The following is a 56,124-nucleotide window of genomic DNA, read 5'->3' on the forward strand; positions in this document are numbered from 1 at the left end:
CACGGCATAAGCCGTCCGACCATCGCGCAGGGAAGGCCGAGTGATCGGCACCACCTGTATGCTGCTGTGCGGTTCTTCCTGCGTGTGCATTTCGCGCAGCGGACCGCGGGTGCGAGGTCGGCACCCGGCCTTCCCTGCGCCCTCTTGGATTTGAGGGCGGAGTGATCAAGCAAAGCTCGGGCGATTTCAGCCGCGAGGCTGCGAAGCCGTGTCTGCGGGTAACATGCGAGTTAAAGAGTTGCGATGCCGCTCCTTGTTCCGTCATTGCGAGCGCAGCGAAGCAATCCAGAATCCCTCCGCGGAAAGACTCTGGATTGCTTCGTCGCAAGGGCTCCTCGCAATGACGGTGTGGAGGCGGACGTGCGTTACACTCACCTCTCGTGCCCCGGACGCAGTCGTAGGGTGGGCAAAGGCGCTCTTGCGCCGTGCCCACGATCTCTCTCGGCCGCGAAAGATACGTGGGCACGCTTCCGCCGTCGCTCTTCGAGCTATGGCGGACAAGTCGCTTTGCCCACCCTACGGCACTGCGATTCCCCCCGAGGACTTTCGCTGCAGCCACCTACCCAAGGAACGGCCACCCCACCGCGCGTGTTGTGCCCTTGGCGGCGGGCCGGCCGATGCTATGGTGCTCCGCGATCTCTTGCGACAGGACGAGGTACTTCAGTGGCTGATGTTCATCCCGCGGCGGGCAAGCAGGCTTCGCCGGACGCGCTCACCAATATTCCGCGGCTGGTGACGGCCTATTTCGCCGGCAAGCCCGATGTCGCAGATCCCGCGCAGCGCGTGGCGTTCGGCACCTCCGGCCATCGCGGCACCTCGTTCAAGAATACCTTCAACGAAGGCCACATCCTCGCGACCACGCAGGCCATCTGTGACTACAGACAAGAGAAGGGCCTCACCGGTCCGCTCTTCATCGGCATCGACACCCATGCGCTGGCCGAGCCGGCGCTGGTCAGTGCCGTCGAAGTGTTCGCCGCCAACGGCGTCGACATCATGATCGATAAGGACGGCGGCTACACGCCGACGCCTGTGATCTCGCACGCGATCCTCACCTACAACAAGGGCCGCAGCTCCGGCCTCGCCGACGGCGTCGTCATCACGCCCTCGCACAATCCCCCTGAAGACGGCGGCTACAAATACAATCCGCCGCATGGCGGTCCCGCCGACACCGACGTCACGGCCGTGGTCGAGAAGCGCGCCAATGCCTATCTCGCCGATGATCTCAAGGGCGTGAAGCGCATCGACTACGACAAGGCGAAGAAAGCCGCGAACGTCCACGCCTACGACTTCATCACGCCCTACGTCGCCGATCTCGGCCAAGTCGTCGACCTCGAGCTCGTCAAATCCGCCGGCATCAATATCGGCATCGATCCGCTCGGCGGCGCCGCCGTGCATTACTGGCATCCGATCATCGAACGCTACGGCCTCAAGGCCACCGTGGTGAACGAGGCGATCGACCCGACCTTCCGCTTCATGACGGTCGACTGGGACGGCAAGATCCGCATGGATTGCTCCTCTCCTTACGCGATGGCGAGCCTGATCGGGATGCGCGACCGCTTCGACGTCGCCTTTGCCAACGACACCGACGCCGACCGCCACGGCATCGTGACGCGCACGGGCGGCCTGATGAATCCGAACCATTATCTGGCGACGGCGATCTCCTATCTGTTCGCGCACCGCCCGAACTGGAGCAGGGATGCCGCGATCGGCAAGACCGTGGTGTCGAGCTCGATCATCGACCGCGTCGCCAGGAAGCTCGGCCGCAAGCTGGTCGAAACGCCGGTCGGTTTCAAATGGTTCGTCGACGGCCTTCTCTCCGGCGGCTTCGGCTTCGGCGGCGAGGAGAGTGCAGGGGCTTCGTTCCTGCGCCGCGACGGCGGGGTGTGGACCACCGACAAGGACGGAATCATCCTCGGCCTGCTCGCCGCCGAGATCATGGCCAAGACCGGCCGCGACCCCAGCCAGTTGTTTGGCGATCTCACCGCCGAGTTCGGCGTGCCGCATTACGCCCGCATCGATGTCGCCGCGACAGGGCCGCAGAAGAACATTTTGAAGTCCGTCACGCCCGAGCAGCTCGGCCTGAAGGATCTCGCCGGCGATCCAGTTCGCTCAACGCTGAGCAAGGCGCCCGGCAACGGCCAGTCCTTCGGCGGCATCAAGGTCGAGACCGATTTCGGCTGGTTCGCCGCCAGGCCGTCCGGCACCGAGGACGTCTACAAGATTTACGCCGAGAGTTTTCGCAGCACCGAGCACCTGAAGCGGATTCAGGACGAGGCCAAGGCGGGGCTGGCGAAGGTATTCGGGGCGTAGGGCGGGCCTGTAGGACTCTCGAATTGCCGCTGCGAGAGGGGCCCTTGCCGCATCTTCCGCGCGGGCCGCCGCGGTCACCGCCGTCATTCCCCGGTCGCGGGCAATGACAGTGGAGCAGCTTTTATGTATACACATCACCATAATTAGGTATTATAATACACCATATTTGGCCTTGATCGATCCTATCCGTCCGCTATTGTATACATAACGTATTCATAAGCCGTGGGAGTGAGACCGATGACAAAGCCCTTCCCGATGAACGCCTGGTACGCCGCCGCCTGGGACGCCGAGGTGAAGCCGGCGCTGCTGCCGCGGACGATCTGCGGCAAGCACATCGTGATGTATCGCAAGGCCGACGGCTCGGTCGCTGCACTCGAGGATGCCTGCTGGCATCGCCTGGTGCCGCTGTCCAAGGGCCGGCTCGAAGGCGACACTGTCGTCTGCGGCTATCACGGCTTGAAATACAACGCGCAGGGTCGCTGCACCTTCATGCCCTCGCAGGAGACCATCAACCCGTCGGCCTGCGTGCGCGCCTATCCCGTGGTCGAGCGCCATCGCTACATCTGGCTGTGGATGGGCGATCCCGCGCTGGCCGATCCCGCGCTGGTGCCGGACATGCACTGGAATCACGATCCGGCCTGGGCCGGCGACGGCAAGACCATCCACGTCAAATGCGATTACCGCCTCGTGCTCGACAATCTCATGGATCTCACCCACGAGACCTTCGTGCACGGCTCCTCGATCGGCAACGAGGCCGTCGCCGAAGCGCCGTTCGACGTCACCCATGGCGAGAAGACTGTTACCGTGACGCGCTGGATGCGCGGTATCGAGCCGCCGCCGTTCTGGGCCAAGCAGCTCGGCAAGAGCGGCCTGGTCGACCGCTGGCAGATCATCCGTTTCGAGGCGCCGTGCACCATCGCGATCGACGTCGGCGTTGCGCCGACCGGCACCGGCGCGCCGGAAGGCGATCGCTCGCAGGGCGTCAACGGCTTCGTGCTCAACACCATCACGCCGGAGACCGAGAAGACCTGTCATTATTTCTGGGCCTTCGTGCGCAACTATCAGCTCGACGAGCAGCGCATCACCAGCGAGATCCGCGAGGGCGTCTCCGGCATCTTCCGGGAGGACGAATTGATCCTCGAGGCGCAGCAGCGCGCCATGGACGAGAACCCCGACCGCATCTTCTACAACCTCAACATCGATGCCGGCGCGATGTGGTCGCGCAAGCTGATCGACAGGATGGTGGCGAAGGAAAATCCGCCGCAGCACCTTCAGGCCGCGGAGTAGATCATGGCCGAGCGTGAGGTCGACCGCTCCGTCTCGCAGACCGTGAAGGCGCAGCTCGCGCTGCGCGACCAGATCCTGTCGGGCGCCTTGCGCCCCGGCGAGCGCATCTCCGAACTCCAGGCGGTGGAAACCACCGGCGCCTCGCGCACCCCGGTGCGCATGGCGCTGGTGCGGCTGGAGGAGGAGGGGCTGCTGGAAGCGATCCCCTCCGGCGGTTTCATGGTGAAGGCGTTTTCGGAGCGCGACATCTCCGATTCCATCGAGCTGCGCGGCACGCTGGAAGGTCTCGCCGCCCGCTTTGCCGCCGAGCGCGGCGTCTCCGCGCGCGAGCTCGAACCGCTGAAGGAATGCCTCGGTGCGATCGACGAGCTGTTGCGCCAGGTGCCGATCTCGGTCGACGCGTTTTCGTCCTATGTCGCGCTGAACGCGCGCTTCCATGCGCTGCTCACGGAACTATCGCGTAGCCCGCCCTTGATCCGCCAGATCGACCGCGCCTCGGCGCTGCCGTTTGCTTCGCCAAGCGGCTTCGTGATGGCGCAGTCGGCGCTGCCCGAGGCGCAGCAGATCCTGATCATCGGCCAGGAGCACCATCGCGTCGTGATCGACGCCATCGAGAATCGCGAGGGTGCGCGCGCCGAAGCGATCATGCGCGAGCACGCGCGGCTCGCCGTGCGAAACCTGCGCCTTGCGCTGCGCAATCGCACCCATCTCGACCTCTTGCCGGCGCTCGCGCTGATCAAGACCGCAACCGATTGAGGCAATAGCCATGCGCTTCATCGAAACCTGGATTCCCGCGACGCTGGTCTCGACCCGCGATCTCGCTCCCGGCATCCGCGAATTCCTGATCCGGCCCGATCAGTTCGACGGTGCGGCCTATCCGGTCGGCAGCCACATCAATGTCAGCGTCACCATCGACGGCCTGCCGGAGACGCGGTCCTATTCCCTGGTCGGCGAGGCCACCTCGCAAGGCCTCAAGATCGCCGTGCGCCGCGCTGATGATTCCCGCGGCGGCTCGCGCTACATGTGGCAGCTCGCGCCGGGTGCGCGGCTCGACATCACGCAGCCGGCCTCGCTGCTTGCCGTCGATTGGGCGCGCGAACGCTACTGCCTGATCGCGGGTGGCATCGGCATCACGCCGATCCTCGGCGCCGCGCAGGCACTGGCGCGGCGCGGGGCCGATGTCACGCTGCATTATGCGGTGCGCTCGCGCGGCGAGGCCGCCTATCTCGACGATCTCGCCGCGATGCTCGGCGATCGCCTGGTCGTTCATGCCAGCGACGAAGGCCGGCGGCTCGATCTCGACGCGCTGTTCGCCTCAATGCCGCAAGGCGCGCTGGCCCTGTTCTGCGGTCCGATGCGGATGCTCGACGCCGCGCGTCATGCCTGGATCGGCGCCGGCCATCCGCTCCCCGACCTGCGCTACGAGACCTTCGGCTCCAGCGGCACGCTGCCGACCGAGACCTTTCGCGTGCGCCTGAAGGGCTCCGATGTCGAGCTCGAAATACCCCGAGAACGCTCGATGCTGGATGTGCTCAATGCCAGCGGCCACGACGTGATGTACGATTGCAAACGCGGTGAATGCGGCCTCTGCGCCATCGATGTGGTCGAGGTCGACGGCGAGATCGACCATCGCGACGTCTTCTTCAGTGACCATCAGAAACAGAGCAACCAGAAGATCTGCGCTTGCGTCTCGCGGGCAAGGGGCACGATCACGGTGGATACCTTGCTGCGCGCGGATGCGATTTGATGAGAGCTTGTTGGAAGAAATAGACTCCGCCGCAGGCTCCACCTCTCCCGCTTGCGGGAGAGGTCGCGCCGAAGGCGCGGGTGAGGGCTCTCTCCTCTGGGGGAATCCCTCTACGGAGACACCCTCTCCCCAACCCTCTCCCGCAAGCGGGCGAGGGGGCTCACCGCTGTCGTGGTCGTCAGTCAGGTCAAATCTCAATTCCAATTACGCCGCGTAAATCGCCCGAAGCTTCTTCGTCTCCAGCAGCGCCAGCACGCGATCCGCCGGCACCGAGCGGCTGATCAGATAGCCCTGCACCTCGTCGCAACTGATCTGCCTGAGATATTCGAGCTGGTCGGCGGTCTCGACTCCCTCGGCCACCACACCGATGTTGAGGTCGCGCGCAAGGCCGACCACCGATTTCACGATCGCGGCGCAGTCCGGCTGCACCAACATGTCGCGGATGAAGGACTGGTCGATCTTGATGCGGCTGAACGGCAGCTTGCGCAAATAGGTGAGGGAGGAGAAGCCCGTCCCGAAATCGTCCAGCGCCACGGTGACGCCGAGCTGCAGCAGCGCGTTCAGGACCGACTCGGCCGAGCCGTATTTCGACAGCAACATCGATTCCGTGATCTCGATCTCGAGCCGGTGCGGCGCGATCTTGGCGTCGCTGAGTGCCTGCACGATGGTCTGGAGGATGCCGGCGTTGTGAAACTGCGCCGCGGAGAAATTCACGGCGACCCTGATCTCGTCCGGCCACTTGGCAACGGTCGCGCAGGCGCGGCGGACGACCCATTCGCCGATCTCGTGGATCAGTCCGGTCTCCTCCGCAATCGGAATGAACTCGCTCGGCGGCACCAGTCCGCGTTCCGGATGTTGCCAGCGGAGCAGCGCCTCGAAGCCGGTGATCCGGCCTTCGTCGAGATCGAGGAACGGCTGAAACACGAGGAACAGCTCGTTTCGCGCGATCGCGCCGGCGAGATCTGATTGCAGCGCCTTGCGATCGCGCGAGACCCTGTCGTCGACTTCCTCGAAGAAGCGGATCGTGCCCGGCCCCGCCTTTTTGGCGCGGTAGAGCGCGGCATCGGCATTCTTCATGACGTCGAGCGGCGTCGTGCCGTCGCGCGGTGCCAGCACGATGCCGACGCTGGTCGCGCCCACGATCTGGCGGCCTTCGATCTGGAACGGCTCCTGGAAGGCTGCGACGAAGCGCTCGGCGATCTCGAGTGCTTCCTCCGGGCGCGCCAGATTGGCCATCACCAGCGCGAACTCGTCGCCGCCGATGCGCGCGACATGTTCGGCCGCGCGCGTGCAGCGCTGCAGGCGGCTCGCGATCTGGACCAGAAATTCGTCGCCGGCAGGATGGCCGAACTTGTCGTTGACCTCCTTGAAGCGATCGAGATCGAGCAGGAGTACCGCGAACTCCTCGCCGGACAACGCGAGCCGTTTCAAGGCGGCATCGAGCGTTTCGTTGAAGGCGACGCGGTTGGGCAGATGGGTCAGAGGATCCAGCCGCACCGTCCGCTCCGCCTCGATCTGCCGCATCACGCGACGCGCGAACGTGAACGAATTGACGAACACGCCGCGGATCAGCACGCTTCCGTAGACCACGACGAGGAAGGCGATCAGCAGGAAGGCGAGATCGCCATTCCTGCCGAGGCAGATGGCGATGCCAAGGAAGATCGGCGCCGTGAAGGCAATGGCTGCGATCGGGATCGTGGCGAAGGCGAGCGCGCCGCCGGCCAGCATGCCCGAGCACAGGCAGGTGATGACGAGTTGGCCGCCGGTCGAGGCATCGGCGAAGAAGGCGACGGGAACGATGCCCCAGGCCGCGCCGAGGATGAACGCGTTACGCACCAGCCGGTGCATGGCGCGGCGCGAGACGAATTGCGGTTTTGTGATGTGGCGCGCGGCGTGGGATTGCACGCCGAATCCAATCGCGGCGGCGGCGACAGCGACCGCCCAGATCAGGGCAGGCATCCTGTCCGGCGACGGCCACAGTGCGATGGCCAGCACGATTGCGTTGCAGGCATTGGCAAGCATGATGCCGACGGAATAGCCGAGCACCAGCGACATCTGTTCGGCCCGGATATGTCCGGCCGCGGCCTCGTCGGTTGCGGGACCGCCAAAGGCCGACAGATCGCCGGCAAACAGCCGCGCGACATAGCTGGTCGTTTGAGTCCGCATTCCAGAGCCTAGCAGCTTGGGCCGTTCGTCCGGCGCGGAAGCGAGAATTCGCTGCAAAACTTTGACGAACTATGAATTATCCCCGGCTGCGGCGCTCGGCGCGACCACTTCTGTGTGTTCGAACCGCGGTATCGATAACAAATCGATACAAATGCGCGATGGCTGGGAGAGGGCCGTCACCCGCGCCGACTGCTTCGGATCGTCATAGAACCGCTGCTCGATCGGCTTTTGGCCGCACCGTCGGCCGGGACGAGACGCTCTCCTTGATCAGTGATAGGTTTCGTGGACGGCCGAGGCGTCCGCGCGGCGGGTCGTTAACGGATGCATTTGCGATCCCGAGGGCCGTCCATGAGCGAGGCTTCAGCAGATGTTTCGGCAACGGTCGAATACACGATGGACAAATGGCGGATGGACCGCGTTCCCTGGGCCATGTGGGCGTGTGTCGCCGGCCTTGCGATCGCGCTCCACGCCGAGAGCCGCGGCCAGAATGGAGCGGTTTTGGCCGTCATCTATCTGGCTCTCCTTGGTCTGGCGTTCGCAGGCTATGCGGTGGCGACCCTGATCGGACGGTCCGGTCTGCCGCTGCTTCTGGAATTGTTGATCGGCCTCCTTGTTCTGATCGTCGTCTCCGGCGTGATCGGTGTGATCAGCGTGTTGGCCGGCGGACCAAGCGGCCGCTCCAGCTACGTCGGCGCCATGCGCAGTCTCTATTGGAGCCACCTCGTGAATCCATCGCCGAATGTATTCGGCTGGATGTTGCTCTATCTGGGTTTCGGATGGATCGTGCTTTCAGCTTACCGGCACTTCTATGCGGATCGGGCGGTCATCTCCATGTCCGCCGCGGGCATCCGATTTCACAGGCCCTGGCTCAAGGGTCTCTTCATTCCCTGGCAGGAGGTGCGCGGGGTGGGCTATCTCGTCGTTCCCGGTATCTCGGGGGTGCCGTTCGTCAGTCCATATGCTGCGGCCGTCACGGTCGGGCAGGATTGCTATGAGCAGCACATCGCCCCGAAACGCAGCTTCTTCGCGCCTCCCGGGGCCGAAGCGATGTTCCAGCCGAAGGGCGAGCTGATGCAGGTGGTGCTGAACGGCGCCGACATGACGGTCAAACCAGAGGACTTTCTCGAACCTGCCAATGCGCGCTGGAAGGCATTTCGGGATCAACCGGGGTCGTCATCCCAACGCGGCGGCACCGTGGTCTACGGGCGCTGGTCGATCGATGGCTCTCGGTGGCAGACCGTTCAGTTTCTTGCGCCGCTGGTCGGCCTGGCCGTGGTCATGCTGTATCGATAGAGACGATCCTGCTCACCGTCCGATTTGCTTCGGGTCATAGAAGAAGCGCTCCTCGATGATCTCATTGTCTCGCCAGGTCTGCCACGCGATCTCCTCCAGCGTCCGCGTTACGCCCTCGGCGTTGGTGAAGGAGAATTTCCAGCGGCTGGCGACGATGTCACCATCAATCAGGCTCGGCCCGATGCGCACGGCCTTGACTTCCTTGGTCGCCGCCAGCACGCCGCGTTCCTTGGCGATGAGCTTGTCGCGCCCCACCGTCGGCTCGGCATTGTTCTCATAGGTCGCCGCATCGGACGTGTAGAATTGCTCGATTGCGCCAATGAAATCTCCGGCCTCCAGCCGCTTGGCAAAAGCTTCGACGATGTCACGGCTCGGCATGGCGCACCTCATAAAACCGACTGATGGTCGGTAATTACCGACCGATGGTCGAAAAGTCAAATGGCGGCCTGCGCACGATTGGATTAGACGAGACCCATGGCGAAGCAGGCGGAGCGGCGGGCGGCGACATCGGAGGCGATCCTGACGGCGGCACGTCGCCTGTTCGGGACGCAAGGCTTTGCCGCCACCACCATGGACGAGATCGCGGAGGCAGCCCGCATCGCCAAGGGCGCGGTCTATCACCACTTCAAGACCAAGGAGGCGGTGTTCGAAGCCGTGTTCGACCAGGTCTCGCGCGACCTCGTCGTGGAGATCGATGGCGCAGCGCGCACCGAAAAGGACGTGCTCGCCGCGATGGTCGCCGGCACCCAGCATTATTTTGCCGCGACCGCGAAGGGACCGACCGGCCAGATCATTTTGCGCGACGGCCCGGCCGTGCTCGGATGGGAGCGCTGGCGGGAGATCGACGCAAAGCACTTTGGCGGCAAGCTGCCGCGCGCGCTGGCAGCGGCGATGGAGGCCGGTCTCATCGCAAAGCAGCCGGTCGAGCCGTTGGCGCGACTGCTGCTCGGCGCGGTGACTGAGGCCGCCGTCGCCTGCGCAGGTCGGGCCGACATCGCAAGAGCGGGTGCGGAATATGCCCGTGCGTTCAAGTCGCTGGTCGAGGCGCTGCGCGTCAGGGCATGATCGTGCTACTGACGAACCGGAAACGCCACACCAATTAAGAAGAACAGCAGCGCATGAACGCAACTTCCTCCCTCACGCCGTCCGATCCCGAATTCGACTACATCATCGTCGGCGCCGGCTCTGCCGGCTGTGTGCTGGCCAACCGGTTGTCCGCGAATGGTAAGCACAGCGTCCTGCTGCTCGAGGCCGGCCCGAAGGATTCCAACATCTGGATCCACGTGCCGCTCGGCTACGGCAAGCTGTTCAAGGAGAAGAGCGTCAACTGGATGTACCAGACCGAGCCGGAGCCCGAGCTGAAGGGCCGCCAGGTGTTCCAGCCGCGCGGCAAGACGCTGGGCGGCTCGAGCTCGATCAACGGTCTGCTCTATGTCCGCGGCCAGCATGAGGATTACGACCGCTGGCGCCAGCTCGGCAACACCGGCTGGGGCTATGACGACGTGCTGCCCTATTTCAAGAAGGCGGAAAACCAGTCGCGCGGTGCCGATCAATATCATGGCACGGGCGGGCCGTTGCCGGTCTCCAACATGATCGTGACCGACCCGCTGTCGAAAGCTTTCATCGACGCCGCGGTCGAGACGGGTCTGCCGTACAATCCTGATTTCAACGGTGCGACGCAAGAAGGCGTCGGCCTGTTCCAGACCACCACACGCAACGGCCGCCGCGCTTCGACCTCGGCGGCCTATCTCGGCCCGGCAAAGGGCCGCGGCAATCTCAAGATCGAAACTTCAGCGCTCGGCCAGCGCGTGCTGTTCGAGGGCCGCCGCGCCGTCGGCGTCGAATATCGGCAAGGCGCGGATCTGCGCCGCGCCCGCGCGCGCAAGGAGATCGTGCTGTCGAGCGGAGCCTACAACTCGCCGCAGCTGCTGCAGCTGTCCGGCGTCGGTCCCGCCGATCTGCTGCGTCAGCACGGTATCGACGTCGTGCTGGACGCGCCGGGCGTCGGCCACGATCTCCAGGACCACATGCAGGTCCGCATCGTCATGCGCTGCTCGCAGCAGGTCACGCTCAACGACACGATCAACCATCCGCTCCGCCGCACCATGGCCGGCGCACGCTATGCGCTGTTCCGGAAGGGCTGGCTGACCATCGCGGCCGGCACCGCGGGCGCGTTCTTCAAGACCAGCCCGCGCCTGGCCTCGCCCGACATCCAGGTGCACTTTCTGCCGTTCTCGACCGACAAGATGGGCGAGAAGCTGCACGATTTTTCCGGCTTCACTGCGTCGGTTTGCCAGCTCCGCCCCGAAAGCCGCGGTTCCCTGCGCATCAAGAGCGCCGACCCGACCGTGCCGCCGGAAATCCGCATCAACTACATGTCGACCGAGACCGACCGCAGCACCAACGTCGAGGGCATCAAGATCCTGCGCAAGATCCTGAATGCGCCCGCGATGAAGCCGTTCGTGGTCAGTGAGTACGACCCCGGCGCGAAGGTATCCACGGATGCCGAGATATTGGATTATTGCCGCGAGCGCGGCAGCACCATCTACCATCCGACCTCGACCTGTCGTATGGGCAATGATGCGCTCGCGGTGGTTGACCAGCGGCTGAAGGTGCGGGGGCTCGACGGCCTTCGGGTCGTCGACGGCTCGGTCATGCCGGATCTCGTCTCGGGGAACACCAACGCGCCGATCATCATGATCGCCGAAAAGGCCTCCGACATGATATTGGAGGATGCGCGTTAATTCGCGATCGAAAGGGCAACGACTTGGCTACGCGACTGAAGATCGGCACCCGCAAGAGCGCGATGGCGCTGGCACAGACGGAAGAGATCGCGCGCCGCCTGACCGCCGCGGTGCCCGGTCTCGACGTCGAGATCGTCAAGTTCGACACCACGGGAGATCTCGATCAGACCAGCAAGCTGCTGCCTCATGGCGGCAAGGGTGGCGCCTTCGTGGCGCAGATCCGCGCGGCCGTGCTATCGGGCGAATTGCAGGCGGCGATGCATTCGCTGAAGGACATGCCCGGCAACGAGGACACACCGGGCCTCGTCATCGGCGCCACGCTGTCGCGCGATCCGCCTGGTGATGCGCTCGTGCTGCGGGACGGCGTAACACTGGAGGCGCTGCGCCAGTCCCGCGGCAAAGGCTTCAAGATCGGCACCAATGCGGTGCGCCGGGCGGCCTATGCGCGACGGTTGTTCCCGGAGGTGGAGGTGATCCATTTCCGTGGGGCCGCCGACACCAGGGTGCGAAAGCTCGACAATGGTGAGAAGCAGCGGCTGCCCGACGGCGGCGCCGTCGGCCCGGCCGATGCGCTGATCATGGCGCGGTCGGGTCTCGACCGCGTCGGCCTCGCCGGTCGTATCGCGTACGAATTCACTGTAGCGGAGATGCTGCCCGCGGCGGGGCAGGGCATCGTGGCGGTCGAATGCGCAGCGCACGACTGGGAAACGCGAAAGATCCTGTCATCGATCGACGATCCCGCCGCGCATGCCAGCGCGGATGCCGAGCGCGAGGTCTTGTGGGTGCTGAACGGCCACTGCAATTCGCCGGTGGCGAGCTTCTCGACCATCGCGGGCGATCAGATGTCGCTCACCGCGTCTGTGCTCGATCTTTCCGGCAACACCATCATCGAGGCCTCGCGCGCGGGTCCCGCCAATCGCCCGCGCGAGCTTGGCCGTGCGGTGGGACTGGATCTGCTGGCTAAGGGTGCCGCCGAGATCATCGAGCGCAGCCGGCCACGCTGAGCCTTCTTGCGCGCCTGTTTTGCCCGACGCGTCAAAGGCGCGCCTGAGCCGCATCATGCCGGTCGAGCTTTTTCAATGGCTTGTCTACTGTGCATGGGGTTGTTTTCGCGTTTTTGTTTCCGCCCCTTTAGGAGCGGAGCGAACTACCCCCGCACGCGCCTGATCATCTGCTCGACATGGGCAATCGGCGTTTCCGGCTGGATGCCGTGGCCGAGATTGAAGATGAAGCGCCCTTGCGCAAAATTGGCCAGCACGTTGTCGACCGCGCGGTCGAGCGCGGCGCCGCCCGTGATCAGCACCAGCGGATCGAGATTGCCCTGCACCGCGACCTTGCTCTGGACGCGCTCGCGGATGAAGGCCGGCTCCGCGGTCCAGTCGATGCTGACCGCATTGACGCCGGTCGCTTCGACGTAACCGGGTAGCTGTGCGCCGGCACCGCGCGGGAAGCCGATGATCTTGGCTTCCGGCACCTTGGCGCGCACGCCTTCGACGATGCGGCGCGTCGGCTCGACCGACCAGCGCGCGAATTCGGTGGGCGGCAGCACGCCGGCCCAGGTGTCGAAGATCTGCAAGGCATTGGCGCCTGCGGCGAGCTGCGCCAGCAGATATTCGATCGAGTTCTCGACCAGCACGTCGATGATTTCAGCGAACGCCTCCGGATGCCGGTAGGCCATCATCCGTGCCGGCGCCTGGTCGGGCGTGCCCTGGCCAGCGACCATGTAGGTCGCTACCGTCCACGGCGCGCCGCAGAAGCCGATCAGCGCGACCTCAGGGTCCAGCGCGCTGCGCACAAGCTTGAGCGCCTCGAACACCGGCGCGAGTTTGCCGAAATCGGCGCGCGGTGCCAGCGTCGCGACCTTTGCGGGATCATCCAGCGGCTCCAGCCGTGGGCCCTCGCCGACCTCGAACCGGACCGAGCGTCCGAGCGCATAGGGGATCACCAGAATATCCGAGAAGATGATCGCGGCATCGAAGCCGAACCTGCGGATCGGTTGCAACGTCACCTCCGCTGCAAGCTCCGCGTTGAAGCAGAGATCTAGGAAGCCGCCGGCCTTGGCGCGCACCTCGCGATATTCCGGCAAATAGCGGCCGGCCTGCCGCATCATCCACATGGGCGGGATGCTCTGGCGCTGGCCGGAGAGCACGTCGATGAAGGGCATTTTTGCAGATTGGGGCACGAACGGTCCTGAACGGGGTTATGGCTCCTGATACACCGCCTCGGCCCTCGGCGGAACAGGGGAACCAGCGCAACAGGGCCGCGTTGACCAGCCGATGGAGGACATCATGGCTGAGACATTCAATCCCGCGCCGCATGACAAGCACGCCGACGATCTGCACGAAGCGCTCGCTGCCGACCGCCACGCAAAGCTCGACGCCGGGCTGAAAGACACTTTCCCAGCGTCCGATCCGGTGAGCGCCACGCAGCCGACGCCGTCGAAGGCCGATGCGGATGCCGACAATCCCTCGCTTTGGGCCAAGGTTAAGGCCATTTTCAGCTAACGGAGGGCGACGCCGGATTCCGATCGGCTTGCTAATGTCCTGTTAGCGATGCGCGGATCCTTGCGTCCGTACGACTACGGAAAACCGGCATATCGCGGCCTATTCCGGCGGGACTTTCAGAGTTCAATAACAGAAGCGGCAGAGGTTCCGAAACATCGGAGAACCCTGCCGCATGCCCCTTGCGACCCAACGAACTGGATGGAGCCGTCTGCCGCTGCGTGCGGCGGCGTTCGTCGCGCTGACCTGCGCGACCATCCTCGGCGTCAGCGGCTGGCGCGAATGGGCCGCGCGCGATGCGGTGCTCAAGGGCGCCGAGACCGAGATGGCGAACGTCGCCCGCTCGCTCACCCAGCATGCCGAGGACAGCCTCGATCTCCTGGATTCCGGCCTCGTCGGCGTCGTCAGCCGGCTGGAGATGGACGGCGCCGGGCCTGCCACGATCGCAAAGCTGCGCACCCTGCAGGATGCACGCAAGAAGGCGATCGAGCGCATTCACGGCCTTGCCATCATCGACGACCAGGGCAACTGGCTGACCTCGCCGGGCACGATCCGTTCGACCCTCACTGACGATGCCTTCTTCCGACATCACCAGCTCTCACCCAAGCGCGAGGCCCATGTCGGACGCCCCGTGAAGAGTCTGCTCGACGGCGAATGGGTCGTCACCCTGTCGCGCCGCTTCAACAAGCCGGACGGCAGCTTCGGCGGCGTCGTGCTCGCCACCATCAGCTCGAATTATCTTTCGCATTTCTACGAGCAGTTCGAGATCGGCCGCAACAGCTCGGTGACGTTGACTCACGGCGATGGCCTCATCGTCGCCCGCAACCCCAACAACGAAAAGTTCGTCGGACACAGCGTTGCCGACAAGCCGCTGTTCCGCGATGCCAGCCTGCAGCGGCCCGGCGGCGCCTATCATTTCAAGTCGCCGCTGGACGGTGCCGAGCGTGTCAGCTTCTTCAAGCGCAGCAGCCGCTACCCACTCCTCCTGCTCGCCACCGTCGACAAGGCCGAGCTGCTGGCGCCCTGGCGCGCCGCGGCAATCTCCCGCATGCTCTACGTGCTCGCGCTGGTGATGCTGATTGCGGTCATCGGTGCCGTGCTGGTACGGCAGTTGCAGCGGGGCCAGCGCATGGCCGCGGCCCTGATCGAGAAGGAGGCGCATTTCCGCCTGCTCGCGGAAGGCTCCAGCGACATGGTGACCAGTATCGGGCTCGACGAGCTGCTGCGCTATGTCTCGCCCTCGTCCGCGCGCGTCGTCGGCTGGCGCGCCAATCAGCTGATCGGCACGCCGGCACTGGCGGGCATCAATCCGGAGGATCTGCCGGAGGTCCAGGCGGTTGTCGACGCCATGAAGCGTGGCGAGAGGGAGGAGGCGCGCCTCACCTATCGCAACTCGCACCGGGAGAACGGCGAGGTCTGGCTCGAATCGACCATGCGGGTGACTCGCAAGGACAATGGCCACGTCGACGGCGTGGTCGCGATCTCGCGTGACATCACCGAGCACAAGAAGCTGGAAACGAGGCTGGAGACGCTTGCGATCGAGGACAGCCTCACCGGCCTTGCCAATCGCCGCCGCTTCGACGAGCGGCTGAAGGAGGAATGGGCGCGCGCCTATCGTGATCGCTCCAGCCTCGCCTTGCTGATGATCGATGTCGACCACTTCAAGGCCTACAACGACGAATACGGCCATCCCGCGGGCGACGCCTGCCTCCGCGTGGTGGCGCAGGTCATCGCGGCGGAGATGCAGCGCCCCGGCGATCTGGCGGCGCGCTATGGCGGCGAGGAGTTCGCCATGCTGTTGCCGAACACCGGTGCCGCAGGCTGCGCCCGGATCGGCGACCGGATCCGACGGGCGATCCGCGAGGCGGGTCTCGTCCATACCGCCAACCATGCGACCGGTTACGTCACCGCTTCGCTCGGAGGCGCGGCCTGCCGGCCGGTGCTGGAGCGCACGGCAGGCGTGACCTCCCTCGTCGAGGCGGCCGACCAGGCGCTCTACGCCGCGAAGGAAGCCGGGCGCAACCGGTTGATGATGTCGGGCGAGGTGGCCGGTCTGATGCTCAAGGCGTCCGGCCAGTAAGACGGCTCAATAATGCGGCGGAGGTTCGTTGGCAGGTCCAGGCGCATTCGCCTCGGCCTCCTGCAGCCGTTCGCCGAGTTCTGCGATCTTCCGCGTCAGCAGATCGATCTGCTTCCACTGCGCGGTGATGGTCTGGTTCAGCGTCTCGATCGTGTCGTCCTGATAGGCGAGGCGCGTCTCCAGCGTGTCGATGCGCTCGCTCAGCGTCTTGATCTCATTCGTCACGCGTCGCGTCCTTATTCCGTTCGCGCAAGCCGTGGCCGAGCGCGACGCGCTCGTCGAACACGAAGCATTCGCCGCGCCAGCGGCTCTGCGCCTCCGGCACCTCTTCCAGATATCGGAGGATGCCGCCCTTGAGGTGATAGACCTCGGCAAAGCCGCGCGCGAGCAGATGCGCGCTCGCCTTCTCGCAGCGGATGCCGCCGGTGCAGAACATCGCAATCTTGCGGTGCTTGGCCGGATCGAGCTTGCCTGCGGCAAAATCCTTGAATTGACCGAAGTTCCTGATGCCGGGATCGACGGCGCCCTCGAACGTTCCCATCGCCACCTCGAAGGCATTGCGGGTGTCGAGCAGCAGCGTGTCGGGCGCAGAGATCAGCGCGTTCCATTCGCTGACATCGACGTAGGTGCCGACCCGGCGGGTCGGATCGGCGGCCGCATCGCCGAGCGTGACGATCTCTTTCTTCAGGCGCACCTTGAGCCGCCCGAACGGCATCGCCTCGGCGGTCGAGAATTTCAATTCGAGATCGTCGAGCCTGCCGCTGAACATGTCGCCGTGCGCCAGCTCATAGGCGAGGGCGTCGATCGCTTCGGGCGCGCCGGCGAGCGTGCCGTTGATGCCCTCCAGTGCCAGCATCACGCTGCCTTTTAGCTTAAGGCCGGTGCAGAACGCGCGTAGCGGCTCGCGCAGCTCACGGTAATCCGGGAGGGCGGCGAATTGATAGAAGGCGGCGACCTTGGTGGCCGAATTCGGATCAGACATAGCGGCTCGTTTAGCAGGCGATTGCCGCTCAGAAAACCCGCATGGTCGCTGGCGTCGAAAGGTCTATACGCCCAGCGGATGGCAGCCATTTCCCTGGTATGCCAGCATTGCCCAGCGCCGCCGGAATGTGTCATGTAGACCCGGTTTTTCCTAAGACGGCGCGGCGCGCGCATCCACGGCCAAGAGAGCAAGAAATTCGATGAGAAACTTTCATTTCCCCGGCAGGTCCACGGTCCACGCCACCAACGCCATGGTGGCGACCTCGCATCCGCAGGCTTCGCTCGCGGCGATCGAGGTGCTGCGCGAGGGTGGCACGGCGGTGGATGCGGCGGTCGCCGGCTCGGCCCTGCTGGGCGTGATCGAGCCGCAATCGACCGGCATTGGAGGCGACTGCTTTGCGCTGATCCAGCCGCGGGGTGAGGGCAAGATCATCGCCTATAACGGCTCCGGTCGCGCGCCGAAGGCGGCAAACGCCGACTGGTATCTCGAGCGCAAGATCAACTCCGTGCCCTTGAACTCGGCGCATGCGGTCTCGATCCCCGGCGTGGTCGATGCCTTCGCGACCGTCTTGCGCGATCACGGCAAGTTCGGCTTCGACAGGCTGCTGCAGCCCGCGATCAAGGCGGCGGAGGAAGGCTACGTCGTCGCGCCCCGCATCGCCTTCGACTGGAAGAACCAGTTCGAGAAGCTCAAGGGTGGCACCAATACCGTGCGTTACCTGCTGCCCGGCGGCAAGCCGCCGGTGGCCGGCGACGTCATCCGCCAGGCCGAGCTCGGCAAGACCCTGCGCGCGATCGCCAAGGACGGCCGCGATGCCTTCTACAAGGGCGCGGTCGCTGAAGACATGGTCGAGACCCTCAGGGGAATCGGCGGCCTGCACACGCTCGACGACTTCGCCGCGCATCGCACCGAAGTGACGACGCCGATCGGTACCATGTACAAGGGCTATGACGTCTGGCAGTGCCCGCCGAACGGACCCGGCCTCACCATGCTGCTGATGCTGAACATCCTGTCGCGGTTCGACCTGACGAAATACGCGCCGCTCAGCATCGAGCGCTTCCATCTCGAGGCGGAAGCCGCGCGCATCGCCTACATGCACCGCGAGCTGCATGTCGCCGATCCCGAGCACATGCAGATCGAAGTGGCAAAAATCCTCGCCAAGGAATTCTGCGACGAGCACATCGCCAAGATCCGTATGGACGGCATGCTCGATTTGCCAAACGTTGCGCCGCCGATGAATCCCTCCACCATCTACATCACCGTCGTGGACAAGGACCGCAACGTCTGCTCGTTTATCAACTCGATCGCGCATTCGTTCGGCTCGGCGATCGTCTCGAACAAGACCGGCGTCTTGTTCCAGAACCGCGCCGGTGGCTTCCGCATCCAGCCGGGTCACCCCAACTGCATCGCCGGTGGCAAGCGCCCGCTGCACACGATCATGCCGAGCCTGCTCACCAAAGGCGGCCGCTCCGTGATGCCGTTCGCGGTGATGGGCGGGCAGTACCAGCCGGTCGGCCAGACCCGCGTCGTGACCAACATCCTCGATTATGGCTGCGACGTGCAGGAGGCGATCGACATGCCGCGCGGCCTGCACTACGAGGGCCAGTATCAGCTCGAGGACAGCGTCCCGGCTGCGATCGTCGAGGGCCTGAAGAAGCTCGGTCACAAGACGACCAGCGTGGTCGGCCCGCTCGGCGGCGCCCAGGCCATCTGGATCGATTGGGACAAGGGCACGCTGACCGGCGGTTCCGATCCGCGCAAGGACGGCTGCGCGCTGGGGTATTGATCGCGAACGCGAGTTCCCCGCGCAAGATCAGGAAAAGTTGACGAAGGGCGATGCGGCAATTGCTGCATCGCCCTTTCCCGTTCGGAACGGAGCTCATCGCTTCAGGTTAAGGGGCGATGAGCGGCGCAGGCGTGCGCTGCTTTGAGAGAAGCGGCGGAGGCGTCGATGTCCGACCAACCAAGTTCCAAGCAATCAGCATTCGATCGGCGCGCCTTCATGGCGGGCGCTGCTGGCAGTGCGCTCGTCCCGATCACGGCACGCGCGGCCGCAGAGGATGCCAGGGTCTCGACCGCACAGGATCCGTCGCTTCCCGTCGACGTCACGCTGCGGGTCAACGGCAAGGACAAGCGTCTGAGCATCGATGCGCGCACCACGGTGCTGGACGCGCTCCGCGAACATCTCAAGCTCACCGGCAGCAAGAAGGGCTGCGACCATGGCCAGTGCGGCGCCTGCACCGTGCTGATCGACGACCGGCGGGTGGTGTCGTGTCTCACGCTCGCACTCGCCGCGGAAGGGCAGGAGATCACGACCATCGAGGGCCTCGCCACCGACGACCGCCTGCATCCGATGCAGCAGGCCTTTGTCGACAACGATGCATTCCAGTGCGGCTACTGCACGCCCGGCCAGATCATGTCCGCCGTGGCCTGCGTCAAGGAAGGGCATGCGGGAAGCGAGGCCGACATCCGCGAATATATGAGCGGCAACATCTGCCGTTGCGCCGCCTATCCCAACATCGTTGCGGCCGTAAAGCAGGCCGCGCCCGAGATCATGAAAGGCTAGACGCATGCGACCTTTCTCGTATCAAAGGGTGACAGACCCGACCGCGGCCGTGCAGGCGCTCAGCGCCGCCGCGGCAGCGAACGATGCGCTGACCAAGGCTGCAGCGCAGCCGCTTGCAGGCGGCACCACGTTGATCGACTTGATGAAGCTCGACGTGATGCGGCCGACCGCGATCGTCGATATCAATCCGCTCGCGCAGGGCTGGTCGGCAATCGAGCCGGGCAACGACGGCCTGCGGCTTGGCGCGCTCGCAAAGATGTCCGACGTGGCCGCGCATGAGCAGATCCAGCGCCATTATCCGGTGATCGCCGATTCCCTCAAACTCGCCGCGAGCGCCCAGCTGCGCAATATGGCGACGCTCGGGGGCAACGTGATGCAGCGAACGCGTTGCAGCTATTTCCGCGACGTCTCCTACGAGAATTGCAACAAGCGCAACCCCGGCTCCGGCTGCGCCGCGATGGACGGCGTCAACCGCATGCATGCGGTGCTCGGCGCGTCCGATCAATGCATTGCGACCTATCCCGGCGACTTTGCCCAGGCGCTGATCGCGCTGGACGCGATGGTCGCGATCACCGGCAGATCCGGCACGCGCAACATGCCGTTCGCGGAGTTACACAAGGCGCCCGGCAATACGCCCGAGATCGAGACAACGCTTCGGCCGGGCGAGCTGATCTCGGCCTTCTCCATTTCCGGACGCTGGCCGCGTTCGGTGTATCTGAAGGCGCGCGACCGGCAATCCTATGAGTTCGCGCTGTCGTCGGCTGCGGTCGCGCTCGACGTGCAGAACGGCACGGTCAGGGACGCGCGGATCGCCCTGGGCGGTGTCGCCACCGTGCCCTGGCGCGCGCGAGAGGCGGAGGCGGTGTTGAAGGGACAGAAGTTCGATGACGGCCTCGCGCAGCGCGTTGCCGATGCCGCGTTTGCGGACGCCAGGGGCCGCCGGCACAACAGCTTCAAGATTGCGCTCGGCAAGCGCGTGGTGGCACGCGCGCTCCAGCAGGCCGTAACGATGGAGATCTGATCATGACCGCTGCAGCTCCCGAGCCGAAGACGAATATGGGCCAGCCGGTGCCGCGCTATGATGCGGCCGCAAAGGTCACGGGGCGGGCGACCTACGCGTCCGACATGCCGCTGGACAATCCGGCCCATGCATTCCTGGTCACCAGTGCGATCGCCAGGGGTCGCATCGACAATTTCGATCTCGATGACGCCAAGCGTGTCCGCGGCGTCATCGACATCGTTACCCACGAGAATGCGCCGAAGCTGAAGGAGTCGAAGCTGTTCAGCAATGGTGGCTATGCGGGCACGACGATCCAGCCGCTGAAGTCGGCCGATATCGCCCATGACGGCCAGATCATCGCTGTCGTCATCGCGGAAAGTTACGAGGCCGCGCGCGAGGCGGCCAACCGGGTCAAAGTCAGGTACACCGCCACGACGCCGAGCGCGACTTTCGACTCGCCCGGGACCACCACCGCGGCCGCCAAGGGGCAGAATGCCCAGTTCAAGGAAGACCCCGGGGTCGGCGATTTCGCCAAGGCGTTCGGCGCCGCCGAGGTCAAGCTGACCGCCGCCTACGACACGCCGACGCAGCATCACAATCCGATGGAGCTGTTCTCGACCAGCTGCGTGTGGATGGGCGACAACCTCGTCATCTACGAGGGGAGCCAGTTCGTCTACGGCCTGAAGAACGGCGTTGCCGAGCAGCTCGGCATCGACGCCGACAAGGTGCGCGTGGTCAATCCCTATGTCGGCGGCGGCTTCGGCTCGCGCGGTTCGATGACGCCGCGGACCGCCATCATTGCCGGCATTGCCAAACGCTTGAACCGCCCGATCAAGCTGGTCCCGACCCGCGACCAGGGGTTTACCATCACGACCTATCGCGCCGAGACCCGGCACGAGATCAAGCTCGGCGCCAACCGGGACGGCAAGCTGCTCGCTTTGAGGCATGAGGGAGCTGAAGTCTCCTCGCGTGCTGATGCCTATTGCGTCGGCGGCACCAAGACGACGGCGCGGCTCTATGCCTGTCCGAACGTCGCCAGCCTGGTGTCGATCGTGCGTGCCGATCGCAACACGCCCGGCTTCATGCGCTCGCCACCGGAGGTGCCGTATCTTTTCGCGCTGGAGAGCGCGATGGACGAGCTCGCGGTGAAACTGAACATGGATCCGATCGAGCTTCGCCGTATCAACGACACCACCGTTGAGCCGATCGGCGGCAAGCCTTATACGTCGCGCTCGCTGATGGCCTGTTTCGATGAGGCCGCCAAGGCGTTCGGCTGGGCGCAGCGCTCGCCGCAGCCGAAATCGATGTCGGACGGCGACTGGCTGATCGGCTACGGCTGTGCCGCCACCTGCTATCCGACGCAAATGGCGCCGTCTGCTGCGCGGGTGCGCCTGCAGCGTGACGGCCGTACCCGAGTCGAGATCGCCGGCCACGAGATCGGCACCGGTGCCTACACGGTGATCGCCCAGACCGCGGCCGAGCGGCTCGGCGTGCCCCTCGAGAAAGTCGCCGTCTTCATGGGTGACAGCGATCTGCCCCCGGCGCCGGTTGCCGGCGGATCGAACTCGACCGCGAGCACCTGCTCGGCGGTGATGATGGTGTGCGATCAGATTCGCCAGCGTCTGTTCAAGGCAGTGATGCCCGACAGTCTCACAGACAAGGCCAAAGAGACCGTTGGCATCAGCCAGGCGCCGGCGACCCAAGCCGCCAAGAGCGATCGTCCGCTCGATATCGAGAAGGCGTTCGATGCCCTCGGCGTCGGCGTGGTCGAGGAATATGGCGAGTGGAAGCCGGAAGGCGCGCCGCTGGATTCCTTCCGGGCCATGCACAGCGGGCAGGTGCGGCTCGTGGGCGGTCACACGATGAAGGACCAGATCGCCTATGCGTTCGGCGCGGAGTTCGTCGAGGTCCGCATCAACCGCTTCACGCATGAGATCCGGTGCCCTCGTCTGGTCGGGGCCTTCGCCGGCGGCCGCATCATGAACCCGCGCACGGCGCGCAGCCAGCTGATGGGAGGCCTGATCTGGGGCATGTCGTCGGCGCTGCTAGAGGCCACGGAAATCGACGAGCGCAATGCGCGCTACGTCAACGACAATCTTGCCGACTACCTCGTGCCCGTGAATGCGGACGTCCCCGCCGTCGAGGTGATCCTGCTCTCCGAGCAGGACGATCACATCAACCCGGCAGGCGTCAAAGGGCTCGGCGAGCTCGCCAATGTCGGCACCAATGCTGCGATCTGCAACGCGATCCACCACGCCACCGGTCAGCGCATCCGCAAGCTCCCGGTCCGGCTGGAAAATATCGAGGTCTGAGGGGTGGAAACCCTACCCGCGTTGCGCTAGACACCTTCCGCCTCAAACGGAAGGTGTCTTATGCAGCGTTTCCAACGCGCGCTCCTCACCCTGATGTCGGCACTCGCGATCACCGTGATCGCAGGCGTGTCGCATTTCGTTTCCACCACGGCCTCGGCCCAGACCGCAGGAAAGACCATGACCACAGCTTCAGGCTTGCAGATCATCGACTCCACCGTCGGCACTGGTGCTTCGCCCCAGGCCGGTCAGATCTGCGTGATGCACTATACCGGCTGGCTCTACGAAAACGGCCAGAAGGGCAAGAAATTCGATAGCTCCGTCGATCGTAAGGAGCCGTTCGAATTTCCGATCGGTAAGGGCCGCGTCATTGCCGGCTGGGACGAGGGCGTTGCCTCCATGAAGGTTGGCGGCAAGCGCACGCTGATCATCCCGCCGCAACTCGGCTACGGCGCCCGCGGCGCCGGTGGCGTGATCCCGCCGAACGCAACGCTGATGTTCGACGTGGAATTGCTCGCAGTGAAGTGACGGCGCGCAAATGGACAAATAAAAAGACCGGCCTGGCGGCCGGTCTTTTGCCTTTCAGTATGGCGCGCTATTCCGCTGCGCGGCGTGCCGCTACCGCGGCGCGATCCATCGCCTCCTTCGCGGCGTCCTTGGCATCGCCCATGGGCCTGCTGACCCTTGCCCTTCACTTCCTGGACCGCGCCTTCGCCCTTCATGCGGTCGGAACCGGTGGCTTCACCGATGCCCTGCTTGGCCTTGCCGATTGCCTCGTTGGCATTGCCCTTGACCTTGTCGGTCGTGCTACCCATGAAACTCTCCTTCCACTTGGCTCGCAAAGGCAACGTCCCGTGGCTATGAGGGTTCCGATTTTGCTATGGCTCGCGGGCGCAGCTTCGGGTTAGTTTGCCGCGCACGGAACCAACAGAAAGCAAGTCCCATGACCGGCCATGATCATTCGCATTCCCACCATGACCACGATCACGACGATCGCTGGAAGCATGACGGCGTGCGCGTCATTCCCGGTAACCAGCTCGACACCAACGTGCCCTCGACGGCAGGCATGGACCGCGCGGCCGCGATCAATTTCGCCCGCGTCGGCGCGCAGAAATTGTGGGCGGGCACCGTCAGCATCAAGCCGGATGCCAAGACCGGCGCGCATCATCACGGTCACCTCGAAAGCGTCATCTATGTCGTGAAGGGCAAGGCGCGGATGCGCTGGGGCGAGAGCCTGCAATTCACCGCGGAGGCAGGCCCGGGCGATTTCATCTTCGTCCCGCCTTACGTGCCGCACCAGGAGATCAACGCCAGTCCCGACGAGGTACTGGAATGCGTGCTGGTGCGTAGCGACGGTGAGGCCGTGGCGATCAACCTCGACATCGAGCCGGTCGAGAAGCCCGAGACGGTGCTGTGGATCGACCCGGTGCACCGCGATCCGAACGAGAAGAAGTGACACGGCCTCCATCCGGGGATGGCACGAGCCTCCCCGGAGGCGGAAAAAAATAATCCGAAGGCGGTGTCGGATGGCCGCCGGGCCATCCGTCCTTGGGCAGAACCCGCCCAAGGAGCTTCCGATGCCCAGGATGATCTTCCTCAATCTGCCCGTGACCGACCTTAAGCGTGCGACGGCCTTTTATGAGGCGGTCGGCGCGACCAGAAATCCGCAGTTCAGCGATGACACGGCGAGCTGCATGGTCTTTTCCGAGACCATCTACGTGATGCTTGCGACCCACGACAAATTCCGTCAGTTCACGCCAAAGCCGATCGCCGATGCCAAGACCTCGAACCAGGTCCTGTTCTGCCTGTCCGCCGACAGCCGCAACGAGGTCGACGATATCGTCGTCAAGGCCGAGGCCGCGGGCGGCATGCCCGATCCCAGCCCGAAGGACGAATACAGCTTCATGTATGGCCGCAGCTTTGAGGATCCGGACGGTCATATGTGGGGTGTGAACTGGCTGGATATGGCGGCCGCCCCTCCGCAGCCCGCGATGGCGAGTGCCTGATCACCGTCTCCCAACCGCAAAATCCCAAAGGAGCATCCACGATGTCCAAGCTCGTGCCCTGCATGTGGTTCAACGGCGATGCCGAGGACGCTGCAAAATTCTACGTCTCGCTCGTTCCGAATTCGGCGATCACGCACGTTCAGCGCAATGTTTCGGACAACCCGTCCGGAAAGGAAGGCTCCGTGCTCGTCGTCGAGTTCACCGTGGCAGGCCAGCCGCTGGTCGCGCTCAACGGCGGGATGAAGATGGAATACACCCACGCCATCTCGCTGATGATTCATTGCGACGATCAGGCGCAGGTCGACAGCGTCTGGAATGCGTTCCTGGCGCATGGCGGCAAGGAAGAGCAATGCGGCTGGCTCAGGGATCGCTGGGGCGTCGCCTGGCAGGTGGTGCCGAAGTTGATGTTTGAATTCCTGTCGAGCCCGGACAAGGCCGCAGCGGCACGCGCGATGCAAGCCATGATGAAGATGGTCAAGCTCGACATTGCTGCTGTACGCCGCGCATTCGAGGGCAAGTCGGCGGCGTGACGTCAGGATGCTCTCGCCACCCGATCAGTGCCGTAGGGTGGGCAAAGGCGCTCTTGCGCCGTGCCCACCATCTGCCTCCGATTGAAAGAGGAGGTGGGCACGCTTCCGCTTTGCCCACCCTACGGGACCGTGGCCGTCTCAATAATTGATCCGCAGCCCCACGCCGCCATGGATGGTGTTGCCGACCGGCTGCGGGCCCAGCGTGCCGTTGGCGAAGAGATCCACGACCCAGCCTTTCTGCACGCGGAAGCCGAGGCGGCCGCCAAATTCGAACCAGCCCTGGTTGCCCATGGTCGGCACCACCACGCCGTTGCCGGTCACGGTGGCGACGATGCCGCTATGGCCAGCAAACGACTGCACCCAGCCGCCGTTGATATTGGCCTCGATGTTGCTGCCGTAGAGATGCGTCCACTGGCCGCCGATCTTGACCAGGCTGGTGCGGTCGGTGCCGGTCGCGACGGTGGCGTCGAACGGATTGAAGGCCACCGCATTGTCGCTGTAACCGGACACGCGCTGCCAGAGCTGCCAGACCTCGATCGAAGCCGCGACCTCGTCGCGCGGCGACACGCGGCTCATCCAGCCGGCGCGGCCGTAGACCGCGTAGTTCGAGGCGTTGGTCGAGCTCGTCACGCTCACCGGACCGAGACTGGTGTTGTAGCTGCGGGTGTAGCGCGCCTTCTCCCACGGCGTCAGGATCGTTCCGACGTCGAAGAACGGGCGCGAGGAGCCCCAATCGGTGAAGTCGTAGCGCAGCGCGAACGCACCGATCGGTGCGCTGGTGATCTTGTAACCGCCCTCGTTGTAGTGCGTGTAGGCGAGGCCGGCGAGCAGCGACAGATTGTTGGTCAGCTCCTTGCGGCCGTGGATGCCGGCCGAGAACGAGCCGGCCGAGCCGAACGCGCTGATGCAGTCGCTGCAATTGACCTGCTCGTTGACGCCGAGCAGCACCGTGCCGAGCACCCGGTTGGTGATCATCTGGTTGAAGCGCTGGCCCGCGAGGCCGCCGATCGAATTGCCGCTGGAATCGGCGCCGCTCGGTGCCGGACTTGGTGACGGGTACGGCGACGGCGATGGCGACGGGGAGGGCGTAGGTGTGGGTGACGGATACGGCGACGGAGAATAGGTCGGGGACGGATTGGGATTCGGTTCACCGCACCCGGACTCGCACGCCGCCGCCTGCGCAGCCGCCGGGCTGGCGTTGAATGCGACAAGCGCAAACGCCGCAGTTGCGGTCAACGCAGCGGCAAGGATGAGGCGCCTGACGTTGAATTTCGCCATCGTCAGCGCCCGCACAGCATGCTGTCGTCCTGGACGGCGGGCGTGATGGTCGGCGAGGCACCGGCGTACTGGTTGACCGCACACAATCCGGCGCTCGCGGCGCAGTTGGCGGCGAAGGTCCAGGGCGGCGTATTGGACTTGGTGATGCTCACCTTGCCGCCGGTCGAGGTGATGATCGCGGTGTCGCCAGGCTGGGTGAGTTGCACGCACTGGGAGCTCTTCGTACAGACGCTGGCCGCGCCGTCCTGAAGCACGACGACGGAGCGCCCGCGCTGCGAAAGGATGTCGAGCGTGGTGCCGCGCACGCCGATGGTCGCAAGCGGCGTCGTGATCTTGTAGGCGGCCTTGTCGGAATGTCCGGTGACAAAACGGAAAGCGCCGGTGGTCATGCGGATCGCGACGTCGCGATAGCTGTGCTCGTCGTTGAACACAGTGCGGTCGAGCTTGAGCGTGGCGCTCGGCCCGAGCGACAGATTGGTGCTGTCGGCCATCACGAAGCGCGCTGCGCTGTCGGCGCCGGTGCGCACCGTCTCGTCGCGCAGCATGCTGTCGCCGACGCTGATCGGCGTGGTGGTCGCGGCCACGCGCACTACTTCGTTCTGGATCACGACGGCTTCGCCGACGCGCGTCTGCGCCAGCGCGCTGGGCGACGCACATAATGCGACCGACAACAGGGTGGGGAAAAACCAGAAACGCAAATTCATTTCGCAACCGATCGATATGTCCCCTGATCGTACCGGATCGCGCATGCTTGCGATGTGGCGAAATTATCACAAGCGGCGCAGGACGTGCGTCATGCTTAGTGACAGTTGCGGCAGAATGCGTTCAATGAAAACCGCGATCTCTTTTGTCCGCGGTGACGCAAATTTGCCACGCAAAACATCCCCACAGCAGCCGATTGAAACGTCCGCAGTTCCAAAGGTGTCGCGGAGCACAGTCATTGCTGTCGCAATTTTCCTGGTTGCCCATCTTGCGTTGCTGATCGGACTGGCGACGCCGGAGAAGTTCGTCTTCGACGAGGTGCACTACGTGCCGGCGGCGCGGCAGATGCTGGCACCGGCGATGTCGCAGCCGATGCTTAATCCGATGCATCCGCCGCTGGCGAAGGAGCTGATCGCGGCTTCGATCGCAGCCTTCGGAGACAACGCGTTCGGCTGGCGCTATCCCGCGACATTGTTCGGTGCATTGGCGATCGTCGCGATCTATCTGTGCGGCCTCGCGCTGTTCTCCGCGCAAGGGCCCGCGGTCGCGGCCGCGCTGATCGCCGGGTTGAACCAGATGCTGTACGTGCAGGCGCGCATCGCCATGCTCGATATCTTTGCGCTCGGCTTCGGTCTGCTCGCGACCGCGGCTTTCATGCATGGTTTTCGACGAGAGCGGCCGCAGGCGCTGTTCGCGCTCGCCGGCACCCTGTTCGGTCTGGCCGCCGCCTGCAAGTGGAGCGGCCTGTTTCCGCTCGGCGTCTGCATCGCCATCGTTGCGGTGATCCGCGTGATGCAGGGCTGGCGCACGCTGTTCGCCGACGCGAAGCCGAACGACTGGTATCGGCCGGACCTCTGGCCCGACTTGAGGCTGCATCATGTCGCGCTGTGCTTCGCCGTCTTGCCGGGCGTGGCTTACCTTGCCGCTTTCGTCCCGCTCTACGGATTGTCGCTGCCGGATTTGATCGAGGCGCAACGCCGGATCTTCGCTGACAATACGACGACCGCGATTGCCGGCCACACTTATATGAGTTCGTGGCCGTCCTGGCCGCTGCTCGCCCGTCCAGTTTGGTTTCTGTTCGACAAGACGGCGGAGGACAACATTGCCGCGATCGTCTTGCTCGGCAATCCGTTGGTGTTGTGGCCGGCGCTGATCGCGCTCGCGGTTGTGCTGCGCGATTTCATCGTGGCGCGGCGCTGGGATGCCTTCCTGATCGCGGCGTTCTATTTCGGGCCCTGGCTCGCCTGGGCGCTGCTGCCGCGCACACTCGGCTTCATCTATTATTACCTGCCGGCCGCGACCGCTGCGTCGCTCGCGCTGGTCTATGTGCTGCGCCGGGAGGGATTGCCGCGTTGGCTGCTGTCGGCCTATGTCGGCATCGCAGCGGCCGGCTTTGCAACCATGCTGCCGATCTCCGCGGCCTTCATCGGCACCACCATGCGGACCTTTGGCCGCCTGATGCTGTTCCAGAGCTGGATCTAGTGCCCGCTTGCGTGCATATGCCAACCAGAATTGGCTTGCTTGAATCAATCGAGGCGTGTGGATTGGTCGCCATTGCCGGAATCGGAGAGGCGACGGGCGGGGCATGGGAGATCATATCGGGGCGGACCATTCCAACGCGGACTGGCTGCGCGCAGTCGTGGACACCGCGGTCGATGGGGTGATCCTGATGGACGCCCGCGGGCGCATTCTGATGTTCAACCCGGCCTGCGAGAAGCTGTTCGGCTATCCCACCGATGAGGTCGTCGGCCAGAACGTCAAGATGCTGATGCCGACGTCCTATCGCGAGGCCCATGACGGGTATCTTGATAGCTACCACGTCAGTGGCGAACGCAAGATCATCGGTATCGGCCGCGAGGTCATGGGACAGCGCAAGGACGGCTCGACCTTCCTGATGCATCTGTCGGTCGGCGAGACCAAGCAGGTTTCGGGTGAATCCATCTTCGTCGGCATCGTCCACGACCTCACAGAGCGCGAGCGGGTCGAGCGCGAGTTGCGCGAGAGCGCGGCACGGCTGCGCGCGGTGGTCGACACCGCTGTCGACGGCGTGATCTTGATCGATTCCGACGGCTTCATCCTGAAATTCAACCCGGCCTGCGAGAGGCTGTTCAAATACGAGGCCGTCGAGGTTCTCGGGGAGAACGTCAAGATCCTGATGCCGGAGCCTTACCGGTCCGAGCACGACGGTTACATCCGCAATTTCGTCACCACCGGCGAGAGGAAGATCATCGGCATCGGGCGCGAGGTGCTCGGCCGGCGCAAGGACGGCACGACCTTTCCGATGGACCTTTCGGTCGGCGAGGCCAAGCAGGAAGGCTCGTCGATCTTCGTCGGCATGATCCACGATTTGAGCGACCGCAAGCGCACCGAGGCGCAACTCATGCAAGCCCAGAAGATGGAGACGGTCGGGCAGCTCTCCGGCGGCATTGCTCACGATTTCAACAATCTCCTCACCGTGATCGTCGGCAATGCCGAATTTCTGGCCGAGCAATTGGTGGCGCGCGGGGACCTGAAGCGCCTCGCCGACGACATCTGTAGCGCCGGCGAGCGCGGCGCCGAGTTGACGCAGCGCCTGCTCGCCTTCAGCCGCAAGCAGCTGCTGCGGCCGGTCGAGACCGAATGCGGCAAGCTCGTCGAATCCATGCACAAGCTGCTGCGCCGGACGCTGCGTGAGGACATCGACATCACCACGCATTTCGATCCGGCGCTGCGGCAGGCTTTCGCCGATCCGGTGCAGCTTGAATCGGCGATTCTCAACCTTGCGCTCAACGCCCAGGATGCAATGGCCTCCGGGGGACGGCTGTCCATCTCGACGGCGAATGCATCGCTCGATGCAGGCAACCACAACGCTCATCCCGACGTCGGGCCAGGCGAATATGTCGTTATCTCCGTGACAGACACCGGCTCTGGCATGCCGAGGCGGGTGCTGGAACGCGCGTTCGAACCCTTCTTCACCACCAAGGAGGTCGGCAAGGGCAGTGGGCTCGGGCTCAGCATGGTGTACGGCTTCGTCAAGCAATCCAACGGCCATGTCACGATCTATAGCGAGCCCGGCTTGGGCACGACCGTACGGATCTATCTTCCGGCCGCGCTGAGCAAGTCGCAGGGCGTGCCGCTGGCGGTCGAGAAGGAGGTGGCACCGAGCGGTTCGGAAACCGTGCTGGTCGTGGAGGACGATCCGTTCGTCCGGTCCTATGCCGTCATGAGCCTGGAGAGCCTGGGCTACAAGGTGATCTCCGCCGTCGATGGCAAGGAGGCCTTGCAGACACTCGCCGCGACGCCGCATGTCGACCTGCTGTTCACCGACGTCGTCATGCCCGGGGGCGTCAACGGGTGGGAACTCGCAGGCGCGGCCCGCAAGGAGAGGCCCGAGCTGCACGTGTTGCTGACCTCGGGTTACGCTCTCGAGACGCTGGCCGCGAACGGCCACGTCCGACACGGTGCCCTGATCCTGGAAAAGCCGTACCGCAAGGCCGAGCTCGCGCGGCTGGTCCGGGAGGCGCTCGCCGGACCAGTGCCGGTCTGAGCGGCGGTCCGCCTGCCGGTCGGACGGCAGGCGGTGGTCGTCGTCAGATCATTTCGACGCGGTCTTGGTGTCCATGTTCACGACCTGGACGCGGCGGTTGATCGGGTCGGCACCGTTGGCGGTGTCCTTCAGCTTGGTCTCGCCGTAACCGACGGTGACCAGATCAGTACCGTTCAGGCCGTAGTTCTGCACCAAATACTTCTTGATGGTGTCGGCGCGCCGCTCGGAGAGCCCTTGATTATACTCTTCGCCACCGGTCGCGTCGGTATGGCCGGCGACCACGAAGGTCGAGCCCTTGAGCGCCGGATCGGACAGGGCCTTGCCGAGCGCCTGCACCGAGGCCATCGAGGTCTTGGCGATGTCGGCCGAGTTGTAGTCGAACTGGATTTCCAGGTCGATCTTCGGCTTGGTCGCGGCAAGCTCGGCGATCTGTTCGCGCTCCCCCGTCGAGAGCGACCGGGTCGAGCGGTTGCGTACGGTGTTCAGGAAAGTCGCTTCCTTGGCCTGCGCGGCCGTGTCGGCCTGCGGACCGACGGACAGGCCGCGGGTGACCGGCTTGGGCTTCAGTGCATCCAGGATCTTGTCGGTGGAGACGTTGTTGTCGCCGGCCAGGGCGAGGCCCGCCGTCATCGACAGCGCGGCGGTGAGAGTCATCGCCTTCAGTCCAAAGAACTTATCAAAACGGGTCATTGTCATATCCTCGGTGTTACGCCTGATAGCGATTTGATGCTGCGAGCCTAGGGCAGGTTCAAACGACTCTGATGTGATCTTTGTCACATTCAAAGCAGCCAAGCCGAGACCACACTGGTCTGCCGCGATCGCGCTTCGAAGCCCGCTCCCTGGGTTCCTGGAAACCCGCATGCACCGATCGTCGCAAAGCCGTCGCCGCGCGGCCCGCACGTGAACAAGAATTCGTCCAGATGCCCGCCTAACAGGCTTCAATTATTCAACAATCCGTCCGCGACAGGAGCTGAGTACCGTCCAGTGCCGAGGCCAGGTGATTATCAGCGTGATTCCCAATTCTATCGCAGCGGCCCGCCGGATCGGACAGTGTCCCTGAACTCAATGCCCATCTATATCGGCGCAGCCATGATTGCGGTGGCGATCCTGCTGTCGACGCTGATCACGGGGCTGACGTCCCGCTATGTCGGGGTCGAAGGGCCGAGCGACGAGAACATGTGGCTGGTCGACCGCCTTACCGGCAACGTCTATCGCTGCGAGGCGGAGGGGCGCGGTAAGGCCCTGTGCGAGCCGGATGTCGTCACGGGCAGTGTCGGGGAGCGCCCAAAAGCCGCACGCTGATAGCGGGCTGGCGCTGCGGCGCAGCAACGAAATGTCTTCTCCCTGAAAACTTGTCGCTGAAGAATGGCTCTCGTGTTGGCCGGCATGGCGCCGGTTTTTTTCTACGGAGGAAACATTCGATGAAGATCTTGCTTTCAGCCGTTCTGCTCGCCGCGTTCGCGGCCTCGCCGGCTTCTGCAGCAAAGATGCAGCCCTGTACGGGCGAGGCGATCGGCAAGTCGATGACCGCGATGGGAACCGTGGATTCGCCGGCCAAACAGGCGATGGCCAAGGAAATGGCTTCAGCCAACTCCGAGATGAGCAAAGGCAATATGCGGGGCGCCTGCAAGCACTACATGAAGGCGCAGAAGATGAGCGCGAAATAGTTAAGCGTTCGCTGACCGGCCGCGCTGTCAGCAGATGGCAGCGCGGTTTTCTTTGCCACTATTGTTTGCCTCGGCGCGAATCTCGCTACATTGCCTCCTGCAATGCCACGCGCGCTCAAACCACTTCCGATCACCACGACACAGGCCCGGCAGATCTGGCTGCACGCCCAGCGGCTGGATGAGCGCGCCCCGTTCGGCGCCGGAGCGCAGGCCGTCGCGGACGCGGTCGCTCATCTCGGCTATGTCCAGATCGACACCATCAACGTCATCGAGCGCTGCCATCACCATATCCTGTTCAGCCGTATCCCGTCCTACCGCCGCGCCGATCTGCGCCACGCCCAGAGCGTCGACAAACGCGTGTTCGAATACTGGACCCACGCGCTCTCTTACGTTCCGGCTGAAGACTTCCGCTTCTTCCTGCCGGCGATGCGTGAGCACCGCCGCGAGGGACACAAATGGTTCGCCTCGGTGAAGCCGGCGGACACGCGCAAGGTGATGCGGCTGCTGCACGCCGGTCCGCTGACGATCCGCGACATCGAGGACGACGTGCTCGTCGAGAAGGAGCATCTGTGGCAGAGCCGCAAGCCGTCGAAGCGGGCGTTGCAGCTCGCCTTCTATACCGGTGCCGTGACCATCAGCGAGCGGCAGGGCATGCTCAAGACCTACGAGCTGATGACGCGTCATTTCGGCTGGGACAAGCTGCCGAGACCCGCCTCGACACGGGAGATCACGGCCTATCTGCTTGACCGCGCATTGCGCTCGCAAGGTGTGGTGAGCCTCGATTCGATCTGTCATCTCGATGCGCCGCGCAAGAAGGCGGTCGCGAGCCTGATCGCCGCGCGCGTCCGCCGCGGCGAGCTCGTGCCGATCGCGATCGAGGGCGCCGGCAAGCAGGAGCATTGGGCGGCGCCGGCCTCGCTCGAGGCGAGCGGTGAGGCGGTCTCGCCCGACCTCGTCCACATCCTCTCGCCGTTCGATCCTCTGATCATCCAGCGCAGGCGCACCAATCTCATCTTCGGTTACAACCATTTGTTCGAGGCCTATGTGCCGAAGGCCAAACGCAAGCTCGGCTATTTTGCGCTGCCGGTGCTGGTCGGCGACGAAATCGTCGCCGCGCTGGATCTGAAGACGGACCGGCAGGCCAGGAAGCTCTTGATGCAGAAATGGACCTGGGTCGGGCAGGGGAAGAAGACGGCAGGACGCAAGGAGCTCAAGCGCAAGATCGAGGACGAACTCGATCGATTCGAGCGGTTCCAGCTGGCGTAGTAGATCAGGCACCGGTCTCGTAGGGTGGGCAAAGCGAAGCGTGCCCACGCCTGTCTCACATGGAGAGAAATCGTGGGCACGGCGCTAAGGCGCCTTTGTCCACCCTACGAGACCGCACATCGCGACGAGACGATCAATCCAAACGCCGAACGCAATCCCGACTGCGTAAGCCACCAGATTCCACAGCGAGAAGATGCGCCCGAGCAGCAGCGCGCCGGCCGTCGTCAGCCGGAATGCATCGAGCCATGGCGTGTGCACCAGGCGGGAGAACTCGACCGCCGCCGTGATCATCATCGCGATGGCTGCGAGTTGGCTGCGTGACAGCCGCGGCAGCAAGACCCCGACCAGCAAGAACACCATCGTGGCCCACAACAGCGAGCCGCCATACTTCACGACGAATGCAGACAGGCCGAGTGGAAAGCCGTACCAGCGCAGGGTCAGCCCGCAGACGATCACTGCGAGGGAGAGGGTGGCGCGGATCAGCGATGTCCGCAGCAGCGCAACAGGTCTATCCGGCTGCGCTGCGCGCAATGCTCGCTCCATTGACTCTTTGTCCACGATACTCAAAACCGCCAACAGCTCACAAAAGCAACAACCCTGGGGGAACCATGAGCCAGACCGCCACCTATGCCGGCTCCGCCGGCGGTGCCAAGAATGCCAAGAGCGAAATCGAGACGTCGACGATTCGCGCCATCTCCTGGCGCCTGATTCCCTTCCTGGTGCTGGCCTACTTCTTCTCCTATCTCGACCGCGTCAATCTCGGCTTCGCCGCGCTGACCATGAATGCGGAGCTGAAGTTCACGCCGCTGATCTTCTCCTGGGGCGCCGGCATCTTCTTCATCGGCTATTTCATCTTCGAGGTGCCGAGCAATCTGGCGCTGGAGAAATTCGGCGCCAGCCGCTGGATCGCCCGCATCATGGTGACCTGGGGCATCATCTCCGCCCTGATGGCGTTCGTCAGCGGGGTGACGAGCTTCTACGTCCTGCGCTTCCTGCTCGGCGTCGCCGAAGCAGGCTTCTTCCCCGGCATCATCCTCTATCTCACCTATTGGTATCCGGCCGAATATCGCGCCCGCTTCCTGGCGGCCTTCGCGATCGCGGTGCCGGTCTCGACCGTGATCGGTGCGCCGATCTCGGGCCTGTTGCTCGGGCTCGACGGCATGATGGGCGTGAAGGGCTGGCAGTGGCTGTTCATCATCGAGGGCATCCCTTCCGTGCTGCTCGGCATCGTCACCTGGTTCTATCTCACCGACAAGCCGGAGAAGGCGGACTGGCTCTCGGCCGAGCAGAAGGCATGGCTCAAGGCGAAGCTCGATTCGGAGATCGCGGCCAAGCGGGCGGTGAAGCATTTCTCGCTCGGCGAAGCGCTGTCCTCGCCCAAGGTGATCGCACTCAGCCTGATCTATTTCGGCTTTGTCGGGGCCCTCTACGGCATGCAGTTCTGGCTGCCGCAGATCGTCAAGGCGTTCGGGCTCACCAATGCGCAGACCGGCTTCGTCACCGCGATCCCGTATCTGTTCGGCACCATCGCGATGATCCTGTGGGCGCGGCATTCGGATGCGACGCGCGAGCGCGTGATGCATGTCGGCGCGCCCTTGCTGCTCACCGCCGTCGCGCTCGGCGTCTCCAGCTACCTCACCGACCCGACCCTGACGATGGTGGTGCTGACGGTCGCCGCGATCGGCGTGTTCTGCTGCTTCGGTGTGTTCTGGACCCTGCCGACCGCCTGGCTCTCCGGCACCGCGGCGGCCGGTGGCATCGCCCTGATCAATTCGATCGGCAACCTCGCCGGCTTCGGCGGGCCGTATCTGATCGGCTGGGTCAAGGAGGCGACGGGGCAGACCTCGACCGGTCTCTTGGTGCTCGCCGTGCTGCCGCTGATCGCGGGCATCCTGGTGTTCGTGGGCGGCCACGACAGCAAGCACGAGTTCGCCGGGCAGGGGCGGTAGAGCTGCCCGACTGGAGCGCAGCGAAATCCGCGCTACGCGCTAATCTGCGTCGGCATTTCTCTGTGAGCCAGCCAATCCTAGAAACACCAGCATAGCGCGGTTGAGACGTAACAGATCGTCATCGTCTAGGCGTCCCACCAGCGTTCCGACCTTAGCTTTCGGCACTGTGGTAATCTTATCGACCATCAGCCGCGACGACGCACGCAGGCAGTTGCGTTCATTCGGCTCAACCTTTAGCCGGAAGAGAGGAGCTTCAGTTTCGTCGGTTGTGAAAGCGCAGACGGTGACGGAGTTCGTGGCGTCGAAGCTGTCGTCCTGCACGACGACAACGGGGCGCGGCTTGCCCGCATAGTCCTTGCCGCCTGCCACAGTCCAGATCTCGCCTCGCTTCATTCATCGGCCCAATCGGAGATGGCGTCGATGAAGCCTTGGTCTTCGGATGCATGTGTGCTCGTTGCGACGGCGAGCGATTGACGATGGGCTTCTGACCGGAAGGAGGGCGAGCGGATGTCCGGCACCCAGATCTGGATCGGCCGCAGGCCTTGCGCACGCAATCGAGCGCGGTGCGCCTGAACCTTCATACGAGACGTCTTGGGCTTTGAAGGGCTCATGTGTACTCTCGTCGGTTACATGTAACCCTATCAAGAAGCGTCGCGCATAACCAGCGGTATCCAATCCTTACCCCTTAACGATCACGGATTCCTGATGACTGACGATTATTGACTTTTATCAGTGATTAGTCGACATTCCTCTCATTCGAGATGCAGGAGTGTCCTTCGATGTTCGTTCGGTCGGTTTTGTCGAGCTATTCCAGGCTGTTGGCAGGCGTGTCGCTGGCCCTGATGGCGGCTTCGCTGGCCGGGTGCAATGACACCGTCGCCGAGAAGGCCGAGCCTCCGCGGCCGGTTCTGGTCGCGACCGCGCATTATGATGCCGAGACCCCGGAGCGGAGCTTCGTCGGAACCATCAGACCCCGGATCGAGAGCGACCTCGGCTTCCGCGTCGCCGGCAAGGTCGCCAAGCGCTTGGTGGAAGTCGGCCAGACCGTCGAGATCGGCCAGCCGCTCGCCACCCTCGACGAGGTCGATTTGAAGTTGCAGGCCGAGCAGGCGGTCGCGGAGCAGACCGCAGCGACCGGCGTGCTGGCCCAGGCCGCCGCCGCCGAGCAGCGCGCCAAGGACCTGAAGGCGAAGGGCTGGACCACGGACGCGCAGATGGATTCGAGCCGCGCCGCCGCGGACGAAGCCCGCGCGCGCCTGAACCGGGCCGAGCGTGCGCTCGAGCTGAGCAAGAATTCCCTTTCCTACGCGACGCTCGTTGCCGACGCCCGTGGCGTCGTCACCGCAACGCTGATCGAGCCCGGCCAGGTGGTCGCCGCGGGCCAGGCTTCGATCCGTGTCGCCCGCTTTGCCGAAAAGGAAGCGGTCGTCGCGATCCCTGAGACGCTGGTTGGACGTGCCAAGTCGGGCGTCGCCAGCGTCACTCTGTGGTCCGAGCCGGGCAAGAAGTACACGGCGAAGCTGCGCGAGATCGCGCCTGCGGCCGATCCGGCCACGCGTACCTATCTGGCAAAGTTCTCGCTGCCCGAGGCCGATGACAAGGTCGCGCTCGGCATGACCGCGACGCTGACGCTGTCGGACGCCGCGACCGAGCGTGTCGCACGGCTGCCGCTGTCGGCGCTGTTCAACGAAGGCGGCAAGCCATCTTTCTACGTCGTCGACGACAACGGCGCGCTCACTTTGAAACCGGTCACGGTGAAGTCTTACGAGAGCGGCGACGTCGTCATCACCAGCGGCGTGGAAGAGGGCGCCAAGATCGTTGCCCTCGGCGTGCAGAAGCTCGATCCGGGCCAGCGGGTGCGGATCGTGTCGGCACTGTCGTTCTAGGCGTCTTACGAGTTTCGTCCTTGCGAGGCGAGTTTCGGCCTTTGTCCCTAAGCAAAGGCTGAAGCGGCGAAGCGATCCAGAACCTGCCCAGCCCCCTGGATTGCTTCGCTGCCTCGCGATGATGGGTTGAACAGAGTGGCTGTCGTGTTTTTGGCAATTGGATCGTCTTTTCGGAGAGAGCGATGAAGCGCTTCAACCTTTCGGCCTGGGCCGTCAGCCATCCGACGCTGGTTCTCTTCCTGATGGTCATGCTCGGCGCCGCCGGCTTCTTCTCCTATGAGAAGCTCGGCCGGGCCGAGGATCCGTTCTTCACCGTGAAGGTGGTCAACGTCTCCGTGATCTGGCCGGGCGCGACTGCGCAGGAAATGCAGACGCAGGTCGCCGACCCCATCGAGAAGAAGATCCAGGAGCTGCCCTATTTCGAGAAGGTGCAGACCTATTCCAAGCCCGCCTTCACCGCGCTCCAGGTGACCTTCCGCGACAGCACGCCGCCGAAGGACGTGCCTTATCTCTTCTATCTCTTACGCAAGAAGCTGGTCGACGTGCAGGGCCAGCTGCCCTCGGGCATTCTGGGACCCGTCGTCAACGACGAGTTCTCCGACGTCGATTCCATTCTCTACATGATGACCGGCGACGGCGCCGACTATGCCCAGCTCAAGAAGGTCTCCGAAGGCTTCCGCCAGCGCCTCCTCAAGGTGCCCGGTGTGACCAAGGTCGACGTCTACGGCAATCAGGACGAGCGCATCTTCGTCGAGTTCAGCCACGCCAAGCTCGCCACCCTCGGCATCACGCCGCAGGCGCTGTTCGATTCGCTCGCCAAGCAGAACAACGTGACCCCGGCCGGCACGGTCGAGACCTCCTCGCAGCGCGTGCCGCTGCGCGTCACCGGCGCGCTCGACGGCGCCAAGGCCGTCGCTGAAACGCCGGTCGAGAGCAACGGCCGCGTGTTCCGTCTCGGCGACATCGCCACCGTCACCCACGGCTATGTCGATCCGCCGAGCTTCGTCGTCCGTCAGGAAGGCAAGGCCGCGATCGGCATCGGCGTCGTCACCGCCAAGGGCGCCAACATCCTCGACCTCGGCAAGGAGGTCGAGAAGGCGACGGCCGACTTCATGAAGGCGGTCCCGCAGGGCGTCGATGTCAAGCTGATCGCGGACCAGCCCAAGGTGGTCGAGCACGCCGTCGGCGAGTTCGTGCATTCCTTCATGGAAGCGCTCGTCATCGTGCTGTTCGTCTCGTTCCTGGCACTCGGCTGGCGCACCGGCATCGTGGTCGCGCTCTCGGTGCCGCTGGTGCTCGGCATCGTCTTCGTCGTCATGAACATGATGTCGCTCGACCTGCACCGCATCACGCTGGGTGCGCTGATCATCGCGCTCGGCCTGCTCGTCGACGACGCCATCATCGCGGTCGAGATGATGGTGGTGAAGATGGAGCAGGGCTGGGACCGCATGCGCGCGGCGTCGTTTGCCTGGGAATCTACTGCGTTTCCGATGCTCACGGGAACGCTGGTCACGGCCGCTGGCTTCCTCCCCATCGGCTTTGCCAATTCCGCGGTCGGCGAATATGCCGGCAGCATCTTCTGGATCGTGGCGATCGCGCTGGTCGCCTCCTGGTTCGTGGCGGTGATCTTCACGCCCTATATCGGCGTCAAGCTGCTGCCGAACATCAAGGTGCACGCCAACCACGATCCGCACGCGGTCTACGAAACCCGCATGTACCGCGGCCTGCGCGCCATCGTGCAATGGTGCGTCAACCACCGCATCACCGTGGTGGTCGCGACCGTCGGCGTCTTCATCGCCTCGGTCGTCGGCTTCGGTCACGTCCAGCAGCAGTTCTTCCCGCTGTCGGAGCGGCCCGAGCTGTTCCTCCAGCTGCGCCTGCCGGAGGGCACCGCTTTCAACGTCACCGAAAAGGCGGTGAAGCAGGCCGAGACGCTGCTGAAGGACGACAAGGACATCGAGACCTATACGTCCTATGTCGGCCAGGGCTCGCCGCGCTTCTGGCTCGGCCTCAATCCGCAGCTGCCGAACGAGGCCTTTGCCGAGATCGTCATCGTCGCCAAGGGGGTCGAGGCGCGTGAGCGCATCAAGGCCAAGATCGAGAACGCGGCTGCCGAGGGCTTCCTGTCGGAGGCGCGCGTGCGCGTCGACCGTTTCAATTTCGGTCCGCCCGTCGGTTTCCCCGTCCAGTTCCGCGTGATTGGCCCCGATGCCAACAAGGTGCGCGAGATCGCCTATCAGGTCCGCGACGTCATGCGGCAGAACAAGAGCGTCAAGGACGTCCAGCTCGATTGGAACGAGCAGTCGCCCTACCTCAAGCTCGTCGTCGACCAGGACCGCGCCCGCGCCATGGGCCTGACCCCGCAGGACGTCTCACAGGCGCTCGCGATGCTGATCTCGGGCTCGCAGGTCACCACCGTGCGCGACGGCATCGAGAAGGTCGGCGTGGTCGCCCGTGCGATCCCGTCCGAGCGCCTCGACCTCGGCGGCGTCGGTGATCTCACCATCACCTCGCGCAATGGCGTCGCCGTGCCGCTGCAGCAGATCGCCAAGATCGAGTATGCCCACGAGGAGCCGATCATGTGGCGGCGTAACCGCGACATGGCCATCACCGTGCGCTCCGACGTCGTCGACGGCGTGCAGGCGCCCGACGTCACCAGCCAGATCACGCCGAAGCTGAAGCCGATCAAGGATCACCTCGAGCCGGCCTACCGCATCGAGGCAGGCGGCGCGTTCGAGGAATCCGCCAAGGGCAACGCCTCGATCTTCATCCTCTTCCCGCTGATGGTCATGGTGATGCTGACGCTCTTGATGATCCAGCTTCAGAGCTTCTCGCGCCTGATCCTGGTGTTCCTGACCGCGCCGCTCGGCATCGTCGGCGCCTCGCTCGGCCTCAACGTCGCCAACGCCCCCTTCGGCTTCGTGGCGCTGCTCGGCCTGATCGCGCTCGCCGGCATGATCATGCGCAACACGGTCATCCTGGTCGACCAGATCGAGACCGACGTTTCGCACGGACTGACCCGGCGCGAAGCGATCGTGGAGGCAACCGTCCGCCGCGCCCGTCCGGTGGTGCTGACGGCCCTCGCCGCCATCCTCGCCATGATCCCGCTGTCGCGCTCGGCCTTCTGGGGCCCGATGGCGATCACCATCATGGGTGGCCTGTTCGTCGCGACCTTCCTGACGCTCTTGTACCTGCCGGGCCTTTACGCCCTGTGGTTCAGGAAGAGCCTGGACGAGGCCGGCACGCCCGAACAGCCTGCCGCGCCGCAGCATGGGAGCGATGACCCGCACGCAATTCCGCTTGCTGAAGCGGCTGAATAAGTGAGATGAAGTACTGATGGACGAGTCCTGATTGATGGCCCTGATTTCGGAACATATCGAAGGCGACACCCGGGACCGTATCCTCGAGGTGGCCGAGCGGCTGTTCCGCCAGATCGGCTACCAGAAGACCACGGTCGGCGACATCGCCAAGGAGCTCAGGATGAGCCCCGCCAATGTCTATCGCTTCTTCGAATCGAAGAAGGCGATCCATCAGGCGGTGGCGCAGGGCTTGATGGGCGAGGTCGAGCTGGAAGCGCAGCGAATCGTGGCGCGGCCAGGTCCGGTACTCCCGCGCTTCCGCGAACTGCTCACCACCATTCATCGCATGAACACCGAGCGCTATGTCGGCGACAACAAGTTGCACGAGATGGTCGAGATCGCGATGGAGGAGGACTGGGACGTCTGCGTCACCCATATGGAACGTGTCGCCGGAATGATCGGTCAGGTGATCGCACAAGGCGTGGCCTCCGGCGAGTTCGAGGCGCCGGATCTGCAATTGGCCTCGCTGTGTGCCTGCACCGCGATGATGCGGTTCTTCCACCCCCAGATGATCGCCCAGTGCGCCACCAAGCCAGGCCCGACCATCGACCAGATGATCGATTTCGTCATCGCGGGTCTGTCGCCGCGCCACTGACGGGGCGGCAGGTTTCCTCCTATAAGCAGGTCGACTGGCCGGACTGACCGGCCGGTAGCGGCCCAGGACGGATCAACACACTCCGTCATTGCGAGCGTAGCGAAGCAATCCAGACTGTCTCCGCGGAGGGATTCTGGATTGCTTCGCTGCGCTCGCAATGACGAAAAGGAAGCAGCGCGTGACCGACAAAGACCTGTACTTCTACGAGCCCTCCAAGGGCCACGGCCTCAAGCACGATCCCTTCAACGCCATCATCGCGCCGCGGCCGATCGGTTGGATCTCCTCGCGCGACACCAAGGGCCACGTCAATCTCGCGCCCTACAGCTTTTTCAACGCCTTCTGCTACGTGCCGCCGATCATCGGCTTCTCCTCCACCAACTGGAAGGACACGGTGGAGAACATCCAGCAGACCGGCGAGTTCGTCTGGAATCTCGCCACGATGGAGCTGGCCAAGCACATGAACGCAACCGCGGCGCATGTCGCCCCGGAGGTTGACGAGTTCGAGGTCGCAGGCCTCACCGCCGTGCCCGGCAAGCTCGTCAACGTGCCGCGCGTCGGCGAAAGCCCCGTCGCCTTTGAATGCAAGGTGTCCGACATCGTCCGGCTCAAAGGCGCCGATGGCAAGGAGGCGGATGCCTGGCTGACGCTGGGTGAGGTCGTCGCCGTCCACATCGACAAGGCCATGATCAAGGACGGCGTCTACCAGACTGCCGCCGCCCGCCCCATCGTCCGCGCCGGCCGCCGCGGCGACTATTTCGAGATCAAGCCGGAAAACATGTTCGAGATGGTGCGGCCGGATTAGGCGGGCGTCTTTCCCCACGCCGTCATTCCGGGTTCGCGCTTGGTGCCCCGGAATGACTTCTGCGAGGGATTCAGCCTCATTCCCTCCCGGAACTGCCCGCGCACCCTGGCCGTTGTGGTCCGGGGCCGCCCGGCCGCGTCAATTTTGCAGGCGAAGTGTTCGCCTCCGCCAGCCAGTTTCCGCTAAAATGCCCGATAACCGCGCCGATGCATGAGGTCAGCCATGAGCTTCCGCCGCGACACCCTGACAAAGCCGATCTTCTCCTGGGCGCGCGGCGTGCTGCCGGCGATGTCCGACACCGAGCGCGAGGCGCTGGAGGCGGGCGACGTCTGGTGGGACGCCGACCTCTTCACCGGCAATCCCGATTGGTCGAAGCTTTTGAAGATCCCGCAGGCGACGCTGACCAGCGAGGAGCAGGCCTTCCTCAACGGCCCCGTCGATGAGCTCTGCGCCATGCTCGACGAGTGGAAGATCTTTTGGGAGCTGCGCGACCTGCCGCAGGACGTCTGGCACTTCGTCAAGCGCGAGAAATTCTTCGGCATGATCATTCCGAAGGAATTCGGCGGCCTCGGCTTCTCGCCCTATGCCCATTCGGAAGTGGTGCGCAAGATCTCGACCCGCTCGATCGCCGCCGCGGTCACGGTGATGGTGCCGAACTCACTCGGCCCCGGCGAGCTGCTGATGCGTTTCGGCACAAAGGAGCAGCAGCAGCGCTGGTTGCCGCGGCTCGCCGACGGCCGCGACGTTCCCTGCTTCGGCCTCACCAGCCCCGAGGCCGGCTCCGACGCCGCCTCGATGGTCGATACCGGCATCATCTGCAAGGGCGAGTTCGAGGGCCGCGAAGTCCTCGGCCTCAGGCTCAACTGGCACAAGCGTTACATCACGCTCGGCCCGGTCGCGACGCTCTTGGGATTAGCCTTCAAGGCCTATGATCCCGATCACCTCGTAGGGAGCCAGGAAGAACTCGGCATCACCGTGGCGCTGATCCCGACCAATCTGCCTGGCGTCGAGATCGGTCACCGCCATCTTCCGTCGATGCAGGTGTTCCAGAACGGCCCGAACCGGGGCCGCGATGTCTTCATCCCGCTCGACCATGTCATCGGCGGCCAGGAGCGGCTGGGGCAGGGCTGGAAGATGCTGATGACCGCGCTTGCCGCCGGCCGCGGCATCTCGCTGCCGTCGCTCTCTGCTGCGGGTGCCGCCTATGCGGCCCGCACCACCGGCGCCTATGCCCGCATCCGCGAGCAGTTCGGCATCTCGATCTCAAAATTCGAGGGCGTCGAGGAGCCGCTCGCGCGCATCGTCGCGACCGCCTATCAGCTCGACGCGGCGCGGCGGCTGACCTGCGCGGCGCTCAATGCCGGCGTTCATCCGGCCGTCATCTCCGGCATCATGAAGCTGCACGCGACCGAGCGGATGCGCGTCGCGATCGACGACGCCATGGACATCCACGGTGGCAAGGCCGTGATCGACGGCCCGCAAAACTATCTCGGAAATCTTCATCGCGCTGTGCCGGTCGGTATCACGGTGGAAGGCGCCAACATCCTGACCCGCAATCTCATCGTGTTCGGGCAGGGCGCGATCCGTGCGCATCCCTATCTGCTCGACGAGATGAATGCGCTGGCCGACACCGATCGCGACCGCGGGCTCACCGCGTTCGACAAAGCCTTCTGGAAACATGTCGGTCACAGCTTCCGGACGCTGTTCCGCGCATTCGGCCGGAGCTGGACCTTTGGCGCCTTCGCGCTGGCGCCCGATGCGGGCGATGCCACGGCATTCTATCGCCAGCTCTCGCGCTACTCCGCCGCGTTTGCGCTCTGCGCCGACATGGCGCTGCTGACGCTCGGCGGCGCACTCAAGCGCAAGGAGATGCTGTCGGCGCGCTTCGGCGACATCCTCTCCGAGCTGTATCTGCTCTCGGCCGCGCTGAAGCGCTGGCAGGACGAGGGCCGGCAGAAAGAGGATTTCGCCGCGCTGGAATGGTGCATGGCGACGGGCTTTCGGACCATCGAGAACCGGCTCGCCGAAATCCTCGCCAATCTGCCCAACCGCTTCGTCGCAGCCTTCCTCAAGCTCGTGGTCCAGCCCTTCGGCGCCCGCGTGCTCGGCCCCTCCGACCGCGTCGTGCACCAATGCGCGAGCTTGGTGCTGGAGCCCTCGGCGGCGCGTGAGCGCCTGACGCCGGATCTGGCCCATGTCGATGACGACGGCGGCTTCGCGCGGCTGGAGCGCGCGTTCAAGCTGGTCGCAGCCACGGAGGCCATCGCCAGGCGCATGCGCGCTGCGCATGTTCGCGACGGGGAGGAAGCGGTCGCCAAGGGTGTGATCACGCAAGCCGAGGGCGAGCAAATCTCTGCCGCCCGCAAGGCCGTCACTGAAGTGATCGAGGTCGACGATTTTGCCCCGGAGGCGCTGTCGCCGATTTACAGGAAAACCGGCGACGTGCATCAGTTCTTCCAGGAACTCGGTGAGCAGAGGGCGGCGGGCTGATGGCACGACCGGTATTCATCGTCGACGGCAGCCGGACGCCGTTTTTGAAGGCACGCAGCGGGCCGGGGCCGTTCACGCCGGTCGATCTCGCCGTGCAATGCGGACGGCCGCTCTTGGCGCGCCAGCCGTTTTCGCCCGATAGCTTCGATCAGGTCATCCTCGGCTGCGTCAATGTGATCGCGGACGAGATGAACCCGGCCCGCGTTGCCGCGCTTCGGCTTGGCATGGGCGAGGACATGATCGCCTTCACTGTGCAGATCAATTGCGGCTCCGGCATGCAGTCGATCGACACCGCCTACCGCTACATCCGCGAAGGCCATGCCGACATGATCCTCGCCGGCGGCACCGAGGCGCTCAGCCACGCCCCGCTGGTCTGGCCCAATCCGGGTGTGCGCTGGTTCGCAGGCCTTGCCACCGCTAAGGGCGTCGCCGCGAAGCTCGCCGCGGCGTTCAAATTGCGGCCGAGCTACCTCAAGCCGATCATCGGCCTCGAGCGGGGGCTGACCGATCCGATCACCGAGCTGAACATGGGCCAGACCGCCGAGGTCGTCGGCCATCTCTTCGGCATCACGCGCGCCCAGTCCGATGCCTATGCCGCCGAGAGTCATCGTCGGCTCGCGCACGCGCAAGGCGCGGGGTTCCTGAAGGGCGAGGTCGAGACTGCGTTTTCCCGCGACGGAAAATTCTTCGACCATGACGATGGCGTGCGTCCGGACTCCACGGCGGAGACGCTGGCAAAGCTCCGGCCGGTGTTCGAGCGCCCCTGGGGTCAGGTCACCGCGGGCAATTCCTCGCAGATCACCGACGGCGCCTCGTGGGTGATCCTGGCGTCCGACGCGGCGATCGCAAAGCACAAGCTCACGCCGAAAGCCGCGATCGTCGACAGCAACTGGGCCGCGCTCGACCCTGGTATCATGGGGCTCGGTCCGGTGATGTCGGCAACGCCGCTGCTCCAGCGCAACGGCCTCACCCTCAAGGACGTCGAGACCTGGGAGCTGAACGAGGCTTTTGCCACCCAGGTGCTCGGCTGCCTCGCCGCCTGGAACGACGACAAATTCTGCAGGGAGATCCTTGGTCTCGACGGCGCGGCCGGTGAGATCGACCGTGACAAGCTCAACGTCGATGGCGGCGCGATCTCGCTCGGTCATCCCGTCGGCACCTCCGGCAACCGCATCGTGCTGCATCTCGTCAATGCCATGAAGCGGCTCGGCACGCGGCGCGGAATTGCCACCGAATGCATCGGTGGCGGGCTCGGCGGGGCCATGCTGATCGAGGCGGTGTGACCATGGATTCCAAGATCATGACCGTGCTCGCTGATCGCGTGCTGACGCTCGGTCCCCCGCCGGCGGAAGGCGGCCCCTACAAGCACTTCAAGCTGACGCGCGATGCCGACGGCATCGCCTGGCTCTTGTTCGATCGCGCCGACGCAAGCGCCAACACGCTGTCCTCCGACGTGATAGAGGAGTTCGACGCCGTGCTCGCGGTGATCGAGACCGAGCGTCCGGCCGGCCTCGTGATTCGCTCTGCAAAACCGTCCGGCTTCATCGCCGGCGCCGACGTCAACGAATTCCGTGGCGCGTCCGATCCCGACACGGTGGAGACCCGTATCCGCGCGGCGCACGCCGTGATCGATCATCTGGAAGCCCTAAAGCTACCCACGGTCGCGGTCATCCACGGCTTCTGCCTCGGCGGCGGGCTCGAGGTTGCGCTGGCCTGCCAGGCGCGCATCGCCATCGACGGCGCGCGCTTCGGCTTCCCGGAGGTGATGCTAGGTCTGCATCCCGGCCTTGGCGGCACCGCGCGCTTCACCACGCTGGTCAATCCGGTCCAATCGATGTCCCTGATGCTGACCGGCCGCACCATCGACGCGCGCCGCGCCAGATCGCTCGGCCTCGTCGATAGCGTGACGCAGGAGCGCCATGTTCGGGGCGCGGTGAAGGATGCGCTGTTCGGCCGGTTGAAGCGGGCGCGTCCGGGCTTGCTGACGCGCGCGGCGAATGTCGGCTTCGTGCGCGGGCTGCTTGCCAAGCGCATGCGCTCGGAGGCGGGGAAGGCCGCATCCCGCGAGCATTATCCGGCGCCTTATGCGCTGATCGACCTCTGGGAGACCCATGGCGGCAGCAAGGCCGCGATGCTGAAGGCGGAGCAGGCTTCCTTTGCCAAGTTGATGGTGACGCCGACCGCCCAGAACCTGATCCGCGTGTTCTTCCTGCGCGAGCAGATGAAGAAGGCGGCAGGTAGCGACAACACCATCAAGCATGTCCATGTCATCGGCGCCGGCGCCATGGGGGGCGACATTGCCGCTTGGGTAGCCGGGCAAGGCTTTCGCGTCTCGCTCGCCGACATGAAGGCGGAGCCGATCGCGGGCGCGGTGAAGCGCGCCGCCGAGCTCTACGGCAAGATCATCCGCAAGCCGACCGAGGTGCGCGACGCGCTCGATCGCCTCATTCCTGACATGGACGGGGAAGGGGTGCGCAATGCCGATCTCATCATCGAGGCCGTGCCGGAGAAGCTCGAGCTCAAGCAGAAGGTCTATGCCGGGCTCGAGCCGCGGATGAAGCCGGGCGCGATCCTTGCGACCAACACGTCGAGCATCCCGCTTCAGGACCTACGCAACGGCCTGGCGCGGCCGGAGCGGCTGGTGGGCCTGCATTTCTTCAATCCGGTGTCGCGACTGCAATTGGTCGAAGTCGTCAGGCACGATGGCAACGACCCCCAGGTGCTGAAGCAGGCGCTCGCCTTCGTAGGTGCAATCGACCGCCTGCCGCTGGCTGTGAAGAGCTCGCCGGGCTTTCTCGTCAACCGCGCGCTGACGCCGTACATGCTGGAGGCGATGGTGATGCTGGACGAGAAGATCGACCCGCGCCTGATCGACGCCGCGGCCGAGCAATTCGGCATGCCGATGGGGCCGATCGAGCTTGCCGATCAGGTCGGGCTCGACATCTGCCTCGACGTCGGCGACATGCTGCGCACGAAATTCGGCGATCTGCTGCCGCCGACACCGGCGTGGCTGCGCGACAAGGTCGCCAAGGGTGAACTCGGCCGCAAGACCGGCAAAGGTTTCTATATCTGGAAGGACGGCAAGGCGGAGAAGGCGCCGCTGCCCGAGACCGGCCCGCGCGTCACCGATCAGATGATCGACCGCCTGGTGCTACCAATGTCCAATGTCTGCGTCGCGGCGCTGCGCGAGGGCATTGTCGATGATGCCGACGCCGTCGACGGCGCCATGATTTTCGGCACCGGTTATGCACCGTTCCGCGGCGGTCCGCTGAACTATGCCCGCACGCGTGGCGTGGAAAATATTGTATCCACCCTGCGCGGGCTGGCCGAGCGATTCGGCGAGCGCTTCGCGCCCGATCCGGGCTGGGACAGTTTCAAGTGAGAGAGGCATAGAGCGAACAAGCCAATACCGGTCCGAGCGGAGATCTCTGCATCCGCACGCTGGCGATGCCCGCCGACACCAACGCCAATGGCGACATCTTCGGCGGCTGGCTGCTCAGCCAGATGGACGTCGGCGGCGGCGTGTTTGCCTCGAAGGTTGCGAGGTCGCGTACGGTGACGGTCGCGATCGAGGCGATGAATTTTCGCAAAGCCGTTTATGTCGGTGATCTCGTCTCGGTCTACGCCAATCTCGTGCGCGTCGGGCGCACCTCGCTGACCGTGCATCTCGAGGCTTGGGCACTGCGGCGCAAGGAGCTTCAACCGTTCCTCGTCACCGACGGCAATTTCACCTATGTCTCGATCGACGACCACGGCCGTCCGCAAGCGATCCAGCGAAACGATCCGCCGATCGCGACGTAATCGCGCGACGCTCCGCCTTATCTCACGAATGCGTGGCAATCGCTGCCAAACACGGCGCGACTGAGTCATCCTCGTCGCGGCTTCGCCAAGAACCAGTCATAAAACGGATGAGGTCCCGGCGTACTCAGTTGCGTGTCGATTCGGGGTGGAAACGGCCTCAAATGCCTGGGGAACCTTTGGGCAGGAGCACCGTTATTTGCCCGCACTGAGGAATCCACGGACTATGCCGGACAGCTACATCATCGAAGTCGATTCGCAGACCGCAGGTATCGTCGTTCGTTCTTCCGGAGGCTATTGCTTCTTCGCCTCGTCCCAGCGCTTCAACCGTCTCGAAGGCCAGCTCTTCCGCAACGCCCGCGAAGCCGAGCGCGCCGCGCGCAAGCTGGTGAACGGTGATGTGAAGGAGGCGGCGTAACTGACGCCGTCATTCCGGGCGCGCGAAGCGCGCCCCGGAATCTATCCTGCTGCAGAAATTGCCGACCAATGGAGTCCGGGCCCGCGCCTTTCTGCGCGTCCCGGAATGACGTCCTCATCACAACTTCGTTGCGGCGCGCGACAAAAGCTTCCACTCGTCGCCCTGCTTCTGCCAGTTCATCAGGATGTGAAGGTTGGTCGATACTTTTTTCCCGTCGGCCGCCATTTCCTGCTCGCCCAGCCAGTGGAAGCGGACAATCGCGGCGGGGCCGACGACCTTGATGGTCGGGTCCTTGTACTCGATCGACAGGAATTTCGATTTGCCGTCGGTGGCGTTGGCGATGAAGGTCGCCTTGTCTTCGACCTTGCCGCTGGAATGGCTGTAGCTGAGATCGTCCCAGCACAGCGCGCCGAGCGCCTTCGGGTCAGCCGCGATCTGGGCGAGGCGGAAGGCCTCGACCTTTTTCGCCACGGCCTCATCGTCGGCCGAGGCCGCCAGCACCGGTGTCGTGAGCGCGAGTGCCGAGACGGCGAGAGTCGAGAGAGCCAGGTCGCGTCGGTTGATCGTCATCGTTTCCTCCTTTTTGATCTTGCAGCGAGTGTTGCAGCCGCGCGCGACTTTGTCGAGTGGTGCATTGTCGTCATGTGCATGCGTCATTGCGCGGTTGAGCCCATATTGATACGTCTCGCGCATCGATGCGCCGCGGATTTGGGAAAGTACGGAAATGATCGAAGCCAAAACGGAAGCGATGGGCAGGGCTTTGCTGTTCGACATCGACGGCACGCTGGCCGACACCGATCCATTGCACTTGAAGGCTTTCAACCAGGTGCTCGGTCCACACGGCCATGTCTTCGATCACGCGCGCTTCTCCAGGGAGCTGCAAGGCTTCGCCAATGTCGCGATCGGCGAGCGCTTTCTGCCCGACGAGGCACCGGAGCGGCGCGCCCTGATCCTCGATGAGAAGGAGGAGGTCTTCCGTACGCTCGTAGCCGGGCAGATCGCACCGCTCCCCGGCCTGATGGCGCTGCTCGACCGGGCGGACGCTGCCGGCATTCCCATGGTGGCGGTGACCAATGCGCCGCGTCTCAACGCCGAGCTGCTGCTCTCCGGCCTCGGCATCACGCATCGCTTCAGGGCACTCGTGATCGGCGCCGAGCTGTCGCATGGCAAGCCGCATCCGCTGCCCTATCAGGAAGGGCTGCGTTTCGTCGGCGCGCGGGCGGAGGCCTCGATCGCATTCGAGGACTCCCGCACCGGCGTGCAATCGGCCGCGGCGGCCGGCATTCCGACCATCGGCATCCGGACCAGCCTCAGCCACGTCGACCTGGTTGGCGCCGGCGCGGTCACTTCCGCCAGCGCCTTCGACGATCCGGCGCTGCTGGCGCGCCTCGCGAGCGCCATGGCGTGGTGAGGGGCCGCATCCGTTAACCGTGATCGGCGCGCGCATTGACCGCAGCTGCGAACCGCCGCACCATGCATCATTCTGATTTGAGGCCGTTGCCGTGACCGGATTGACCCATCGCCAAGCCGAAATCCTCAACATCGCGCGCGCTTCCGGCCGCGTTATGGTCGAGGAGCTCGCGCGCCGGTTCGAGGTGTCGGCGCAGACCATCCGCAAGGATCTCAACGATCTCTGCGAGCGGAGATCGCTGACCCGCATCCATGGCGGCGCCATCATCGCCTCCGGCGTGGAAAACCTCGCCTATGAGGCGCGCCGCTTCGTCGCTGCCGACGAGAAGAAGGCGATCGGGGCGGCCGCCGCCTCGCTGATCCCGAACGGCTGCTCGCTCTTCATCAATATCGGCACCACAACGGAGGAGGTCGCGAGCGCGCTGACCTCGCATGAGGATCTGCTCGTCATCACCAACAACCTCAACGTCGCGATGCTGCTGTACCGCCATCCCCGCATCGAGGTGGTGGTCGCCGGCGGCACGGTGCGACGCGCCGACGGCGCCGTGGTCGGCTCGACGGCGACGCAGCTAATCGGACAGTTCAAGGTCGACTACGCCATCATCGGCGCCTCCGCGATCGACGAGGAGGGCGCCTTGCTCGACTTCGACTATCGCGAGGTGCAGGTGGCGCAGGCCATCATCGCCAATGCCCGCAGCGTCATGCTGGTCGCCGATTCCACCAAGCTGCGCCGCAGCGCGCCGGTGCGCATCGCCCATATCACCCAGATCCAGACCTTCGTCACCGACCAGGAGCTGCCCGAGCGCCTCGCCACCATCTGCCACAGCAAGGGCATCGAGGTTATGGCGGCAATGCCGAAGGAGGCGGGGGACATCGATGATGCGCAGGCCGAAGCGCACGAGACGGCGCCCGTGGTCAGGCTGAGATAGGTCTTAGGTGTCGCTCCACGGGTTGAGAAGTGGGACGCCTGTAGGTTCAAAATCTCCTACGTTGCGCGTGGCGATCGTCAAGCCGTGAACAAGCGCGGTTGCGGCGATCAAAGCGTCGCGTTCTGCCCTCGGATTGGGAACGTGAAGTTGAGCGCAGCGCTGCGCCACGGCCGTGTCGATGGGCAGGATGCGGTCTTCAAATCGAGCCAGAATGTGATCGTCGATCCAGGCGCGCAAGACGGCACCCTGCTTGACGTCCTTGCGCTCGATCAAGCGTGCACCAAGTTCAATTTCGAGTATGGAAATTGCGGATATGAAGAAGTTCGCCGCGGGAATCGCGTTGGCCCAAGTGACGACATTGCGATCGGCCTTATCCGGCCGCCTCAGTTCGGAGATGACATTAGTGTCCAGCAGAAACATCACTCGAGATCAGCGGGCCGTGAGATTCCGCCGGTGATGCGAGGCGGATCGAAATCGAAATCCGCGTTCGCCTGTGCCAGGACTTCGGCAAGGCTCATGTGCCCGCCGCTCAGGCGCAGATAGTCTTCGATGCTCAGCAGGACATGGGCCGGACGGCCGCGGTCCGTGATGAAGACGGGTCCCTTCGACGCTGCCTTCTTGGCGCCGCTCGTATCCTGATTGAACTCTCGGCTGGTCAGGGTGGTGACCATCGTCCGCGCCTCTCCTCGCCAACAATGCTTACCCGCAATTATATGTAGCTATGTTGCTACAATCAAGCTCGGCGTTGGAATGCTGACGGTGCCGATCAGTCCGGCTGACTGCCTCAAAAATTTGTCCCTGCTCGTGCTGATTTTTCAGTCGCATTGACGGAGAAAAAAATCCGCTTTCATTTCCTTTCTCCTCTCTTTCATCTTGCTTTCGTTTTTCGGTGTGATCTAATCAAAAACGAAAGTAACCGCTCGAAGAACGGGCGGTCGTCGGGGGATGCGTCTGTTGGAGCGTATTTTCGACCTCGCCATCATCGGAGGCGGTGTTAACGGCTGCGGCATCGCGCGTGACGCGGTGGGCCGCGGCAACACGGTTTTCCTGTGCGAAATGAACGATCTGGCGAGCGGGACGTCGTCCTGGTCGACCAAGCTGGTGCATGGCGGCCTGCGCTATCTCGAATATTACGAGTTTCGCCTGGTCCGCGAGGCGCTGATCGAGCGCGAGATCCTCTGGGGCATCGCGCCCCACATCATCCGCCCCCTGCGTTTCGTTCTGCCGCATCACGCGGGACTGCGCCCCGCCTGGCTGCTGCGTCTCGGCCTCTTCCTTTATGACCACATCGGCGGCCGTCATCTGCTGCCAGCGACCCGCACGGTCGATCTTGGGCGTGACGAGGTCGGCAAGCCGCTGATCCCGAATCGCTATGCCCGCGCGTTCGAATATTCCGATTGCTTCGTCGACGACGCGCGGCTCGTCGTGCTCAACGCACGCGATGCCGCCGACAAGGGCGCCGAGATCCGGACCCGCACCCGCGCCACCGAGATCCGCCAATCCGGCGGCCTCTGGACCGTCGGCATGGTCAACACGCTCACCGGCGAGCGCTCGCAGATCCAGGCCCGCGCGCTGGTCAATGCCGGCGGCCCCTGGGTCGAGGACGTGCTCGGCCGCGGCGCCGGCGTCAATGCGAAAGCCAAGGTGCGCCTGGTGCAGGGCTCGCACATCGTGGTCAGGAAGCTCTACGACCACGACCGCGCTTACATGTTCCAGAACGCGGACGGCCGCATCATCTTCGTGATCCCGTACCAGGACGATTTCACGCTGATCGGCACCACCGACCGCGATTATGACGGTGATCCCGCCAAGGTGAAGGCGACGCCTGAGGAGATCCAGTATCTCTGCACGGCCGCCAGCGAATATCTGGCCAAGCCGGTGACGCCGGACGACGTGGTCTGGACCTATTCCGGCGTACGCCCGCTCTACGACGACGGCGCCAGCGAGGCCAAGGCCGCGACGCGCGACTACGTGTTCGAGCTCGACACGCCCGGCGGCGTGCCGTTGCTCTCGATCTATGGCGGCAAGATCACGACCTATCGCCGCCTTGCCGAAGAAGCGTTGGAGCGGCTCGCGCCCTATCTGCGCAGCGCGAAGGCGCGCGAGGGCTGGACCGGCAAATGGCCGCTGCCTGGCGGCGACATGAATGTGTCCGACATCGACGGGCTGATCGCCGAGCTGCAGCGTGGCTATCCCTTCCTCAGCCACGAGCATGCGCGACGTCTCGCCCGCGCCTATGGCACCAAGGCCGTCAAGCTGCTCGGCGACGCGAAATCGGCGGCCGATCTCGGCCAGTCCTTTGGTGCGACGCTGAGCGAGCGCGAGGTCCGCTACCTCATGGCCAATGAATGGGCCGTGACCGCCGATGACGTGGTCTGGCGCCGTTCCAAGCTCGGCCTGCGACTATCTGCCGATGAGATCGCCGTGCTTGACGACTGGATCAGGACCCACGCCGTGCCGCAAACTCCCCTGCTGGAAGCGGGAGGACGCTCATGACCGTGACACTCGACCACGTGACCCGGACAGTCGAGGGCGTCGAGCATATCCGCGACGTCTCACTGACGCTCGAGAGCGGCACGTTGAACGTGCTGCTCGGGCCGACGCTGTCAGGCAAGACCTCGATCATGCGGCTGCTCGCCGGGCTCGACAAGCCGACCACGGGCAAGGTGGTGGTGAACGGCAAGGACGTCACTGGCGCCGACGTGCGCCAGCGTTCGGTCGCGATGGTCTACCAGCAGTTCATCAACTACCCCTCGCTCACGGTCTACGAGAATATCGCCTCGCCCCTGCGCGTGCAGGGCAAGCCGCGTGGCGAGATCGAGGCGCGCGTCGCGGAGGCCGCCAAGCTGCTGCGGCTCGAACCCTTCCTGAAGCGCACGCCGCTTCAGCTCTCCGGCGGGCAGCAGCAGCGCACCGCGATCGCACGCGCACTGGTCAAGGGCGCCGACCTGGTGCTGCTCGACGAGCCGCTTGCCAATCTCGATTACAAGCTCCGCGAGGAGCTCCGCGCCGAGCTGCCGCGCATCTTCGAGGCCTCGGGTGCGATCTTCGTCTATGCCACCACCGAACCGACCGAGGCGCTTTTGCTCGGCGGCAACACGGTGTGCATGTGGGAGGGTGAGGCGCTGCAGATGGGCGAGACCGCCAACGTCTATCGCCGGCCGCAGACGCTGCGCGTCGCCCAGGTCTTCTCGGATCCGCCGCTCAACCTGGTGGGCCTCGAGAAGGGTGATGGCATGGTGCAATATGCCGGCGGCAGCGCTGCACCGGCGTCTGGACTTTATGCGGGACTTTCCGACGGATTCTATCGCGTCGGCTTCCGTGCCCACCAGCTTGGCCTTGCCAACGGCCAGACAGACCGCCACGCCTTCCACGCCACTGTCACGGTGACCGAGATCACCGGTTCGGAGAGTTTCGTGCATCTGACCCGCGACGGATCGAACTGGGTGGCGGTGCTGCACGGCGTGCACGAGTTCGAGCCCGGCCAGACGCTCGACGCCGTGCTCGATCCCAACGACGTCTTCGTGTTCGATGCGGCCGACCGTCTGGTCGCCGCGCCGAGTTCTTGAGGGAGGTGCGATATGGCCCGCATTGACCTCGTCGATCTCGCCCATTCCTACGGCGGCAATGACGCGCCGCAGGACAGTTTTGCGCTAAAGCCTGTCACCATGACCTGGCGGCAGGGCGGCGCCTACGCGCTGCTCGGCCCCTCCGGCTGCGGCAAGACTACGCTGCTCAACGTCATCTCCGGCATCATCACGCCATCGCGGGGGAGAATCCTGTTCGACGGCAAGGACATCACACCGCTGTCAACCCAGAAGCGCAACATCGCCCAGGTGTTCCAGTTTCCGGTGATCTACGACACCATGACGGTGGGGCAGAATTTGGCGTTTCCGCTGAAGAACCGCGGTGTCCCGAAGGCCGAGGTCGACAAGCGCGTTGCCGAGATCGGCCGCCTGCTCGATCTCGAACCCTATCTGAACCGCAAGGCGACGCGCCTCACGGCTGACGCCAAGCAGAAGATCTCGCTCGGCCGCGGCCTCGTCCGCTCCGACGTCGCCGCCGTGCTGTTCGACGAGCCGCTGACGGTGATCGATCCCGAGCTGAAATGGCAGCTCCGCTCCAAGCTGAAGGCGCTGCATCGCGAGCTCGACCTCACGATGATCTACGTCACCCACGACCAGACCGAGGCGCTGACCTTCGCCGACACGGTGGTCGTCATGCATGATGGCCGCGTCGTGCAGAGCGGCACGCCGGCCGAGCTGTTCGACAAGCCGGCGCACACCTTCGTCGGTTATTTCATCGGCTCTCCCGGCATGAACATCCTGCCGGCCGAGGTGAGGGGGCGCGAGGCCAACGTCGGTGGCCACGTCATCGCGCTTAACCGCGCTTACGACAATCTGCCTGCCGGTGCGAAGATCGAAATCGGCGTCCGTCCCGAATTCGTGGAGGCCGTCGCGCCTGCGCCGGGCCTGCTCACCGCAAGAATCGAGCGCCTCGACGATCTCGGCCGCATCCGTTTTGCGCG

The 56,124-nt window shown here is 64.5% G+C and carries 52 protein-coding genes and 1 pseudogene (1 of these 53 only partly in view); 38 read left to right on the forward strand and 15 right to left on the reverse strand.

From position 1 onward, the window contains the following. Nucleotides 1-663 precede the first annotated feature (663 nt). The 4 genes from pgm (at nt 664) to IVA79_RS27945 (ending at nt 5,344) form a co-directional block, all read left to right on the forward strand. Complete coding sequence (gene pgm / locus IVA79_RS27930) at nt 664-2,310, forward strand: phosphoglucomutase (alpha-D-glucose-1,6-bisphosphate-dependent) (RefSeq protein ID WP_247559092.1); 1,647 nt, start codon at nt 664-666, stop codon at nt 2,308-2,310. 237 nt (nt 2,311-2,547) lie between these two features. After that, nucleotides 2,548-3,597 carry an aromatic ring-hydroxylating dioxygenase subunit alpha gene (locus IVA79_RS27935; RefSeq protein ID WP_247559094.1) on the forward strand — a complete coding sequence of 350 codons (1,050 nt, stop codon included), beginning with the start codon at nt 2,548-2,550 and terminating at the stop codon, nt 3,595-3,597. A gap of 3 nt (nt 3,598-3,600) precedes the next feature. Beyond that, nucleotides 3,601-4,353, forward strand: coding sequence for a GntR family transcriptional regulator (locus IVA79_RS27940; protein ID WP_247559096.1), 753 nt, complete (start codon nt 3,601-3,603; stop codon nt 4,351-4,353). Between the two features lie 10 nt (nt 4,354-4,363). Continuing rightward, nucleotides 4,364-5,344, forward strand: a complete 981-nt coding sequence (locus IVA79_RS27945; RefSeq protein WP_247559098.1) for a PDR/VanB family oxidoreductase — start codon at nt 4,364-4,366, stop codon at nt 5,342-5,344. Between the two features lie 204 nt (nt 5,345-5,548). Here the strand turns inward: IVA79_RS27945 and IVA79_RS27950 are convergent, their stop codons facing one another. After that, nucleotides 5,549-7,510: an EAL domain-containing protein gene (locus IVA79_RS27950; RefSeq protein WP_247559101.1), complete on the reverse strand. Its 1,962-nt coding sequence runs from the start codon at nt 7,508-7,510 to the stop codon at nt 5,549-5,551. A 348-nt stretch (nt 7,511-7,858) separates the two neighbouring features. On the opposite strand from IVA79_RS27950, the gene IVA79_RS27955 reads away from it, so the two are divergent. Continuing rightward, entirely contained in the window at nt 7,859-8,803 is a 945-nt protein-coding gene (locus IVA79_RS27955) for a hypothetical protein (RefSeq protein WP_247559103.1), read from the forward strand. A 12-nt stretch (nt 8,804-8,815) separates the two neighbouring features. On the opposite strand, the gene IVA79_RS27960 is transcribed toward IVA79_RS27955, so the two are convergent. Further along, nucleotides 8,816-9,181, reverse strand: a complete 366-nt coding sequence (locus IVA79_RS27960; RefSeq protein ID WP_247559105.1) for a nuclear transport factor 2 family protein — start codon at nt 9,179-9,181, stop codon at nt 8,816-8,818. Nucleotides 9,182-9,277: 96 nt separating this feature from the next. Here IVA79_RS27960 and IVA79_RS27965 point away from each other — a divergent pair, with 96 nt between their 5' ends. Genes IVA79_RS27965 through hemC form a run of 3 tightly spaced genes read left to right on the forward strand, consistent with a single transcriptional unit; the run spans nt 9,278 to nt 12,551 of the window. After that, on the forward strand, nt 9,278-9,868 hold the full coding sequence (locus tag IVA79_RS27965) for a TetR/AcrR family transcriptional regulator (RefSeq protein WP_247559106.1): 591 nt from the start codon (nt 9,278-9,280) through the stop codon (nt 9,866-9,868). 53 nt (nt 9,869-9,921) lie between these two features. Next, nucleotides 9,922-11,547, forward strand: coding sequence for a choline dehydrogenase (locus IVA79_RS27970; RefSeq protein ID WP_247559108.1), 1,626 nt, complete (start codon nt 9,922-9,924; stop codon nt 11,545-11,547). Between the two features lie 23 nt (nt 11,548-11,570). Further along, entirely contained in the window at nt 11,571-12,551 is a 981-nt protein-coding gene (gene hemC / locus IVA79_RS27975) for a hydroxymethylbilane synthase (RefSeq protein WP_247559110.1), read from the forward strand. 143 nt (nt 12,552-12,694) lie between these two features. Here the strand turns inward: hemC and hemE are convergent, their stop codons facing one another. Next, complete coding sequence (gene hemE, locus IVA79_RS27980) at nt 12,695-13,729, reverse strand: uroporphyrinogen decarboxylase (protein WP_247559113.1); 1,035 nt, start codon at nt 13,727-13,729, stop codon at nt 12,695-12,697. A 106-nt stretch (nt 13,730-13,835) separates the two neighbouring features. Between hemE and IVA79_RS27985 the strand changes: the two genes are divergently transcribed. After that, entirely contained in the window at nt 13,836-14,051 is a 216-nt protein-coding gene (locus IVA79_RS27985) for a hypothetical protein (protein ID WP_247559709.1), read from the forward strand. A 172-nt stretch (nt 14,052-14,223) separates the two neighbouring features. Further along, nucleotides 14,224-16,128, forward strand: coding sequence for a diguanylate cyclase (locus IVA79_RS27990; protein ID WP_247559115.1), 1,905 nt, complete (start codon nt 14,224-14,226; stop codon nt 16,126-16,128). Between the two features lie 6 nt (nt 16,129-16,134). Here IVA79_RS27990 and IVA79_RS27995 read toward each other — a convergent pair whose 3' ends face one another. Together IVA79_RS27995 and IVA79_RS28000 are read right to left on the reverse strand one after the other, a co-directional pair. Next, nucleotides 16,135-16,353, reverse strand: a complete 219-nt coding sequence (locus IVA79_RS27995; RefSeq protein WP_028141773.1) for a SlyX family protein — start codon at nt 16,351-16,353, stop codon at nt 16,135-16,137. Beyond that, complete coding sequence (locus tag IVA79_RS28000) at nt 16,343-17,110, reverse strand: rhodanese-related sulfurtransferase (protein WP_247559117.1); 768 nt, start codon at nt 17,108-17,110, stop codon at nt 16,343-16,345. Before IVA79_RS28000 ends, IVA79_RS27995 begins: the two co-directional genes overlap by 11 nt. 199 nt (nt 17,111-17,309) lie before the next feature. Between IVA79_RS28000 and ggt the strand changes: the two genes are divergently transcribed. From ggt to IVA79_RS28025, 5 genes are all read left to right on the forward strand, one after another. Then, entirely contained in the window at nt 17,310-18,896 is a 1,587-nt protein-coding gene (ggt, locus tag IVA79_RS28005; RefSeq protein ID WP_247559119.1) for a gamma-glutamyltransferase, read from the forward strand. Nucleotides 18,897-19,061: 165 nt separating this feature from the next. Then, nucleotides 19,062-19,676 carry a (2Fe-2S)-binding protein gene (locus IVA79_RS28010; RefSeq protein ID WP_247559123.1) on the forward strand — a complete coding sequence of 205 codons (615 nt, stop codon included), beginning with the start codon at nt 19,062-19,064 and terminating at the stop codon, nt 19,674-19,676. 4 nt (nt 19,677-19,680) lie between these two features. Continuing rightward, a complete protein-coding gene (locus IVA79_RS28015; RefSeq protein WP_247559125.1) occupies nt 19,681-20,697 on the forward strand; it encodes a xanthine dehydrogenase family protein subunit M in 1,017 nt (338 codons plus the stop codon). A gap of 2 nt (nt 20,698-20,699) precedes the next feature. Continuing rightward, nucleotides 20,700-22,988: a xanthine dehydrogenase family protein molybdopterin-binding subunit gene (locus IVA79_RS28020; RefSeq protein WP_247559127.1), complete on the forward strand. Its 2,289-nt coding sequence runs from the start codon at nt 20,700-20,702 to the stop codon at nt 22,986-22,988. Between the two features lie 60 nt (nt 22,989-23,048). Further along, nucleotides 23,049-23,513, forward strand: a complete 465-nt coding sequence (locus IVA79_RS28025; protein ID WP_212092113.1) for an FKBP-type peptidyl-prolyl cis-trans isomerase — start codon at nt 23,049-23,051, stop codon at nt 23,511-23,513. A 67-nt stretch (nt 23,514-23,580) separates the two neighbouring features. Here the strand turns inward: IVA79_RS28025 and IVA79_RS28030 are convergent. Beyond that, nucleotides 23,581-23,800: pseudogene (locus IVA79_RS28030) on the reverse strand (CsbD family protein). 128 nt (nt 23,801-23,928) lie between these two features. Between IVA79_RS28030 and IVA79_RS28035 the strand changes: the two are divergent. The 3 genes from IVA79_RS28035 (at nt 23,929) to IVA79_RS28045 (ending at nt 25,521) form a co-directional block, all read left to right on the forward strand. Then, the gene (locus IVA79_RS28035; protein ID WP_080137629.1) at nt 23,929-24,441 is read left to right on the forward strand and encodes a cupin domain-containing protein; all 513 of its coding nucleotides are present in this window, start codon (nt 23,929-23,931) and stop codon (nt 24,439-24,441) included. A 121-nt stretch (nt 24,442-24,562) separates the two neighbouring features. Beyond that, nucleotides 24,563-24,991, forward strand: a complete 429-nt coding sequence (locus tag IVA79_RS28040; protein ID WP_247559130.1) for a VOC family protein — start codon at nt 24,563-24,565, stop codon at nt 24,989-24,991. 41 nt (nt 24,992-25,032) lie between these two features. Beyond that, on the forward strand, nt 25,033-25,521 hold the full coding sequence (locus IVA79_RS28045) for a VOC family protein (protein ID WP_247559132.1): 489 nt from the start codon (nt 25,033-25,035) through the stop codon (nt 25,519-25,521). 138 nt (nt 25,522-25,659) lie between these two features. Here IVA79_RS28045 and IVA79_RS28050 read toward each other — a convergent pair whose 3' ends face one another. Then, nucleotides 25,660-26,799 carry a hypothetical protein gene (locus IVA79_RS28050; RefSeq protein WP_247559134.1) on the reverse strand — a complete coding sequence of 380 codons (1,140 nt, stop codon included), beginning with the start codon at nt 26,797-26,799 and terminating at the stop codon, nt 25,660-25,662. A 2-nt stretch (nt 26,800-26,801) separates the two neighbouring features. Beyond that, entirely contained in the window at nt 26,802-27,503 is a 702-nt protein-coding gene (locus IVA79_RS28055) for a FecR family protein (protein ID WP_247559136.1), read from the reverse strand. 52 nt (nt 27,504-27,555) lie between these two features. On the opposite strand from IVA79_RS28055, the gene IVA79_RS28060 reads away from it, so the two are divergent. Both IVA79_RS28060 and IVA79_RS28065 read left to right on the forward strand, forming a co-directional pair. Then, a complete protein-coding gene (locus tag IVA79_RS28060) occupies nt 27,556-28,983 on the forward strand; it encodes a glycosyltransferase family 39 protein (protein WP_247559711.1) in 1,428 nt (475 codons plus the stop codon). Nucleotides 28,984-29,086: 103 nt separating this feature from the next. Next, nucleotides 29,087-31,027 (forward strand): PAS domain-containing hybrid sensor histidine kinase/response regulator, encoded by a 1,941-nt coding sequence (locus IVA79_RS28065; protein ID WP_247559138.1) that lies wholly within the window; start codon nt 29,087-29,089, stop codon nt 31,025-31,027. 48 nt (nt 31,028-31,075) lie between these two features. Here the strand turns inward: IVA79_RS28065 and IVA79_RS28070 are convergent, their stop codons facing one another. Then, on the reverse strand, nt 31,076-31,717 hold the full coding sequence (locus tag IVA79_RS28070) for an OmpA family protein (RefSeq protein ID WP_247559141.1): 642 nt from the start codon (nt 31,715-31,717) through the stop codon (nt 31,076-31,078). Between the two features lie 375 nt (nt 31,718-32,092). Here IVA79_RS28070 and IVA79_RS28075 point away from each other — a divergent pair, with 375 nt between their 5' ends. From IVA79_RS28075 to IVA79_RS28085, 3 genes are all read left to right on the forward strand, one after another. Beyond that, nucleotides 32,093-32,329, forward strand: a complete 237-nt coding sequence (locus IVA79_RS28075) for a hypothetical protein (protein WP_247559713.1) — start codon at nt 32,093-32,095, stop codon at nt 32,327-32,329. 50 nt (nt 32,330-32,379) lie between these two features. After that, nucleotides 32,380-32,694 carry a hypothetical protein gene (locus IVA79_RS28080; protein ID WP_346658208.1) on the forward strand — a complete coding sequence of 105 codons (315 nt, stop codon included), beginning with the start codon at nt 32,380-32,382 and terminating at the stop codon, nt 32,692-32,694. A 102-nt stretch (nt 32,695-32,796) separates the two neighbouring features. Then, nucleotides 32,797-33,960: a crosslink repair DNA glycosylase YcaQ family protein gene (locus IVA79_RS28085; protein WP_247559143.1), complete on the forward strand. Its 1,164-nt coding sequence runs from the start codon at nt 32,797-32,799 to the stop codon at nt 33,958-33,960. 84 nt (nt 33,961-34,044) lie between these two features. Here IVA79_RS28085 and IVA79_RS28090 read toward each other — a convergent pair whose 3' ends face one another. Further along, a complete protein-coding gene (locus IVA79_RS28090) occupies nt 34,045-34,491 on the reverse strand; it encodes a DUF2809 domain-containing protein (protein WP_247559145.1) in 447 nt (148 codons plus the stop codon). 77 nt (nt 34,492-34,568) lie between these two features. Between IVA79_RS28090 and IVA79_RS28095 the strand changes: the two genes are divergently transcribed. After that, on the forward strand, nt 34,569-35,909 hold the full coding sequence (locus IVA79_RS28095; RefSeq protein WP_247559147.1) for an MFS transporter: 1,341 nt from the start codon (nt 34,569-34,571) through the stop codon (nt 35,907-35,909). A gap of 39 nt (nt 35,910-35,948) precedes the next feature. On the opposite strand, the gene IVA79_RS28100 is transcribed toward IVA79_RS28095, so the two are convergent. Next, on the reverse strand, nt 35,949-36,302 hold the full coding sequence (locus IVA79_RS28100; RefSeq protein WP_247559149.1) for a type II toxin-antitoxin system PemK/MazF family toxin: 354 nt from the start codon (nt 36,300-36,302) through the stop codon (nt 35,949-35,951). After that, entirely contained in the window at nt 36,299-36,490 is a 192-nt protein-coding gene (locus IVA79_RS28105; RefSeq protein WP_247559151.1) for an antitoxin MazE family protein, read from the reverse strand. Before IVA79_RS28105 ends, IVA79_RS28100 begins: the two co-directional genes overlap by 4 nt. A gap of 198 nt (nt 36,491-36,688) precedes the next feature. Here IVA79_RS28105 and IVA79_RS28110 point away from each other — a divergent pair, with 198 nt between their 5' ends. The 9 genes from IVA79_RS28110 to IVA79_RS28150 all read left to right on the forward strand — a co-directional run bounded on the left by IVA79_RS28110 (nt 36,689) and on the right by IVA79_RS28150 (nt 49,257). Beyond that, a complete protein-coding gene (locus IVA79_RS28110; protein WP_247559153.1) occupies nt 36,689-37,795 on the forward strand; it encodes an efflux RND transporter periplasmic adaptor subunit in 1,107 nt (368 codons plus the stop codon). A 182-nt stretch (nt 37,796-37,977) separates the two neighbouring features. Further along, the gene (locus tag IVA79_RS28115; protein ID WP_247559155.1) at nt 37,978-41,115 is read left to right on the forward strand and encodes an efflux RND transporter permease subunit; all 3,138 of its coding nucleotides are present in this window, start codon (nt 37,978-37,980) and stop codon (nt 41,113-41,115) included. A gap of 34 nt (nt 41,116-41,149) precedes the next feature. Continuing rightward, a complete protein-coding gene (locus IVA79_RS28120; protein WP_247559157.1) occupies nt 41,150-41,749 on the forward strand; it encodes a TetR family transcriptional regulator in 600 nt (199 codons plus the stop codon). Nucleotides 41,750-41,927: 178 nt separating this feature from the next. Continuing rightward, nucleotides 41,928-42,551, forward strand: coding sequence for a flavin reductase family protein (locus IVA79_RS28125; protein ID WP_247559159.1), 624 nt, complete (start codon nt 41,928-41,930; stop codon nt 42,549-42,551). A 222-nt stretch (nt 42,552-42,773) separates the two neighbouring features. Next, nucleotides 42,774-45,041 carry an acyl-CoA dehydrogenase gene (locus IVA79_RS28130; RefSeq protein WP_247559161.1) on the forward strand — a complete coding sequence of 756 codons (2,268 nt, stop codon included), beginning with the start codon at nt 42,774-42,776 and terminating at the stop codon, nt 45,039-45,041. Next, complete coding sequence (locus tag IVA79_RS28135) at nt 45,041-46,324, forward strand: acetyl-CoA C-acetyltransferase (protein ID WP_247559163.1); 1,284 nt, start codon at nt 45,041-45,043, stop codon at nt 46,322-46,324. Before IVA79_RS28130 ends, IVA79_RS28135 begins: the two co-directional genes overlap by 1 nt. A 2-nt stretch (nt 46,325-46,326) precedes the next feature. Next, complete coding sequence (locus tag IVA79_RS28140; protein WP_247559165.1) at nt 46,327-48,423, forward strand: 3-hydroxyacyl-CoA dehydrogenase NAD-binding domain-containing protein; 2,097 nt, start codon at nt 46,327-46,329, stop codon at nt 48,421-48,423. A gap of 65 nt (nt 48,424-48,488) precedes the next feature. After that, nucleotides 48,489-48,842: an acyl-CoA thioesterase gene (locus IVA79_RS28145; RefSeq protein WP_247559167.1), complete on the forward strand. Its 354-nt coding sequence runs from the start codon at nt 48,489-48,491 to the stop codon at nt 48,840-48,842. Nucleotides 48,843-49,065: 223 nt separating this feature from the next. Beyond that, nucleotides 49,066-49,257, forward strand: a complete 192-nt coding sequence (locus tag IVA79_RS28150) for a hypothetical protein (protein ID WP_212089167.1) — start codon at nt 49,066-49,068, stop codon at nt 49,255-49,257. 117 nt (nt 49,258-49,374) lie between these two features. Here IVA79_RS28150 and IVA79_RS28155 read toward each other — a convergent pair whose 3' ends face one another. After that, nucleotides 49,375-49,827: a nuclear transport factor 2 family protein gene (locus tag IVA79_RS28155; protein WP_247559169.1), complete on the reverse strand. Its 453-nt coding sequence runs from the start codon at nt 49,825-49,827 to the stop codon at nt 49,375-49,377. 154 nt (nt 49,828-49,981) lie between these two features. Here IVA79_RS28155 and IVA79_RS28160 point away from each other — a divergent pair, with 154 nt between their 5' ends. Further along, entirely contained in the window at nt 49,982-50,668 is a 687-nt protein-coding gene (locus tag IVA79_RS28160; protein ID WP_247559171.1) for an HAD-IA family hydrolase, read from the forward strand. A gap of 91 nt (nt 50,669-50,759) precedes the next feature. Beyond that, a complete protein-coding gene (locus IVA79_RS28165; RefSeq protein WP_247559173.1) occupies nt 50,760-51,596 on the forward strand; it encodes a DeoR/GlpR family DNA-binding transcription regulator in 837 nt (278 codons plus the stop codon). A 3-nt stretch (nt 51,597-51,599) separates the two neighbouring features. Here IVA79_RS28165 and IVA79_RS28170 read toward each other — a convergent pair whose 3' ends face one another. Beyond that, nucleotides 51,600-52,016 carry a type II toxin-antitoxin system VapC family toxin gene (locus tag IVA79_RS28170; protein ID WP_247559175.1) on the reverse strand — a complete coding sequence of 139 codons (417 nt, stop codon included), beginning with the start codon at nt 52,014-52,016 and terminating at the stop codon, nt 51,600-51,602. After that, nucleotides 52,016-52,267, reverse strand: coding sequence for a type II toxin-antitoxin system Phd/YefM family antitoxin (locus IVA79_RS28175; protein WP_247559177.1), 252 nt, complete (start codon nt 52,265-52,267; stop codon nt 52,016-52,018). Before IVA79_RS28175 ends, IVA79_RS28170 begins: the two co-directional genes overlap by 1 nt. Before the next feature lie 274 nt (nt 52,268-52,541). On the opposite strand from IVA79_RS28175, the gene glpD reads away from it, so the two are divergent. The 3 genes in view from glpD to IVA79_RS28190 are tightly spaced (at most 12 nt apart) and all read left to right on the forward strand, a layout consistent with a single transcriptional unit that may run on beyond the window. Then, complete coding sequence (gene glpD / locus IVA79_RS28180) at nt 52,542-54,092, forward strand: glycerol-3-phosphate dehydrogenase (RefSeq protein ID WP_247559179.1); 1,551 nt, start codon at nt 52,542-52,544, stop codon at nt 54,090-54,092. Next, a complete protein-coding gene (locus tag IVA79_RS28185) occupies nt 54,089-55,165 on the forward strand; it encodes an ABC transporter ATP-binding protein (RefSeq protein ID WP_247559181.1) in 1,077 nt (358 codons plus the stop codon). The genes glpD and IVA79_RS28185 overlap by 4 nt, the downstream gene beginning before the upstream one ends. A 12-nt stretch (nt 55,166-55,177) precedes the next feature. Then, nucleotides 55,178-56,124: the 5' portion of an ABC transporter ATP-binding protein gene (locus IVA79_RS28190; RefSeq protein WP_247559184.1), read on the forward strand. Its footprint extends 139 nt past the window's final position; 947 of the gene's 1,086 nt are visible here — the first part of the coding sequence; the start codon lies at nt 55,178-55,180; its stop codon lies beyond the right edge, outside the window.

This window comes from Bradyrhizobium sp. 138 (genome assembly GCF_023074075.1).
Taxonomy (GTDB): Bacteria; Pseudomonadota; Alphaproteobacteria; order Rhizobiales; family Xanthobacteraceae; genus Bradyrhizobium.

Bases quoted from the DNA above. Each gene is read 5' to 3' on its own strand.
- IVA79_RS27935 (WP_247559094.1), top strand. From the start codon at position 2,548: ATGACAAAGCCCTTCCCGATGAACGCCTGGTACGCCGCCGCCTGGGAC.
- IVA79_RS27940 (WP_247559096.1), top strand. From the start codon at position 3,601: ATGGCCGAGCGTGAGGTCGACCGCTCCGTCTCGCAGACCGTGAAGGCG.
- IVA79_RS27945 (WP_247559098.1), top strand. From the start codon at position 4,364: ATGCGCTTCATCGAAACCTGGATTCCCGCGACGCTGGTCTCGACCCGC.
- IVA79_RS27950 (WP_247559101.1), bottom strand. From the start codon at position 7,510: ATGCGGACTCAAACGACCAGCTATGTCGCGCGGCTGTTTGCCGGCGAT.
- IVA79_RS27955 (WP_247559103.1), top strand. From the start codon at position 7,859: ATGAGCGAGGCTTCAGCAGATGTTTCGGCAACGGTCGAATACACGATG.
- IVA79_RS27960 (WP_247559105.1), bottom strand. From the start codon at position 9,181: ATGCCGAGCCGTGACATCGTCGAAGCTTTTGCCAAGCGGCTGGAGGCC.
- IVA79_RS27965 (WP_247559106.1), top strand. From the start codon at position 9,278: ATGGCGAAGCAGGCGGAGCGGCGGGCGGCGACATCGGAGGCGATCCTG.
- IVA79_RS27970 (WP_247559108.1), top strand. From the start codon at position 9,922: ATGAACGCAACTTCCTCCCTCACGCCGTCCGATCCCGAATTCGACTAC.
- IVA79_RS27985 (WP_247559709.1), top strand. From the start codon at position 13,836: ATGGCTGAGACATTCAATCCCGCGCCGCATGACAAGCACGCCGACGAT.
- IVA79_RS27990 (WP_247559115.1), top strand. From the start codon at position 14,224: ATGCCCCTTGCGACCCAACGAACTGGATGGAGCCGTCTGCCGCTGCGT.
- IVA79_RS28000 (WP_247559117.1), bottom strand. From the start codon at position 17,110: ATGTCTGATCCGAATTCGGCCACCAAGGTCGCCGCCTTCTATCAATTC.
- ggt (WP_247559119.1), top strand. From the start codon at position 17,310: ATGAGAAACTTTCATTTCCCCGGCAGGTCCACGGTCCACGCCACCAAC.
- IVA79_RS28010 (WP_247559123.1), top strand. From the start codon at position 19,062: ATGTCCGACCAACCAAGTTCCAAGCAATCAGCATTCGATCGGCGCGCC.
- IVA79_RS28015 (WP_247559125.1), top strand. From the start codon at position 19,681: ATGCGACCTTTCTCGTATCAAAGGGTGACAGACCCGACCGCGGCCGTG.
- IVA79_RS28020 (WP_247559127.1), top strand. From the start codon at position 20,700: ATGACCGCTGCAGCTCCCGAGCCGAAGACGAATATGGGCCAGCCGGTG.
- IVA79_RS28025 (WP_212092113.1), top strand. From the start codon at position 23,049: ATGCAGCGTTTCCAACGCGCGCTCCTCACCCTGATGTCGGCACTCGCG.
- IVA79_RS28035 (WP_080137629.1), top strand. From the start codon at position 23,929: ATGACCGGCCATGATCATTCGCATTCCCACCATGACCACGATCACGAC.
- IVA79_RS28040 (WP_247559130.1), top strand. From the start codon at position 24,563: ATGCCCAGGATGATCTTCCTCAATCTGCCCGTGACCGACCTTAAGCGT.
- IVA79_RS28045 (WP_247559132.1), top strand. From the start codon at position 25,033: ATGTCCAAGCTCGTGCCCTGCATGTGGTTCAACGGCGATGCCGAGGAC.
- IVA79_RS28050 (WP_247559134.1), bottom strand. From the start codon at position 26,799: ATGGCGAAATTCAACGTCAGGCGCCTCATCCTTGCCGCTGCGTTGACC.
- IVA79_RS28055 (WP_247559136.1), bottom strand. From the start codon at position 27,503: ATGAATTTGCGTTTCTGGTTTTTCCCCACCCTGTTGTCGGTCGCATTA.
- IVA79_RS28060 (WP_247559711.1), top strand. From the start codon at position 27,556: ATGTGGCGAAATTATCACAAGCGGCGCAGGACGTGCGTCATGCTTAGT.
- IVA79_RS28065 (WP_247559138.1), top strand. From the start codon at position 29,087: ATGGGAGATCATATCGGGGCGGACCATTCCAACGCGGACTGGCTGCGC.
- IVA79_RS28070 (WP_247559141.1), bottom strand. From the start codon at position 31,717: ATGACCCGTTTTGATAAGTTCTTTGGACTGAAGGCGATGACTCTCACC.
- IVA79_RS28075 (WP_247559713.1), top strand. From the start codon at position 32,093: ATGCCCATCTATATCGGCGCAGCCATGATTGCGGTGGCGATCCTGCTG.
- IVA79_RS28085 (WP_247559143.1), top strand. From the start codon at position 32,797: ATGCCACGCGCGCTCAAACCACTTCCGATCACCACGACACAGGCCCGG.
- IVA79_RS28095 (WP_247559147.1), top strand. From the start codon at position 34,569: ATGAGCCAGACCGCCACCTATGCCGGCTCCGCCGGCGGTGCCAAGAAT.
- IVA79_RS28100 (WP_247559149.1), bottom strand. From the start codon at position 36,302: ATGAAGCGAGGCGAGATCTGGACTGTGGCAGGCGGCAAGGACTATGCG.
- IVA79_RS28105 (WP_247559151.1), bottom strand. From the start codon at position 36,490: ATGAAGGTTCAGGCGCACCGCGCTCGATTGCGTGCGCAAGGCCTGCGG.
- IVA79_RS28110 (WP_247559153.1), top strand. From the start codon at position 36,689: ATGTTCGTTCGGTCGGTTTTGTCGAGCTATTCCAGGCTGTTGGCAGGC.
- IVA79_RS28115 (WP_247559155.1), top strand. From the start codon at position 37,978: ATGAAGCGCTTCAACCTTTCGGCCTGGGCCGTCAGCCATCCGACGCTG.
- IVA79_RS28120 (WP_247559157.1), top strand. From the start codon at position 41,150: ATGGCCCTGATTTCGGAACATATCGAAGGCGACACCCGGGACCGTATC.
- IVA79_RS28130 (WP_247559161.1), top strand. From the start codon at position 42,774: ATGAGCTTCCGCCGCGACACCCTGACAAAGCCGATCTTCTCCTGGGCG.
- IVA79_RS28135 (WP_247559163.1), top strand. From the start codon at position 45,041: ATGGCACGACCGGTATTCATCGTCGACGGCAGCCGGACGCCGTTTTTG.
- IVA79_RS28140 (WP_247559165.1), top strand. From the start codon at position 46,327: ATGGATTCCAAGATCATGACCGTGCTCGCTGATCGCGTGCTGACGCTC.
- IVA79_RS28145 (WP_247559167.1), top strand. From the start codon at position 48,489: ATGCCCGCCGACACCAACGCCAATGGCGACATCTTCGGCGGCTGGCTG.
- IVA79_RS28150 (WP_212089167.1), top strand. From the start codon at position 49,066: ATGCCGGACAGCTACATCATCGAAGTCGATTCGCAGACCGCAGGTATC.
- IVA79_RS28155 (WP_247559169.1), bottom strand. From the start codon at position 49,827: ATGACGATCAACCGACGCGACCTGGCTCTCTCGACTCTCGCCGTCTCG.
- IVA79_RS28160 (WP_247559171.1), top strand. From the start codon at position 49,982: ATGATCGAAGCCAAAACGGAAGCGATGGGCAGGGCTTTGCTGTTCGAC.
- IVA79_RS28170 (WP_247559175.1), bottom strand. From the start codon at position 52,016: ATGTTTCTGCTGGACACTAATGTCATCTCCGAACTGAGGCGGCCGGAT.
- IVA79_RS28175 (WP_247559177.1), bottom strand. From the start codon at position 52,267: ATGGTCACCACCCTGACCAGCCGAGAGTTCAATCAGGATACGAGCGGC.
- glpD (WP_247559179.1), top strand. From the start codon at position 52,542: ATGCGTCTGTTGGAGCGTATTTTCGACCTCGCCATCATCGGAGGCGGT.
- IVA79_RS28185 (WP_247559181.1), top strand. From the start codon at position 54,089: ATGACCGTGACACTCGACCACGTGACCCGGACAGTCGAGGGCGTCGAG.